56 protein-coding genes (2 of these 56 only partly in view) are annotated in these 56,027 nt (G+C 74.3%); 38 read left to right on the top strand and 18 right to left on the bottom strand.

The window, feature by feature from the left end:
- Positions 1-470: the 5' portion of an inorganic diphosphatase gene (locus K330_RS0105975; protein WP_022920936.1), read on the bottom strand. Its footprint begins 55 nt before the window's first position; only the first 470 of its 525 coding nucleotides appear in the window; its start codon is at positions 468-470; its stop codon lies off the left edge, out of view.
- 92 nt (positions 471-562) lie between these two features.
- Between K330_RS0105975 and K330_RS19465 the strand changes: the two genes are divergently transcribed.
- From K330_RS19465 to K330_RS0105925, 10 genes are all read left to right on the top strand, one after another.
- Positions 563-2,164, top strand: coding sequence for a D-alanyl-D-alanine carboxypeptidase/D-alanyl-D-alanine-endopeptidase (locus K330_RS19465; RefSeq protein WP_022920935.1), 1,602 nt, complete (start codon positions 563-565; stop codon positions 2,162-2,164).
- A 74-nt stretch (positions 2,165-2,238) separates the two neighbouring features.
- Positions 2,239-3,390, top strand: a complete 1,152-nt coding sequence (locus K330_RS0105965) for a zinc-dependent metalloprotease (protein ID WP_022920934.1) — start codon at positions 2,239-2,241, stop codon at positions 3,388-3,390.
- A gap of 3 nt (positions 3,391-3,393) precedes the next feature.
- A complete protein-coding gene (gene tilS, locus K330_RS0105960) occupies positions 3,394-4,446 on the top strand; it encodes a tRNA lysidine(34) synthetase TilS (RefSeq protein ID WP_022920933.1) in 1,053 nt (350 codons plus the stop codon).
- Between the two features lie 47 nt (positions 4,447-4,493).
- Entirely contained in the window at positions 4,494-5,045 is a 552-nt protein-coding gene (gene hpt, locus K330_RS0105955) for a hypoxanthine phosphoribosyltransferase (protein ID WP_029202372.1), read from the top strand.
- 150 nt (positions 5,046-5,195) lie between these two features.
- Positions 5,196-7,238 (top strand): ATP-dependent zinc metalloprotease FtsH, encoded by a 2,043-nt coding sequence (ftsH, locus tag K330_RS0105950; RefSeq protein WP_022920931.1) that lies wholly within the window; start codon positions 5,196-5,198, stop codon positions 7,236-7,238.
- Positions 7,216-7,857 carry a GTP cyclohydrolase I FolE gene (gene folE, locus K330_RS0105945; protein ID WP_022920930.1) on the top strand — a complete coding sequence of 214 codons (642 nt, stop codon included), beginning with the start codon at positions 7,216-7,218 and terminating at the stop codon, positions 7,855-7,857. Before ftsH ends, folE begins: the two co-directional genes overlap by 23 nt.
- Positions 7,858-7,904: 47 nt before the next feature.
- Positions 7,905-8,729: a dihydropteroate synthase gene (gene folP / locus K330_RS0105940; RefSeq protein WP_040657814.1), complete on the top strand. Its 825-nt coding sequence runs from the start codon at positions 7,905-7,907 to the stop codon at positions 8,727-8,729.
- Positions 8,726-9,628, top strand: coding sequence for a dihydroneopterin aldolase (folB, locus tag K330_RS0105935; protein ID WP_022920928.1), 903 nt, complete (start codon positions 8,726-8,728; stop codon positions 9,626-9,628). The genes folP and folB overlap by 4 nt, the downstream gene beginning before the upstream one ends.
- The gene (locus tag K330_RS19460) at positions 9,625-10,134 is read left to right on the top strand and encodes a DUF3180 domain-containing protein (RefSeq protein WP_022920927.1); all 510 of its coding nucleotides are present in this window, start codon (positions 9,625-9,627) and stop codon (positions 10,132-10,134) included. The genes folB and K330_RS19460 overlap by 4 nt, the downstream gene beginning before the upstream one ends.
- Positions 10,135-10,167: 33 nt before the next feature.
- Positions 10,168-10,839 carry a class I SAM-dependent methyltransferase gene (locus K330_RS0105925; RefSeq protein ID WP_022920926.1) on the top strand — a complete coding sequence of 224 codons (672 nt, stop codon included), beginning with the start codon at positions 10,168-10,170 and terminating at the stop codon, positions 10,837-10,839.
- A 132-nt stretch (positions 10,840-10,971) separates the two neighbouring features.
- Here the strand turns inward: K330_RS0105925 and K330_RS0105920 are convergent, their stop codons facing one another.
- A complete protein-coding gene (locus tag K330_RS0105920) occupies positions 10,972-12,144 on the bottom strand; it encodes an NADH-quinone oxidoreductase subunit D (RefSeq protein WP_022920925.1) in 1,173 nt (390 codons plus the stop codon).
- Positions 12,145-12,154: 10 nt separating this feature from the next.
- Positions 12,155-13,171, bottom strand: coding sequence for an SAM-dependent methyltransferase (locus K330_RS19455; RefSeq protein WP_022920924.1), 1,017 nt, complete (start codon positions 13,169-13,171; stop codon positions 12,155-12,157).
- Between the two features lie 78 nt (positions 13,172-13,249).
- Between K330_RS19455 and K330_RS19450 the strand changes: the two genes are divergently transcribed.
- The 5 genes from K330_RS19450 to K330_RS0105890 all read left to right on the top strand — a co-directional run bounded on the left by K330_RS19450 (position 13,250) and on the right by K330_RS0105890 (position 17,805).
- Complete coding sequence (locus tag K330_RS19450; RefSeq protein ID WP_022920923.1) at positions 13,250-14,863, top strand: AlkA N-terminal domain-containing protein; 1,614 nt, start codon at positions 13,250-13,252, stop codon at positions 14,861-14,863.
- Positions 14,860-15,408: a methylated-DNA--[protein]-cysteine S-methyltransferase gene (locus K330_RS19445; RefSeq protein ID WP_022920922.1), complete on the top strand. Its 549-nt coding sequence runs from the start codon at positions 14,860-14,862 to the stop codon at positions 15,406-15,408. Before K330_RS19450 ends, K330_RS19445 begins: the two co-directional genes overlap by 4 nt.
- A gap of 95 nt (positions 15,409-15,503) precedes the next feature.
- On the top strand, positions 15,504-17,030 hold the full coding sequence (gene lysS, locus K330_RS0105900) for a lysine--tRNA ligase (RefSeq protein ID WP_022920921.1): 1,527 nt from the start codon (positions 15,504-15,506) through the stop codon (positions 17,028-17,030).
- Complete coding sequence (locus K330_RS19440) at positions 17,027-17,293, top strand: hypothetical protein (protein WP_022920920.1); 267 nt, start codon at positions 17,027-17,029, stop codon at positions 17,291-17,293. The genes lysS and K330_RS19440 overlap by 4 nt, the downstream gene beginning before the upstream one ends.
- Positions 17,294-17,454: 161 nt before the next feature.
- Entirely contained in the window at positions 17,455-17,805 is a 351-nt protein-coding gene (locus tag K330_RS0105890; RefSeq protein ID WP_029202366.1) for a histone-like nucleoid-structuring protein Lsr2, read from the top strand.
- 99 nt (positions 17,806-17,904) lie between these two features.
- Here the strand turns inward: K330_RS0105890 and K330_RS19435 are convergent, their stop codons facing one another.
- Genes K330_RS19435 through K330_RS22490 form a run of 7 tightly spaced genes read right to left on the bottom strand, consistent with a single transcriptional unit; the run spans position 17,905 to position 22,569 of the window.
- Positions 17,905-18,462 carry a hypothetical protein gene (locus tag K330_RS19435; RefSeq protein ID WP_040657787.1) on the bottom strand — a complete coding sequence of 186 codons (558 nt, stop codon included), beginning with the start codon at positions 18,460-18,462 and terminating at the stop codon, positions 17,905-17,907.
- A gap of 24 nt (positions 18,463-18,486) precedes the next feature.
- Positions 18,487-18,672 carry a hypothetical protein gene (locus tag K330_RS0105880; RefSeq protein WP_029202365.1) on the bottom strand — a complete coding sequence of 62 codons (186 nt, stop codon included), beginning with the start codon at positions 18,670-18,672 and terminating at the stop codon, positions 18,487-18,489.
- Positions 18,673-18,677: 5 nt separating this feature from the next.
- The gene (locus K330_RS0105875) at positions 18,678-19,205 is read right to left on the bottom strand and encodes a hypothetical protein (protein WP_022920919.1); all 528 of its coding nucleotides are present in this window, start codon (positions 19,203-19,205) and stop codon (positions 18,678-18,680) included.
- A complete protein-coding gene (locus K330_RS0105870; RefSeq protein ID WP_022920918.1) occupies positions 19,202-19,771 on the bottom strand; it encodes a thioredoxin domain-containing protein in 570 nt (189 codons plus the stop codon). Before K330_RS0105870 ends, K330_RS0105875 begins: the two co-directional genes overlap by 4 nt.
- On the bottom strand, positions 19,768-20,364 hold the full coding sequence (locus K330_RS0105865; RefSeq protein ID WP_022920917.1) for a MauE/DoxX family redox-associated membrane protein: 597 nt from the start codon (positions 20,362-20,364) through the stop codon (positions 19,768-19,770). The genes K330_RS0105870 and K330_RS0105865 overlap by 4 nt, the downstream gene beginning before the upstream one ends.
- A complete protein-coding gene (locus K330_RS0105860) occupies positions 20,361-21,041 on the bottom strand; it encodes a hypothetical protein (protein ID WP_022920916.1) in 681 nt (226 codons plus the stop codon). The genes K330_RS0105865 and K330_RS0105860 overlap by 4 nt, the downstream gene beginning before the upstream one ends.
- Positions 21,042-21,051: 10 nt before the next feature.
- Entirely contained in the window at positions 21,052-22,569 is a 1,518-nt protein-coding gene (locus K330_RS22490; RefSeq protein ID WP_051145491.1) for a cell wall-binding repeat-containing protein, read from the bottom strand.
- A gap of 334 nt (positions 22,570-22,903) precedes the next feature.
- Between K330_RS22490 and K330_RS0105845 the strand changes: the two genes are divergently transcribed.
- The 8 genes from K330_RS0105845 to K330_RS0105810 all read left to right on the top strand — a co-directional run bounded on the left by K330_RS0105845 (position 22,904) and on the right by K330_RS0105810 (position 31,671).
- Positions 22,904-24,613 (top strand): nitrite/sulfite reductase, encoded by a 1,710-nt coding sequence (locus tag K330_RS0105845; RefSeq protein ID WP_022920913.1) that lies wholly within the window; start codon positions 22,904-22,906, stop codon positions 24,611-24,613.
- Positions 24,610-25,386 carry a phosphoadenylyl-sulfate reductase gene (locus K330_RS19425; protein ID WP_022920912.1) on the top strand — a complete coding sequence of 259 codons (777 nt, stop codon included), beginning with the start codon at positions 24,610-24,612 and terminating at the stop codon, positions 25,384-25,386. Before K330_RS0105845 ends, K330_RS19425 begins: the two co-directional genes overlap by 4 nt.
- Before the next feature lie 29 nt (positions 25,387-25,415).
- A complete protein-coding gene (gene cysD / locus K330_RS0105835; RefSeq protein WP_029202364.1) occupies positions 25,416-26,327 on the top strand; it encodes a sulfate adenylyltransferase subunit CysD in 912 nt (303 codons plus the stop codon).
- Positions 26,327-27,694 carry a sulfate adenylyltransferase subunit 1 gene (locus tag K330_RS0105830; protein WP_022920910.1) on the top strand — a complete coding sequence of 456 codons (1,368 nt, stop codon included), beginning with the start codon at positions 26,327-26,329 and terminating at the stop codon, positions 27,692-27,694. Before cysD ends, K330_RS0105830 begins: the two co-directional genes overlap by 1 nt.
- Position 27,695: 1 nt before the next feature.
- Positions 27,696-28,922, top strand: a complete 1,227-nt coding sequence (gene cobA / locus K330_RS19420; protein WP_022920909.1) for a uroporphyrinogen-III C-methyltransferase — start codon at positions 27,696-27,698, stop codon at positions 28,920-28,922.
- Complete coding sequence (locus K330_RS19415) at positions 28,919-29,836, top strand: sulfite exporter TauE/SafE family protein (protein WP_022920908.1); 918 nt, start codon at positions 28,919-28,921, stop codon at positions 29,834-29,836. The genes cobA and K330_RS19415 overlap by 4 nt, the downstream gene beginning before the upstream one ends.
- Positions 29,833-30,537, top strand: a complete 705-nt coding sequence (locus K330_RS19410) for a sirohydrochlorin chelatase (RefSeq protein WP_040657786.1) — start codon at positions 29,833-29,835, stop codon at positions 30,535-30,537. Before K330_RS19415 ends, K330_RS19410 begins: the two co-directional genes overlap by 4 nt.
- Before the next feature lie 153 nt (positions 30,538-30,690).
- The gene (locus K330_RS0105810) at positions 30,691-31,671 is read left to right on the top strand and encodes a lysylphosphatidylglycerol synthase domain-containing protein (protein ID WP_022920906.1); all 981 of its coding nucleotides are present in this window, start codon (positions 30,691-30,693) and stop codon (positions 31,669-31,671) included.
- A gap of 43 nt (positions 31,672-31,714) precedes the next feature.
- Here K330_RS0105810 and ligD (K330_RS0105805) read toward each other — a convergent pair whose 3' ends face one another.
- Together ligD (K330_RS0105805) and ligD (K330_RS0105800) are read right to left on the bottom strand one after the other, a co-directional pair.
- On the bottom strand, positions 31,715-32,563 hold the full coding sequence (gene ligD, locus K330_RS0105805) for a non-homologous end-joining DNA ligase (protein WP_022920905.1): 849 nt from the start codon (positions 32,561-32,563) through the stop codon (positions 31,715-31,717).
- Positions 32,560-33,540, bottom strand: coding sequence for a non-homologous end-joining DNA ligase (gene ligD / locus K330_RS0105800; protein ID WP_022920904.1), 981 nt, complete (start codon positions 33,538-33,540; stop codon positions 32,560-32,562). Before ligD (K330_RS0105800) ends, ligD (K330_RS0105805) begins: the two co-directional genes overlap by 4 nt.
- 17 nt (positions 33,541-33,557) lie before the next feature.
- Here ligD (K330_RS0105800) and ku point away from each other — a divergent pair, with 17 nt between their 5' ends.
- Positions 33,558-34,508, top strand: a complete 951-nt coding sequence (gene ku / locus K330_RS0105795) for a non-homologous end joining protein Ku (protein WP_022920903.1) — start codon at positions 33,558-33,560, stop codon at positions 34,506-34,508.
- 18 nt (positions 34,509-34,526) lie between these two features.
- Here ku and K330_RS0105790 read toward each other — a convergent pair whose 3' ends face one another.
- Positions 34,527-35,177, bottom strand: a complete 651-nt coding sequence (locus K330_RS0105790; protein WP_022920902.1) for a hypothetical protein — start codon at positions 35,175-35,177, stop codon at positions 34,527-34,529.
- 214 nt (positions 35,178-35,391) lie between these two features.
- On the opposite strand from K330_RS0105790, the gene K330_RS19405 reads away from it, so the two are divergent.
- From K330_RS19405 to hrpB, 3 genes are all read left to right on the top strand, one after another.
- A complete protein-coding gene (locus K330_RS19405) occupies positions 35,392-37,959 on the top strand; it encodes an ATP-dependent Clp protease ATP-binding subunit (protein WP_022920901.1) in 2,568 nt (855 codons plus the stop codon).
- Positions 37,960-38,068: 109 nt separating this feature from the next.
- Positions 38,069-39,121: a lipid II:glycine glycyltransferase FemX gene (locus tag K330_RS0105780; RefSeq protein ID WP_022920900.1), complete on the top strand. Its 1,053-nt coding sequence runs from the start codon at positions 38,069-38,071 to the stop codon at positions 39,119-39,121.
- Between the two features lie 16 nt (positions 39,122-39,137).
- On the top strand, positions 39,138-41,693 hold the full coding sequence (gene hrpB, locus K330_RS0105775; RefSeq protein ID WP_022920899.1) for an ATP-dependent helicase HrpB: 2,556 nt from the start codon (positions 39,138-39,140) through the stop codon (positions 41,691-41,693).
- A 13-nt stretch (positions 41,694-41,706) separates the two neighbouring features.
- On the opposite strand, the gene K330_RS0105770 is transcribed toward hrpB, so the two are convergent.
- Positions 41,707-42,750 (bottom strand): lipid II:glycine glycyltransferase FemX, encoded by a 1,044-nt coding sequence (locus K330_RS0105770; protein WP_022920898.1) that lies wholly within the window; start codon positions 42,748-42,750, stop codon positions 41,707-41,709.
- A 58-nt stretch (positions 42,751-42,808) separates the two neighbouring features.
- Between K330_RS0105770 and K330_RS23590 the strand changes: the two genes are divergently transcribed.
- Both K330_RS23590 and K330_RS19395 read left to right on the top strand, forming a co-directional pair.
- Positions 42,809-43,996, top strand: coding sequence for a DegT/DnrJ/EryC1/StrS family aminotransferase (locus K330_RS23590; protein WP_022920897.1), 1,188 nt, complete (start codon positions 42,809-42,811; stop codon positions 43,994-43,996).
- A gap of 19 nt (positions 43,997-44,015) precedes the next feature.
- Entirely contained in the window at positions 44,016-45,116 is a 1,101-nt protein-coding gene (locus K330_RS19395; RefSeq protein ID WP_022920896.1) for a lipid II:glycine glycyltransferase FemX, read from the top strand.
- Between the two features lie 107 nt (positions 45,117-45,223).
- On the opposite strand, the gene K330_RS0105755 is transcribed toward K330_RS19395, so the two are convergent.
- The 4 genes from K330_RS0105755 to K330_RS0105740 all read right to left on the bottom strand — a co-directional run bounded on the left by K330_RS0105755 (position 45,224) and on the right by K330_RS0105740 (position 49,598).
- A complete protein-coding gene (locus K330_RS0105755) occupies positions 45,224-46,123 on the bottom strand; it encodes an HhH-GPD family protein (RefSeq protein ID WP_022920895.1) in 900 nt (299 codons plus the stop codon).
- Positions 46,123-47,205 carry a DNA integrity scanning diadenylate cyclase DisA gene (disA, locus tag K330_RS0105750; RefSeq protein ID WP_022920894.1) on the bottom strand — a complete coding sequence of 361 codons (1,083 nt, stop codon included), beginning with the start codon at positions 47,203-47,205 and terminating at the stop codon, positions 46,123-46,125. The genes K330_RS0105755 and disA overlap by 1 nt, the downstream gene beginning before the upstream one ends.
- A gap of 103 nt (positions 47,206-47,308) precedes the next feature.
- Positions 47,309-48,733 (bottom strand): DNA repair protein RadA, encoded by a 1,425-nt coding sequence (radA, locus tag K330_RS19390; protein ID WP_051145490.1) that lies wholly within the window; start codon positions 48,731-48,733, stop codon positions 47,309-47,311.
- Positions 48,734-48,773: 40 nt separating this feature from the next.
- Positions 48,774-49,598: a DUF3109 family protein gene (locus tag K330_RS0105740; protein ID WP_022920892.1), complete on the bottom strand. Its 825-nt coding sequence runs from the start codon at positions 49,596-49,598 to the stop codon at positions 48,774-48,776.
- Between the two features lie 30 nt (positions 49,599-49,628).
- Here K330_RS0105740 and K330_RS0105735 point away from each other — a divergent pair, with 30 nt between their 5' ends.
- The 9 genes from K330_RS0105735 to K330_RS0105695 form a co-directional block, all read left to right on the top strand.
- The gene (locus K330_RS0105735; protein WP_029202361.1) at positions 49,629-50,558 is read left to right on the top strand and encodes a Ppx/GppA family phosphatase; all 930 of its coding nucleotides are present in this window, start codon (positions 49,629-49,631) and stop codon (positions 50,556-50,558) included.
- A complete protein-coding gene (locus tag K330_RS0105730; RefSeq protein ID WP_022920890.1) occupies positions 50,551-51,369 on the top strand; it encodes a sugar phosphate isomerase/epimerase family protein in 819 nt (272 codons plus the stop codon). Before K330_RS0105735 ends, K330_RS0105730 begins: the two co-directional genes overlap by 8 nt.
- A 50-nt stretch (positions 51,370-51,419) precedes the next feature.
- The gene (locus tag K330_RS0105725; RefSeq protein WP_022920889.1) at positions 51,420-52,385 is read left to right on the top strand and encodes a proline dehydrogenase family protein; all 966 of its coding nucleotides are present in this window, start codon (positions 51,420-51,422) and stop codon (positions 52,383-52,385) included.
- 5 nt (positions 52,386-52,390) lie between these two features.
- Entirely contained in the window at positions 52,391-53,194 is an 804-nt protein-coding gene (gene proC / locus K330_RS0105720) for a pyrroline-5-carboxylate reductase (protein WP_022920888.1), read from the top strand.
- Positions 53,195-53,287: 93 nt separating this feature from the next.
- Positions 53,288-53,827: a GNAT family N-acetyltransferase gene (locus K330_RS0105715; protein ID WP_029202360.1), complete on the top strand. Its 540-nt coding sequence runs from the start codon at positions 53,288-53,290 to the stop codon at positions 53,825-53,827.
- Positions 53,828-53,926: 99 nt separating this feature from the next.
- Positions 53,927-55,114: an acetoin utilization protein AcuC gene (locus K330_RS0105710; RefSeq protein ID WP_029202359.1), complete on the top strand. Its 1,188-nt coding sequence runs from the start codon at positions 53,927-53,929 to the stop codon at positions 55,112-55,114.
- Positions 55,115-55,307: 193 nt separating this feature from the next.
- Positions 55,308-55,508 carry a helix-turn-helix domain-containing protein gene (locus tag K330_RS0105705; RefSeq protein WP_022920885.1) on the top strand — a complete coding sequence of 67 codons (201 nt, stop codon included), beginning with the start codon at positions 55,308-55,310 and terminating at the stop codon, positions 55,506-55,508.
- 240 nt (positions 55,509-55,748) lie between these two features.
- Positions 55,749-55,847, top strand: coding sequence for a 30S ribosomal protein bS22 (locus tag K330_RS23190; protein WP_003792170.1), 99 nt, complete (start codon positions 55,749-55,751; stop codon positions 55,845-55,847).
- A 96-nt stretch (positions 55,848-55,943) separates the two neighbouring features.
- Positions 55,944-56,027 carry the beginning of a glutaredoxin family protein gene (locus K330_RS0105695; RefSeq protein WP_022920883.1) on the top strand. It continues 228 nt past the right edge of the window, so 84 of the gene's 312 nt are visible here — the first part of the coding sequence; it begins with the start codon at positions 55,944-55,946; its stop codon lies beyond the right edge, outside the window.

The raw sequence follows: 56,027 nt of genomic DNA, 5'->3' as shown, positions 1-56,027 counted from the left end.
GCGCGCTGCACGGCCTCGTGGTAGACCCGCTCGGCCTCCTCGCGGCCGGCCCAGTGGGCACCCTCGACCGACTTGCCGGGCTCCAGGTCCTTGTAGACCTCGAAGAAGTGCTGGATCTCCAGGCGCGTGTGCTCGCCGATGTGCTCCAGCTCGGTGATGCCGGCCTTGCGCGGGTCGTCGGCCGGGACGCAGATGATCTTGTCGTCGCCGCCGGCCTCGTCACGCATGTGGAACATGCCGATCGGGCGTGCCGCGACCAGGCAGCCGGGCCACGTCGGCTCGTCGAGCAGCACGAGCGCGTCGAGCGGGTCGCCGTCCTCGCCCAGCGTCTCCTCGATGTAGCCGTAGTCGGCCGGGTAGCGGGTGGCGGTGAAGAGCATGCGGTCCAGGCGGATGCGCCCGGTCGCGTGGTCGACCTCGTACTTGTTGCGGCTGCCCTGCGGGATCTCGATCGTCACGTCGAACTGCATGTGCGGTGCTCTCTCTCGCGTCGCTGACGGTTAGGCTCTGGGGTCCAGTGTTCCCTATCCGCGCCCAGGATCCCGACGGAGGGCAGTCACAGGTGGTCAGCGACAGCGTGCACTGCACGCACCGGCGCCTCCGGTATGCCGTCGCCCCCGCACTGCTCGCCGCCCTGCTCGCGGCGGGCTCGCCGGCCGTCGCGGCGGTCGACGACGAGGCCGTGACGACCGGCCCGGCCGGTCCTGCCGCGACCGCCCGCCCGCAGACCCAGGCCGAGGCGCGACCCAGGCTGATGCCCCTCGACCGCCCCCTCGGCGCGGTCGCCGACGGGCCGGTGCCCGACCCCGACACGGTGAGCAGGGCGCTGTCCGACGAGCTCGAGACCGACTGGCTGGGCCCCGAGGACCGCCGGGCCATCACCGTGCGCGACGCCCTCACGGGGCAGGTCCTCACCGAGAGCAACGCCGGCCGACCCGTGACCCCGGCCTCGACCACCAAGATCCTGTCCGCCGCCGCGATCGTGACCGGCCTGCCGGTCCAGCAGACGTTCACCACCCGCGTCGTCACCGGAGCGGCCGCGGACGAGGTCGTGCTTGTCGCCGGGGGAGACATGCTGCTGGCCCGCGGCGCGGGTGACCCGGGGGCCGTCGCCGGGCACGCCGGGGTCGCCGACCTCGCCGCGCAGACCGCGGACGCGCTGGAGGCCGGCGGCGTCCCGGGACCGGTGTCGGTCGGCCTCGACCTGCAGCACGTGGCCGGTCCCCACCAGCTCGACACCTGGTCAGACTTCTGGGTCTCCGAGGGCTACGCCGGACGCATCGTCCAGCTCGGCCTCGCCGAAGACCTCGCCCTGCCCTTCTACCCCTCGCCCACCGACCCGGAGCAGGAGGTCGCCAGGGCGTTCGCCGCCGCGCTCGAGGACGCCGGGGTGGAGGTCGTCGGCTGGGAGGGCGAGGACGAGGCGCAGGACTGGACCGCCGAGCTCGTGGAGACACCCGCGGGCACCGTGGGGCTGACCCGGCCGGCCGCGGACCCGGCCGCCCAGGAGCGGGGCACGGTGACCCAGGCACCCGACGGCGCTCCCGCCACCGAGGAGCCCGGCGGGGAGATCGCCGGTGCCGAGGTCCTCGCCCAGGTGGAGTCGGCCGCGCTCCGCGACGTCCTGGCCCTGGCGCTCGCCGCGAGCGACAACGCCATGGTGGAGCAGCTGGCCAGGCAGGCGGCGGTGACCGACGGCGGGAGCGCCGACCGGGAGGCGGTGACGGCATGGATCCGGCGCTCGGTCGAGGAGGACTACGGCGTCGACCTGACCGGGCTCGAGCTGGCCGACGCCAGCGGGCTGTCCGACGGCACCCTGCTGACGGTCGACGTCGTCGCCGACCTGCTGGTGGCGGCGGCCGACGGGTCCCGCCCCGACCTGCAGACGGTGCTGGCGGCCGGCGGGCTGCCCATCGCCGGCTACACCGGCACGTTGTCCTCCCGGTTCCACCTGCCGGTGCACGAGGCGGGGGTCGGCAACGCCCGGGCCAAGACCGGTTCGCTGCCGGGGGTGACCTCGCTCGCCGGCACGGTCGTCTCCGCCGACGGGCGCCTGCTCGTCTACTCGCTGACCGCCGACGACATCGGCGAGGACGCCGCCGTGCTGGAGGCCCGCTCCAGCCTGGACGAGGTCGTCGCCCAGCTCGCACGCTGCGGCTGCTGACCGCGGTCCCGACCGCGCCGACCGCCCGGCTGCCGGGGTCGCGCCCGCCCGGCGCCACCGCATACGGTCGGGGCATGACCTCCACCCCGTCCTCCTCCCTGCCCACGGACCCGACCCCGTCGGGGACCGACCGCGACGTCCAGGGCAGCGACCTGGTCGACTGGGACTTCGCGGCGGCGGCCGCCAGCCGGCTCGTGCGGCCCGGGCCCCGCGCCGGCCGGGGCGAGATCGAGGACCTGGTGGCCGAGCTCCGGGTCGCGGGCGAGCGGGCGGTCGACCCGGTGGCGACCACGGCGCGGATGCAGACCCCCGCGGGCACGCCGCCGGCGCTGGTGGTCGACCGGCCCGGCTGGATCCGCGCGAACGCCCGCTCGATGGGGGCCATGCTCGCGCCGGTCCTGGACGAGGTGGTCGCCCGCAAGCGGGAGAGCGACCGCCACAAGGCGCGGTCCGCAGGGCGCAGCCTGCCCCAGGTGGGGGACACGGCGCAGAAGGTGGGGGCGACGGTCACCGGCACCGAGGTCGCCGGCATCCTCTCCTGGATCTCGACGAAGGTCCTCGGGCAGTACGACCTGGCGCCCCAGGGCACCCCCCGGCTGATGTTCGTGGCGCCCAACATCCTCGGGGCCGAGCGCGAGCTCGGGGTCGAGCCTACGGACTTCCGGCTGTGGGTGGCCATGCACGAGGAGACCCACCGGGTGCAGTTCACCGCGGTGCCCTGGCTGCGCGACCACGTGGTCGGCCGCGCCCGGTCGATCGGTGCGGAGATGATGCCCGAGCCCGACCAGATGTCGCAGCGGCTGGGCGAGGTCCTGACCCAGCTGCCCGGGGTGCTGCGCGGGGAGACCGACGTCACGCAGGTCCTGGCCACCCCGGCCCAGCGCGAGCGCCTCGCCGAGATCACCGCCGTGATGTCGCTGCTGGAGGGGCACGCCGACGTCGTCATGGACGAGGTCGGGCCGCAGGTCATCCCCACCGTCGCGGACATCCGCCGCAGGTTCGACCAGCGGCGCAAGGGCGCCGGCAACGTCGACAAGGTCCTGCGCCGGCTGCTGGGCATGGAGGCCAAGATGCGGCAGTACCGCGACGGTGCCGCCTTCGTCCGCGGGGTCGTCGACGAGGTGGGCGTCGACGGCTTCAACCAGGTGTGGACCAGCCCCGACACGCTGCCGCTGCCGACCGAGATCGCCGACCCCCGCGCCTGGATCGCGCGCGTCCACGGCTGAGCCGTGCCCGGCCCGCCTCCCGCCGTCGCCGCCGTCCGCGTCGCCGTCCGGCAGGCGCTGACGGGCGGACCCCTCCGGGCCGAGCGCGTGCCCCCGCGGCCCGGGCCGCAGCCCGGTGCCCCGCTGCTCCTCGTGGCCTGCTCCGGCGGGGCGGACTCGCTGGCGCTTGCGGCGGGCACCGCCTTCGTCGCCCCCCGCCTGGGCTGGGCCGCCGGAGCGGTCGTCGTCGACCACGGGCTGCAGGCGGGCTCGGCCGAGGTCGCCGAGGCCGCCGCCGCCCGGTGCCGCGACCTCGGCCTGGACCCGGTCGAGGTGGTGCGGGTCGTGGTGGGCGCGAGCGGGGCGGGACCGGAGGGCGACGCGCGTCGGGCCAGGTATGCGGCGCTCGCCTCCTGCGCGGACCGCGTCGGCGCCCGGGCGGTGCTGCTCGGGCACACCCTGGACGACCAGGCCGAGCAGGTGCTGCTGGGGCTGGTGCGCGGCTCGGGGGCGAGGTCCCTCGCCGGGATGCGCACCCACCGCGTCGTCCGCGGGGGTGCGGGGGACGGGGCACCGCACATGCTGCTCGTCCGACCGTTGCTGGGGGTCTCGCGCGCCCAGACCGCGCAGGCGTGCGCCGAGCTCGGGCTCGAGCCGTGGCAGGACCCGCACAACGAGGACCACCGCTTCACCCGGGTGCGGGCGCGCCGCGGGCTCGCCGACCTCGAGCGGGACCTCGGCCCGGGGGTCGTCGCCGGCCTGGCCCGCACCGCCTCGCTGCTGCAGGACGACGCCGACGCGCTCGACACGACGGCGGGCACGGCATACCTGGCTCTGGGCCCGCCGCCGTGGGCCGTGACGGACCTGCGTCAGCACCCACGTGCGGTGCGCACCCGGCTCTGGCGGCGCCTGGCCCTGGACGCGGGCAGCCCCGGCACCGACCTGACCTCGGACCACCTGCTCGCGGTGGACGGGCTCGTCACCGCCTGGCGGGGGCAGGGACCGCTGCACCTGCCCGGCGGGGTGCGCGCCTCCCGGACGGGGGAGCGGGTCGCGGTCCGCGGCCCACGTAGTTGAATGGGCCGGTGCAGCACAGCACGTCGACCGACGAGAAGGAGCAGCGCGTGGACGCCGAGCACATGGGAGCGGACCTGGAGAACGTCCTCTTCACCGAGGAGCAGATCCGCGAGCGGCTCGCCGAGCTGGCCGCCCAGGTCTGGGAGGACTACCACGACAAGGACGTCCTGCTGGTCGGGGTGCTGCGGGGCGCGGTCATGGTGATGGCCGACTTCTCGCGGGCGCTGCCGGGCTCGGCCGAGATGGACTGGATGGCGGTGAGCAGCTACGGCTCGGGCACCAAGTCCAGCGGCGTCGTGCGCATCCTCAAGGACCTCGACACCGACATCTCGGGCCGTCACGTCCTCATCGTCGAGGACATCATCGACTCCGGCCTCACGCTCAGCTGGATCCGCACCAACCTGGAGTCGCGGGGCCCGGCGTCGGTGGAGATCTGCACCTTGCTGCGCAAGCCCGAGGCCGCCAAGGTCCAGATCGACGTCAAGTACGTCGGCTTTGAGATCCCCAACGCCTTCGTCGTCGGCTACGGCCTGGACTACGCCGAGAAGTACCGCAACCTGCGGGTCATCGGCACCCTCGCCGAGCACGTCTACTCCTGACCGGGAGGTTCCCCGAGGGCGCAGCGCCCGGGGACGTGGAACACTGACCCCCTGCCGCGCGTTGTCGGCAGGAAGACCCCGTGCCGACATCACGATCAGGAGGACCGGGCCGGCCGCCGTGGACGCGGGAGCCGCCCGAACGCGCCAGACATGAGCAACGCCACCCAGCGGCGGCCCCGCCCCAAGCCCAGTCCGTGGATGTGGATCTTCCTCTTCCTCGGCCTGGGGATCCTGTGGTTCTCGGTGCTGTCCCCCAGCGCCTACACCCGCATCGACACCGCCGACGCCCTCGAGCTGATCCGGGACGGCAAGGTTGCCGAGGCCACGATCACCCCCGAGCGTCTGGACCTGACGCTGGAGGAGGGTGAGACCTTCTCGAACGAGGACGTCAACGAGACGAGCCAGGTGCAGGCCTTCTACGTGGAGGCCCGGGGTGAGCAGGTCATCGCCGCGCTGGAGGAGACCCCGCCGAGCGGCTCCTGGACCGACGACCCGGCGCGGCCCAACGTGTTCGTCTCGATGCTGGCCAACTTCCTGCCGCTGCTGCTCATCCTCGGCCTGTTCCTGTGGCTGATGACGAGGATGCAGGGCGGCGGCCGCGGGGTCATGCAGTTCGGCAAGTCGAAGGCCAAGCTGGCCACCAAGGACATGCCCAAGGTGACCTTCGCCGACGTCGCGGGCGCCGACGAGGCGGTCGAGGAGCTGCACGAGATCAAGGAGTTCCTCTCCGAGCCGCGCAAGTTCCTCGAGGTCGGCGCGAAGATCCCCAAGGGCGTGCTGCTCTACGGCCCGCCCGGCACCGGCAAGACCCTCCTCGCCCGCGCCGTCGCCGGTGAGGCGGGGGTGCCGTTCTACTCGATCTCCGGCTCGGACTTCGTCGAGATGTTCGTCGGTGTCGGCGCCTCGCGGGTCCGCGACCTCTTCGAGCAGGCCAAGGAGAACGCCCCGGCGATCATCTTCGTCGACGAGATCGACGCCGTCGGCCGCCACCGCGGAGCCGGCATGGGCGGCGGGCACGACGAGCGGGAGCAGACGCTCAACCAGCTGCTGGTGGAGATGGACGGCTTCGACGTCAAGACCAACGTCATCCTCATCGCCGCCACCAACCGTCCCGACATCCTCGACCCGGCGCTGCTGCGCCCCGGACGCTTCGACCGGCAGATCGCCGTCGAGGCCCCGGACATGCTCGGCCGCCTGCACATCCTGCAGGTGCACGGCAAGGGCAAGCCGCTGGCCGAGGGCGTGGACCTGATGGCGATCGCGCGCCGCACCCCGGGCTTCTCCGGCGCCGACCTGGCCAACGTGCTCAACGAGGCCGCCCTGCTGGCCGCCCGCCAGGACGAGAAGGTCGTCACCGACAAGGACCTGGACGAGGCGATCGACCGCGTCATGGCCGGCCCGCAGAAGCGGACCCGCGTGATGAGCGCCAAGGAGAAGAAGATCACCGCCTACCACGAGGGCGGCCACGCCCTGGTGGCCGCGGCGATGAACCACACCGACCCGGTGAGCAAGGTGACGATCCTGCCGCGTGGCCGGGCGCTGGGCTACACCATGGTCCTGCCCGCCGACGACAAGTACTCCACGACGCGCAACGAGCTGCTCGACCAGCTGGCCTACGCCCTCGGTGGGCGCGTGGCCGAGGAGCTGGTCTTCCACGACCCGACCACCGGTGCGGCCAACGACATCGAGAAGGCCACCGGGCTGGCCCGCAAGATGGTCACCCAGTTCGGGATGAGCGAGCGCGTCGGGGCGGTCAAGCTCGGCTCCGCCGGCGGCGAGGTCTTCCTCGGCAGGGACATGGGCCACGAGCGCGACTACTCCGAGAACCTCGCCGGCGTCGTCGACCAGGAGGTGCGTCGCCTCATCGAGGCCGCGCACGACGAGGCCTGGCACGCCCTGAACGACAACCGGGACATCCTCGACGCGCTGGTGCTCGAGCTGCTCGAGAAGGAGACGCTCAACGCGGCCGCCATCGCCGAGATCTTCCAGGACGTGCGCAGGCGGCCGGTCCGGCCGGTGTGGCTGTCCTCGGACGCCCGCACCATCCACACCGAGGGCCCGGTCCTCACCGAGGCCGAGAAGCGGGCGATGGCCAACGGGCACCGCCCGCCGGGAGACGCCGGGGAGGAGCACCCGCCGGAGAAGGTGATCGAGGTGCCGGAGGGTGGGTATGTCGACCCGGGGCAGCACTGACCTGACGAGCGTGGACGAGGGTGACGCCCCCGGCGCACCCGTCACCGCACAGGTCGACCACGGCCGGATCGAGGCGGCGGTCCGCGAGATCCTCGCCGCGATCGGGGAGGACCCGGCCCGCGACGGGCTGCGCGACACCCCGGCGCGGGTGGCACGTGCCTACGCCGAGGTCTTCTCGGGCCTGGCCCAGGACCCGGCCGAGGTCCTGGGCACCACCTTCGACGTCGAGCACGACGAGATGATCCTCGTGCGCGACATCGAGCTGCACAGCGTCTGCGAGCACCACCTGGTGCCCTTCCACGGCACGGCGCACGTCGGCTACATCCCCGGGGCCGACGGCCGCGTGGTGGGGCTGTCCAAGCTCGCCCGCCTCGTCGACGTCTACGCCCGGCGGCCGCAGGTCCAGGAGCGGCTCACCACGCAGGTGGCCGAGGCCCTGGTCGAGCACCTCGACCCTGCCGGCGTGCTCGTCGTCGTCGAGGCCGAGCACCTGTGCATGTCCATGCGCGGCATCCGCCGCCCCGGCGCGCGCACGATCACCTCGGCGGTGCGGGGGCAGCTGCGCGATCCCGCCACCCGGGCCGAGGCCATGAGCCTGGTGATGGGCAGGAACCGCTGACCGTGCGTCCCCTCGCCGACCTCGTGGTCCCGGGCGTGACCCGGGTCATGGGCATCGTCAACGTGACGCCGGACTCCTTCAGCGACGGCGGACGGTGGCTCGACCCGCACGCTGCCGTGCGGCACGGGCTGTCGATGGCCGCCGAGGGGGCCGACCTGCTCGACGTCGGCGGCGAGTCGACCCGTCCGGGCAGCGCCCGCCCCTCCGAGGAGGAGGAGCTGGCGCGCGTGCTGCCGGTCGTGCGCGCCCTCGCCGCGGAGGGTCACCTGGTGTCCGTCGACACCATGCGGGCCGGTGTCGCGGAGGCCGCCGTGGACGCCGGCGCAGCCCTGGTCAACGACGTCTCCGGCGGGCTCGCCGACCCCCACATGCCGTCCTTCGTGGCCGCCTCCGGCGTCCCCTTCGTCGTCATGCACTGGCGCGGCCTGCTCACCGACCCCGCCGCGCGCCCGCGCTACGAGGACGTCACGGCCGAGGTATGCCGTGAGCTCACCGGTCGGGTGGACGCGCTCGTCGACGCCGGTGTCGACCCGGGGCAGCTCGTGCTCGACCCCGGCTTCGGCTTCTCCAAGGACGCTCAGCACAACTGGCAGCTGCTCGCCGGCCTGCCGCAGGTGATGGCGCTGGGGCTGCCGGTGCTGGTCGGCACCTCGCGCAAGCGGTTCCTGGGGCGGCTGCCGCAGCGCCCGGGGGCGGCGGTCGAGCCTGGCACCGAGCCCACCGGCCCCACCCTGCGCGACGCCGCCACGGCCGCGACCTGCCTGCTCGCGGCCCAGGCCGGCGCCTTCGCGGTGCGCGTCCACGAGGTCGCGCCGACCCGCGACGCGCTCGGGGTGTGGCAGCTGACCCGACAGGCAGGAGAGGCGCCGTGACCGGACCGCTGCGGGGGGACCTCATCCGGCTGAGCGGGGTGCGCGCCTTCGGCCACCACGGCGTGCTCGAGCACGAGAGACGCGACGGTCAGGACTTCGTCGTCGACGTGACCCTGGCCGTCGACCTGGCTGCCGCCGGTGCGAGCGACGACCTGCGGCGGACGGTCAACTACGCCGAGGTGGCGACCGACGTCGTGGCGGTCGTGACCGGGCCCCCGCGCGACCTGATCGAGACGGTGGCCGAGGAGATCGCCGCCCGCGCCCTCGCCCGGCCGCTCGTCGAGGCGGTCGAGGTCACCGTGCACAAGCCCTCCGCGCCGGTCGGGGTGCCCTTCGACGACGTGGAGGTGGTCGTCCGCCGGGAGCGCGACGTCCCCGTCGTCATCGCCCTGGGTGCCAACCTCGAGGGGGCCGAGGGCTCCGGCCCGGCGGGGACGGTCGCCGCCGCGGCCCGACGGCTGCACCGGGTGCGCGGGCTGGGCCGCGTGCGCCTCTCGGGGCTCTACGCCACGGCCCCGGTCGGCGGGCCGGCCCAACCGGACTACGTCAACGCGGTCGCCGTGGCGCGCACCCGCCTGGCCCCCGGCCGGCTGCTCGCGGCCCTGCACCGCGTCGAGGAGGACTTCGGCCGCACGCGGGAGGTGCGGTGGGGGGCGCGCACCCTCGACCTCGACCTCGTCCAGTACGGCGACCCGTCCGCGGGCACCGACGTCGTCAACGACGACGAGTCGCTCCTGCTGCCGCACCCGCGCGCCCACGAGCGGGCGTTCGTCCTGGTGCCCTGGCTGGACGTCGACCCCGACGCCGTCCTGCGCATCGGCGAGGAGGTCCGGGCGGTGCGCGACCTCATACCGCGGGTCGCCGACCAGGACGTGCACCCGCTGGAGGGGCTCGCATGACGCCGCCTCCGGCCCAGGGCATCAGGATCTCCGCCGGCGTCATCACGGCCCTGCTGACGGGTATGGCGAGCTGGCTGCTGCTGGAGCTCGTCCGCTCGTGGGGCGGCACCTACCCGGTCATCTCCTGGATCGGCCTCGTGCCGCTGGTGGCGGTGACGCTGCTCGTGCTGGTGATGGGCTGGCAGATCCGCCGGTACACGCGAGGTCGGGGCACCGTGCGGCCGACGCCGCAGCGCGCCCGGGGGACCCTGGTGGGTGCGCAGGCCGCGGCGCTCGGAGGTGCGGCGCTGCTGGGGTGGTACGCCGCCAACGCCCTGACGCACCTGCCCAACGCCGACGTGGCCAGCGAGCGCGTGCAGCTCGTGTGGGGGCTGGTGCACGCGGCCACCGCGCTGGCCCTGTCGGTGAGCGGCTACGTCGGTCAGGCGTGGTGCCGGATCCCCCCGACCGAGCACGACGATGACGACGACGGCACGGTGGCCGACGGGGACCTCGCCTACGGCTGAGGCGGCCGCGCCGCGCTGGCCTATCGTGGCGGGATGACCCACCACGACCACGACCGCGGGGGCTCGCGGCGGGCGCCGGTCGAGCCCGCCCCCTCCTCGGTGCCGACGAGCCTGTGGCCCGGCCTGGACGACCCGGAGCACTCGCGCTGGTATGCCGAGCGCTTCCGGGCGATGGCCCGCACCGGTCGCGACCTGCTGGGTGAGTCCCGGCTCGTCGACGCGCTGGCACCGCGCGGGGCGCGCCTGCTGGACGCCGGGTGCGGCCCCGGCCGGCACGGCGGGCACCTGTCCCGCCTGGGCCACACGGTGGTCGGTGTCGACATCGACCCCGAGCTGGTCGCCGCCGCTGCCGAGGACCACCCCGGGGCGACCTGGCTGGTCGGCGACCTCGTCAGCCTCGACCTGCCTGCGCAGGGTGAGCCGGAGCCCTTCGACGGCGCCCTGCTCGCCGGCAACGTGATGGACTTCATCCCCGCCGAGCACCAGGCCGAGGCCGTCCGCCGGGTGGCCGCCCACCTGGTGCCCGACGGCTTCGTGGTCATCGGCTGCCGCGTGGGCCGGGGGTTCACGCCCCGGGACCTGGACGAGGCGAGCCCCGCGGCGGGGCTGCGCCTGGAGCAGCGGTTCGCGACCTGGGACCTGCGGCCCTGGACGGCGGACTCAGACTTCTGCGTCAGCGTCCTGCGCCGCCGAAGCGCGACGTAGGAGCCCGCCGAAGCGCGACGGAGGAGCCTGCTTCGGCGGAACAAGAGGAGGCGCGAGCGCAGCGAGCTCGCCGCCGTCCGGGGGGGGCTCACGGGGGCGGAGCCCCCGTGCGAAGGCGAAGCCCCCGTGGGTCTACTTGTCGACGTCACCGACCACGAAGAACATCGAGCCCAGGATCGCGACCATGTCCGCGACCACCGTGCCCGGCAGCATCTCGCGCAGCACCTGGACGTTGTTGAACGACGCCGAGCGCAGCTTGAGCCGGTGGGGCGCCTTGTCGCCGCGGCTGACGAGGTAGTAGCCGTTGTGCCCCAGGGGGTTCTCGGTCTGCAGGTAGTGCGCGCCCTCGGGCACCTTGAGCACCTTGGGCAGCTTGGTGTCGTAGGGCCCCGCGCCCAGCTCGCGCAGGCGCGCGGTGCAGGCGCGGGCGAGGTCGAGCGAGACGTGGACCTGCTCCGCCAGCACCTCCAGCCGGGCGTGGCAGTCGCCCGCGTCCCGGGTGACGACCCGGCCGGGGCCACCCTCGGCGAACAGCTCGCCGTAGGCGAGGTAGGGGTCGTCCCGGCGCAGGTCCAGGTCGAGCCCGGAGGCGCGCGCGATGGGACCGCTGACGCCGTAGGCGATGACCCGGTCGAGGTCGAGCACCCCGATCCCCCTCGTGCGGGCGTCGACGATCTCGTTGCCCAGGAGCAGCGACTCCAGCTCCGGCATCCGGCCACGGACCTTCTCGACCGCCGCGTCGACGCGGTCGAGCCATCCCTCGGGCAGGTCGTGCAGGAGCCCGCCCACCCGTGTGCACATGTAGTGCATCCGCCCGCCGGAGAACTCCTCCATCACCGCCTGCAGCTCCTCGCGCTCGCGGAAGGAGTAGAACATCGGGGTGATCGCCCCCAGCTCCAGCGGGTAGGAGCCGAGGAACATCAGGTGGTTGAGGGCCCGGCCCAGCTCGGAGAGCAGCGTCCTGGTCCACGTCGCCCGCTCGGGCACCTCCATGCCCAGCAGGTGCTCGACCGTCAGCGCGACCCCGACCTCGTTGTTGAAGGCCGACAGCCAGTCGTGCCGGTTGGCCAGCACGAGGATCTGTCGGTAGTCGCGCACCTCGAACAGCTTCTCCGCCCCCCGGTGCATGTAGCCGATGACCGGTTCGGCGGCCACGATCCGTTCTCCGTCGACGGTGATGCGCAGGCGCAGCACGCCGTGGGTCGCGGGGTGCTGCGGGCCGATGTTGAGCACCATCTCGGTCGTGCTCAGGCCGCTCACGCCGGTGCCGGCGCCGAGGGAGACGTCGAGGTCGCGGGTGCTCACCCGGCCTACCCTACTGACGGCCTCCGGGCTCGCGGGGCACCTGGACGGTGACCCACGCGAAGTCGCCGAGCCCACCGGGTGCGGTGAGCGTCTGCAGCGCGGCCCGGCTCGCCAGTGCGCGCAGGTATGCCGTGGGCGCGGACCGGGCGAGCCCGTGGGGCACCGGCGCGTCGGCGCCGGGCAGCAGGTCGGCCAGGGCGGCCCGCTGGGTGAGGACCCGGGGCCGCGCCCGGGGGCGGGTGAGTGCGAGGTGGTCGGTGAGGCTGTCCACCGCCACGTGGGCGGTGAGGTCGCAGGTGCCGTCAGGCACGGGGGCGACCTCCCGCCCGCTCCGGAAGCCGGTCAGGGTGCCGTGCCGGGGGCGGTCGCCGCGGACGTGGCCGTAGTCGACGAGGAGCAGGACCCCGCTGCTGATCCGGCCGAGCAGGTCGGCGGCGGCGCGGTCGCGCGGCAGGCCGACCTCGGCGCGCTCGACGTCCTGGCCGACCCAGCGCTCCAGCCAGGCCAGGTGCTCGCCCCCGACCGGTGGCCCCTCGGTCTCCGTGCCGTCCGGGAGGACCGCGACCTCCCGCCAGACCCGGTCGCGGCCCCGCGCCACGACCGGGCACGGCACCACGTCGAGCCACTCATGACCCACCACCAGGGCGTCCTCCAGGCCGACGAGCCCCTGCGGCAGCACCGCACCCCCGGGGGCGAGGAGCCAGCAGTCGACGGAGCGGGCGCCTCGTCGGTCGACGACGTCCACCCCGGTCAGCGTGAGGTCGGGGGCGAGCGCGGCGACCGCGGCCAGCAGCTCGCCGCCCCCGGCGCCGACATCCACGACCTGCGTGCAGCCGTGCCGCCCCGCCAGGGCCACCAGGGCCCTCGCCAGGAGCTCCCCGCCCCCCGGGATGCCCTGGGCCGACGTGGCGAAGTGGCCGCCGGGGGAGGAGGACCGGTAGAAGCCGGCCGGCCCGTAGAGCGCCTCCTGCCACGCGCGTTCCCAGGTCCTCGGGCGAGGCGCGACGGTGCTCGGCGGTGGTTCCACGGTGCCGATTCTGCTGCATGGCACCGAGATGTCGGATTCCTGCTAGACGGCCGTCGGTCGATGACCCAGCATGGTGGTGTGCACCTCGACCACGACCGCTGCGCCACCGCGGTCCGCAGCAAGGACCCCCGCTTCGACGGGTGGTTCGTCACCGGTGTGCTCAGCACCGGCATCTACTGCCGGCCCAGCTGCCCGGCCATCACCCCCCGGGTCGTCAACATGCGCTTCTTCCCCTCCGCCGCGGCGGCGCAGGGCGCCGGGTTCCGCGCGTGCAAACGCTGCCGCCCGGACGCGACACCGGGGTCGCCGGAATGGCGCACGCGCAGCGACGTGGCGGCCCGGGCGGTGCGGCTGGTCGCCGACGGCGTCGTCGACCGCGAGGGCGTCTCGGGGCTGGCGTCCCGGCTCGGCTACTCCGTGCGTCAGGTCGAGCGGCTGGTCACCTCCGAGCTCGGGGCCGGCCCCCTGGCCCTGGCGCGGGCGCAGCGCGCGCAGACGGCCAGGCTGCTCATCGAGGGGACCGACCTGTCGATGGCGGAGGTCGCGTTCGCGGCGGGCTTCTCCAGCATCCGCTCGTTCAACGACACCGTGCGGGCCGTCTACGCCACGGCGCCCCGCGAGCTGCGGTCCGTCGCCCGCAGCCGCAGCGGTGCAGCCGTGGGGCAGGACAGCCCGCGCGCCGGCGGAGACGGTGGCGCGACCCGGGCGGCACGTCTCCACCTGCGCCTGCCGTTCCGGACGCCGCTGCACACACCCAGCCTGTTCGGCCACCTCGCCGCCACGCTGGCGCCCGGGGTGGAGGTGTGGCGCGACGGTGCGCTCGAGCGCGCCCTCGCCCTGCCGCACGGAGCTGCCGTCGTCACGGTCCGGCCGCCCGGGCCCAGCGACCGCCATGTCCACGTGGTCCTGCGGCTGCTCGACGTCCGTGACCTCGCGGCTGCCATCGACCGGTGCCGACGGCTGCTCGACCTCGACGCGGACCCGCACGCCGTCGACGACCACCTCGCCGGCGACCGCGCCCTCGCGCCGCTGGCCGCCCGCACGCCCGGGGTCAGGCTGCCGGGCAGCGTCGACGCGGCAGAGCTCGCGCTGCGGGCGGTGCTCGGTCAGCAGATCTCGACCACCCGGGCCGCAGGGTTGGCGGCGCGGCTGGTCGAGGTCCTCGGCCGTCCCCTGCCCACGGCGCTGACGGACCAGGGTGGCCCGACGCATCTCTTCCCCAGCCCCTCCGCCCTGGCCGACGCCCCGGACGACGCCTACCCGGGGATGCCCGGGGCGCGGCGTGGTGCGCTGCGCGGGCTGGCGACCGCCCTCGCGACGGGGGACCTGGACCTCTCGCCCGGGGCCTCGTGGAAGATGGCCCGTCTGGCCCTGCTGGCCCTTCCCGGCATCGGCCCGTGGACCACGGAGATCATCGCCCTGCGCGGTCTCGGCGACCCGGACGCGTTCCCGTCCACGGACCTCGGACTGCGGACGGCCGCCCGCGCGGCCGGCCTCGACGACAGCACGCGCGCCCTGCAGCAGCGGGCCGACGCCTGGCGGCCGTGGCGCTCCTACGCCGTCCAGCTGCTCTGGGCCTCGAGCGACCACGCGGCAGCCCGGCTGCCCGACCCAGACACCCCCGGGCGTGGGACACGCCCGCACACCGACCACGACCGGGCCGGACCGGCCTGGCCCCAGGAGGCCTCATGACCGACGACATCCCGACCACCACCCACGGCGCCGCGCCCACCGATCAGCGGACGCACGTCGTTGTCGACTCACCTGCCGGGCCCCTGACCCTCGTCAGCGACGGCACGCACCTGGCGGGTGTCTACTTCACCGGGCACCGGCACGCGCCCGCCGACCTGGGGACGGAGGTGGCGGTCGAGGAGGCCCCTGCCGTCCTGCGTGCGGCCGCGGAGCAGCTGGGCGAGTACTTCGCGGGCACCCGCACCGAGTTCGACCTTCCCGTCGCCCCCGCCGGCACCGACTTCCAACGACGGGTGTGGGCGCTGCTGCGCCAGATCCCCTACGGTCAGACCTGGTCCTACGGTCAGCTGGCCGCGCGGCTCGGCCAGCCCGGGGCCTCCCGGGCGGTCGGGCTGGCTAACGGGCGCAACCCCGTGTCGATCGTGGTGCCCTGCCACCGGGTCGTGGGCTCCACGGGGGCGATCACCGGGTACGGCGGCGGGGTGGAGCGCAAGCAGCTGCTGCTCGACCTGGAGCGGCGGGCGACCTCCGACGCGCTGTTCTGACCGGCGCACCGGACGAGGGCAGGGGTGCTCCAGGGAGGCCGTCGTCCCGCACCGCCGATGCGGGCGCCCCGCGGGGTGACGGATACCCTGTCGGGGTGAGCCAGACCCCCCAGAACGCCGTTCCCGACCCCGCGGAGCCCGACATCCACGAGGCCGACCTGCCCGAGCAGGTCCGCGTGCGGCAGGGCAAGCGCGAGGCGATGCTTGCCGCCGGGGTCGACCCCTACCCGGTCACCGTGCCCGTCACGCACACGTTGGGCGAGGTGCGCGAGGGCTGGGGGTCCCTGGCCACCGGGGAGGAGACCCAGGACGTCGTCGGGGTGGCCGGCCGGGTGGTCTTCGTCCGCAACACCGGCAAGCTGTGCTTCGCGACCCTCCAGGGCGGCGACGGCAGCCGGCTGCAGGCGATGCTGTCGCTGGCCGAGGTCGGTGAGGAGGCGCTGGCACGGTGGAAGGCCTGGGTGGACCTCGGCGACCACGTCTTCGTGCGTGGCCGGGTCATCTCCTCCCGCCGGGGTGAGCTGTCCGTCATGGCCGACTCCTGGCAGATGGCCTCCAAGGCGCTGCGGCCGCTGCCCGTGCTGCACAAGGAGATGTCGGAGGAGCAGCGGGTCCGCCAGCGCTACGTCGACCTCATCGTGCGCGAGGACGCCCGGCGCATGGTCGTCGACCGGGCGGAGGTGACCAGGGCGGTCCGGAGGGTGCTCGAGGACGACGGTTACGTCGAGATCGAGACCCCGGTGCTGCAGGCGGTCCACGGTGGCGCGGCCGCCCGCCCCTTCATCACCCACCTCAATGCCTTCGACCTGCCGATGACGCTGCGGATCGCGCTCGAGCTGCATCTCAAGCGCGCGGTCGTGGGCGGTATCGAGCGGGTCTACGAGATCGGTCGGATCTTCCGCAACGAGGGTATCGACTCCTCGCACAGCCCAGAATTCACCATGCTCGAGTGCTATCAGGCCTATGGCGACCAGCACACCATGGCCGAGCTGATCCGACGGATGATCCTGGCGGCCGCGGACGCGGTCGGAAACCGGCAGGTCCAGACGCCGATGGGCGTGGTGGACCTCGACGGTGAATGGACGTGGCTTCCTTTCTACGAGGGCCTTTCGCGTGGTGTCGGGCAGAAGATTGACGTGACCACCGACCGCCAGGTGCTGGTCGAGCTGGCCGCTGCCCACGACGTGCCCGTCAGGGCGGAATGGAATGCCGGGAAGATCGCGATGGAGATCTTCGGCGACGTGGTCGAGCCGACGCTGCTGCAGCCCACCTTCGTGTGCGACTACCCCGAGATCGCCCAGCCGCTGGCCCGGACGCACCGCACGCACGAAGGCCTGGTCGAGGCGTGGGACCTCATCATCGCCGGGGTCGAGCGGGGCACGGCCTTCAGCGAGCTCATCGACCCCGAGATCCAGCGCGCGCGCCTCGTCGAGCAGTCCCTGCTCGCCGCGGGGGGTGACCCGGAGGCGATGGTCCTGGACGAGGACTTCCTCCGGGCGCTGGAGTACGCGGCCCCGCCGATGGGTGGGCTCGGGCTGGGCCTGGACCGTCTGCTGATGCTGCTGACGGGCACCGGGATCCGCGAGACCATCCTCTTTCCGTTCCTGAAGCCGGAGGCATGATGGACCTCCTGCGCGAGGGCTGGTTGATCCTGGCCGCACTGATTCCCTCGATCGGGCTGCTGTTCCTCTTCTGGGTGATCCTCAAGCACCTTCTCGAAGGAGACCGCCGCGAGCGTGCGGCTATCCGTCGGTGGGAGGAGGAGCAGGACGCCGCGCGGGCCGAGGCGGCCTCCGCGGCGGACGGCCCTGGTAATGCCGCAGAAATGTCCGAGATGCAGAGGAAGGACAGTTCCGGGCGCACCGACCCTTCCGGATCTTCCTGAGGAAAGCCTGAAAACACCGGTCCGCAGCCAGTTGATTCTTCATCCACGACCATTGTTGTCCACAGCCATCTATGCGTTCGACCCATTCCTGTGGTTTGCTGTTCCGCAGCACGACCATTTCGTGTGTGGTCGTGTACGGGACATAAGAATGTGGAGGCAACATGGTTCAGCGTGTACAGGTGATCCTCGAGGATGACATGACCGGTGGTGAGGCCAGCGAGACCGTCGAGTTCGCCCTCGACGGCGTGAGCTACGAGATCGACCTCAACGACGAGAACGCCGCGCAGCTGCGCGAGGCGTTCGCGCCGTGGATCGCCGAGGCCCGGCGCTCCGGCGGCCGTCGCCAGACCCGCCGGCGTGGTGCCGCGGGAGCCGGTGCCTCGGGCAACGGCCCGGCCAAGTCCGACGAGCTGGCGAAGATGCGTGAGTGGGGCCGGGCCAACGGCTTCAAGGTCAGCTCGCGCGGCCGGGTGTCGCAGGAGCTGCAGGACGCCTACGCCGCGGCCCACTGACGGTCGACGTCACAGTCTCACGGGCCGGTCTCCCCGCGGGGGAGGCCGGCCCGTCTGCGTCCCCGGACGGCCCTGCCGGCCGCTGCCGCGCCCGACCGCTCAGGAGACGAGCAGGACCGTCGCCCAGGTGACGAGCGCGGCGGTGACCACGGTGCCGCTGCGTTCGAGCGCCCGCGTGTGGCCGGAGAGGAAGTGCTGCCAGCCGGGCCGGCCGAGAAGGATGTACTGCAGCACCGCCAGCGTGCGGGCGGCCCCGAACACCGCCCCGAGGAGGACCGCCCACCCGAGGGGGACGACGGCCACCAGGACGAAGAGCGCGGAGACGTAGGAGGCGGCGGAGGGCACCAGGGTCCGCACGCCGCAGCCGTACTCGACGCCGAAGCGGAACCCGCCGCGCGCCAGGCCCCGGGCGAAGACCGAGCGGGGGATGAGCTCGGTGCGCTGCGGCAGGCGCAGCACCGGTTGGGCCAGGTCGAGCAGCACGAGCCCCGGCACGAGCACGCACAGCAGCCCGGCCCGCCACAGGTCGGGCACGGGGGACAGCAGCCCGGAGAGCACCCCGAGGACGGCTCCCGTGGCGGCACCACCCACCGTGCAGCCCGCCAGGAAGGCGGACCACAGGCCCAGCTGCGTCGACCGGCCCCGGACCGAGGCCACCAGCGCCCAGGCGCTGTTCAGGCCTCAGGTGGATCCCGACAGCGCCAGCCCGGACGCCACGACGCCCAGCAGGGCGGGCACCTGCCAGGTCGCGGCGGCCGCACCGGAGCGCGGCACCAGTGTGAGCGTGACCGCGGTCGCCGCCAGCAGCGCGAGCAGGAGCAGAGGGTCGGCGGTCCATCGGCGGGTGGCAGGGACCGCGGCGGTCACGGACCTCACACCACCCACGGGCAGATCGACTTGAAGCACGACCCCGAGGGGCTGCAGGTCCAGCCGTCGGAGCAGCGGTAGGTGCGGCCGTCGCTGAAGCGCCAGTGCCAGGAGTCGTAGGTGCCGTTCCAGCACTCGTCGGGCCGGTGGACGTAGTAGCCGGCCGAGCCGGGGGCGTTCTTGTGCCACCCCACGACGTTGCCGGCCCCGTTGCGGTACTTCCAGCAGCACGAGAGGGTCAGGCACATCTGGGAGACCCCGCACTGGATGCCGTTCTCTGTGTGGTCCCGCGCGTAGGACGCGCACGGCCCGGTCGTCGTGCTGGTCCAGTCCAGCCAGTACGCGGCCCGGGCGGTCTCGGCCGCCCGGTTGAGGAGGAAGAGGGAACCCAGGCCCACGGCCGTGCCCGCCCCCAGCACCGAGCCGAGGAAGGTGCGCCGGGTCGGCCGGGGCCGCAGCCGACGGCGCAGGTGACCGGCGTCGGCCACCGGCAGGTCGGCGAAGCGGACGGGCGTGGCGGCCGGACCGTTCATGCCTGCTCCTCGGCCAGCGGGACGGGGCCACGGGCCCGGCGGACCCAGCCGGTCAGGTCGGTGTCCGGGTCGGGGAGCGTGGCCGCGACGATGGTCCCGGCGCCGTCCACCGCCATCAGGTAGGGGGTGGCGGGCACCTGCAGCCGGTCCAGGAGGTCGCGTCCCTGGCCCACGCAGCGGCCCGTGCCGCCCAGCTCCTCCAGGGCCGGGTCGCAGGAGCCGGAGGAGACGGCCACCAGGGCGACCGAGCCGGCGTCGACGTCAGGGACCCCGGCCAGCCCACGCAGGGTCAGGGCGCACGACGGGCAGCCCGGCGAGATGAAGGCGACGACCGTCCGGTGGGCGCCCGGCTCGACCAGGTCGGCGAGGTCACCCGTGAGCGGCAGTCGGAAGCCGACCAGGTCGCGGGGGCTGCGGGGGGCGTCACCGGGCGTCGCGCCGGACCCGCGCGGGCCCGTCTGACCCCGGGTGAGCAGGGTCACCTGCCGGAGCAGCCCGGCCAGCCCGAGGGCCAGGAGCACCAGGGCCACCCAGGCGAGCAGGACGGCGGACTCGATGAAGCTCATGAGGTTCTCCTCGTCGAGACGGGCGTCGGGGCCGGGGGACGGGTACGGACGGCCGGCTCGGGCACGGCTCGGGCGGCGGGCAGCAGCGAGGTCCCGACGGCGAGGACGAGCGCCGCGGCCAGGACGACGAGGACCTCCGGCAGCGGGGCGGCGGGGGCCGACCACCCGTTCGCGGTGAGGCCCCCGACGGTCGCCATCAGCGTGAGGATCGCGGCACGAGCCACCGTGGACGGGCCCACCGGCGCCTCGCCCAGTCCGCACGCGCAGGGCACGGGTCGCCCGGCTGACCGCGACACCGCCAGCACACGCCGCAGGTAGGCGGTCAGCGCCAGGAGCAGGGCCGCGGCCGCCCCGCCCGTCGCGAGCGCCGTGCCCGGGACGGGTCCGGCGGCCGCCACGACCAGGACGGCGAGGCCCAGAGCCAGCTCGGCCGGGCCCAGGAGCAGCGCGACCGCGCGGTGGGTCGCCCCGGGCAGCACCCCGTGGGCGTGCAGGCCCGAGCGCAGCTCCGCCGGCGCCCGCACGTGGCCCACCCCGGCTACCGCCAGCACCAGTCCGACGGCGGCGAGCAGGGCGGGGGACAGGACGCTCATCCCAGCTCCGCGGTGACGCCGCTGAGCGTGGTGGCCACGGCGTCCACGTCCGCCTCGACGCCGGGTATGCCGTAGACGACGAACGCGGTCGTCTCCAGCACGGCGTAGTGGACGCGTTCGTCCTCGGCGGACCGGCTGAGCCGCCCGCCACGCACGTCCAGCCCCGGACCCGAGGGGCGGGTGACGCCGTTGCGCGTGCGGCGGACGTCCAGCAGCAGCCGGGTGTCCCCGAGGTGCGCCACCTGGGCGACGTCGTGGGTGCGGTGGTCCGACCAGCCCACGGGGCCGCCCGGCCGAAGCACCGGCCCCAGGGTGCCGGCCTCGACCTCGACGTGGGACAGCAGGCTGCTGAGCCCCTCCAGGTCCAGGGTGGGCAGGGTGAAGCCGTAGATCTCGTGCTCCCCGGCCCGGACGGCGAAGGCGAGTCCGCGCGCCGGGTCGTCGCCGTAGCGCCCGTGACGCAGCGTGCGGCCCGTGCGCAGCCGGACCTCGCCGGTGAGCCTGCTCCCGCTGGCGGACAGGTAGTGCTCCAGGTAGGCCGACCCGCCGCTGGTCACCTCGATCTCGGTGCCGTCGACGGCGAGCACGCTCACCGCGGCGGCCTCCGGCAGTGCGTCGGCGTCCGGCACGTCGAGGACCAGCGTCTCGCCGTTGAGCAGGTTCCGGGTGGTCCGCATGGCGCTCCTGTCAGCCGACCCGCTGGCCGAGCTGGTCGAGGACGGTGGACTGGACCGCGTTGTAGCCGCCCAGCACCACGCCGGCCCCGGCGCCGAGGCGGTCGAGGGCGGTCCGGGCGGTGGCCGGCAGGGCCTGCGGCTTGGTCAGCAGCACCGGGGTCGCCTCCGCCCCGGCCAGGGCCGAGGCGGACAGGGCGTCGGGGAAGGCGGTGCCCGTCGCGACGAAGGTGCGCCGCGGGCCCGCCGGGAAGGTCGCCGCGACCCGGGCGGCGGTCTCGTAGCGGTCGACGCCGGCGATGCGGCTCACCGTGCCGGAGGTGTGGTCGCGCAGCTGGGTCATCACCGCCGAGGACACCGCCCCGGGGCCACCGACGATGACGACAGCGCCGGGCGCCAGCCGGTCCAGCGCCGCCTGCGTCTCCAGCGGCAGCACGTCCGGGCGGGTGAGCAGGAGCGGGCTGCCGAGGCGGCCGGCGGCCGCCCCTCCGGAGAGCCCGTCCGGGTAGTCCAGGCCACTGGCGACATAGACCGTGCCGACCCCGGAGGGATAGGTGGACGCGATCGCCGCGGCCGTCCCCCACCGGCTCGTCCCGGCGAGCCGGGTCACCTCCCCGGTGGTCGTCCGGGCGGCAGCGGCGGCGACGACCGCGTCGCTGACCACCTCGGGCCCGCCGAGGACCACGACACGTGAGGGGTCGAGCCGGTCGAGCTGGGCGGCCACCCGGCTGGGGATCGTGTCCTTGCGGACGAGCAGCACCGGTGCTCCGTCCCTGCCGGCGAGGGCGGCCCCGGCGAGGGCGTCGGCGAAGTCCAGGCCCTGGGCGAGGTAGACGACGTCCTGGCCGGCGGGGTACTGGGAGGCCACGGCCGCGGAGGTGTCGTAGCGGTCGGTGCCGCGCAGCCGGCTGACGGGCGCCGGGCGGCAGGTGTAGATCTGGACGTTGTCGACCTCCCACCACTGGCTCGCCCCCGCGGCCGACCGGTGCTGGAACCACGGTCCGAGGCGGCCCTGCTCGTCGTCGGTCGCGGCCGTGACGTCGTAGACCCGGCCCTGCCAGGTCGCGCCGGTGGTGACCGTCGCCGAGACGGAGTTGACGTCGGCCCGGGACCACGCCGGGTCGGGCACCGAGCCGCGGGTGGCGAAGCCCAGCATGGTGCGGGCTCCCACGGGGGCCGAGGCCCAGGAGGTGAAGAACCAGTCCTCGGCGTCGGTGGACCCCACCGTCGACCGGGCGGCGCGCCCGTCGACGGCGCCGGTCACCACGCCCCAGCCGTCGTTGAAGCTCGCCTGCGGGATGGCTGCGGTGAAGTCCTCCTCGAGCAGGGTCGCGCTGCGGGTGCTTCCCTCGGGGCACGGGGCCGGCCCGGCCAGGGCCTCGGTCCACCGGACGGCCTGGGCGGTCGCCTGCGGGGCCAGCCCGGTCGCGGGCGTGGAGGTGCTCGCCGGTCCCGCGCCCCATGCCGCGGCAGCAGCGACCGCGGCGAGAGCTGCGGCCCCCGGCCGTGCGGTACGTCCGATCCTGCCCATCATCGATCCCCATCGACCAGTGCGGCCCTGCACCGCACTGGCGCAGACGCTACCGGAACCCGGCCTGCTCGCGCTGGCTCCGTCGCGCGGGCGTCGCGCGCCTCCGCCGCTCCAGCACGACCTGACTCGACTTGTTATCGAACGGATAAGCGTGCATGATGCCCGCATGGCTTTTCCGGATGGGCTCCTCCTGACGAGGTGTCACGAGCTCGACCTCCAGCGCGTCAGCAGCATGCTGATGCGCCCGTGTCGCTGACCTCCGCCCCGTCCCGCGCCCCGGCGCCGGCACCCGTCCGGCAGCGGCGCCCCCGCCCCCACCCGACCGGAGAGACCCATGACCACCCATGCCCCGGCGCGCTCGCGCGTCCGCCCGTCCCGATCCACCGGCCCGCAGGGCCAGTGGGCGGTCGACGGCACCACCCCCCTGAACGACAACGAGCGCGTCAAGGCCGAGGACAACGGCCTGAACGTGCGCGAGCGGATCGAGAAGGTCTACGCCCTCGAGGGCTTCGACTCGATCCCGACGGAGGACCTGCACGGACGCTTCCGCTGGTGGGGCCTCTACACCCAGCGCCGGCCCGGCATCGACGGCGGCCGCACCGCCCAGCTCGAGCCGCACGAGCTCGAGGACCGCTACTTCATGCTGCGCGTGCGCTCGGACGGGGCCGAGCTGACTCCGACGATGCTGCGCGTGCTCGGCGACATCTCCACCGACCTCGCCCGGGGGACGGCCGACATCAGCGACCGGCAGAACATCCAGTACCACTGGGTACGGATCGAGGACGTCCCGGAGATCTGGCGCCGGCTGGAGGCGGTCGGGCTGGAGACGACCACCGCCTGCGGCGACACCCCCCGCGGGTTCCTCGGCAGCCCGGTCGCCGGCGTCGCGGCCGACGAGATCATCGACCCCACGCCCGTCATCGCCGAGATCAAGCGGCGCTTCGTCGGTGACCCCGATCTGGCCAACCTGCCGCGCAAGTTCAAGTCCGCGATCACCGGGCACCCCAGCCTGGACGTCGTCCACGAGATCAACGACGTGTCGCTGGTGGGGGTGGTCCATCCCGAGCTGGGGCCTGGCTACGACCTGTGGGTGGGCGGCGCGCTGTCCACCGCGCCGAGGCTGGCCGAGCGGCTGGGGGTCTTCGTGTCCGAGGAGCGGGCGGCGGAGGTGTGGCACGGCGTCATCCGCATCTTCCGCGACTACGGCTACCGGCGGCTGCGCACGAAGGCACGCCTGAAGTTCCTGCTGGCCGAGTGGGGCACCGAGCGCTTCCGCGAGGTCCTGGAGACCGAGTACCTCGGCTACCGGCTCCCGGACGGCCCCGCGCCCGCGGCGCCGACGGCGCCGGGTGACCACGTCGGGGTGCACCGCCAGAAGGACGGGCGCTTCTACGTCGGCGCCGCACCGACGGTCGGCCGCGTGGGCGGGAGCACGCTGCGCGGGCTGGCTGACCTGGTCGAGCGGGTCGGTGCCCGGTCCGTGCGGCTCACCGCCTTCCAGAAGCTGGTCGTCCTCGGCGTGCCCGCCGAGCGGGTCGAGGAGCTGGTCGAGGCGCTCGAGCCGCTCGGCCTCACCGCCCGCCCGAGCCTGTTCCGCCGCAGCACCATGGCCTGCACCGGCATCGAGTTCTGCAAGCTGGCGATCGTCGACACCAAGGACACCGCCGCCCACGCGGTCTCCGAGCTCGAACGGCGCCTCGCGGACGTCGAGCCGCTGCTCGAGCACCCGATCACCCTCAACGTCAACGGCTGCCCCAACTCCTGCGCCCGCATCCAGACCGCCGACATCGGGCTCAAGGGCCAGATCGTCACCGTCGACGGGCAGCAGGTCCCGGGCTTCCAGGTGCACCTGGGGGGCGGCCTGGCCTCGGTCGACCGGGACGGCGAGCCCGGCCTGGGCCGGACCGTGCGCGGCCTGAAGGTCCCGGCCCAGGACCTGCCGGGGTATGTCGAGCGCGTGGTCCGCCGCTACGCCGCCACCCGCCGGCCGGGGGAGGCGTTCGCGTCCTGGGCGCACCGTGCCGAGGAGGAGGACCTGACATGACCGCCACCACCCACCCGGCACAGCCGCGACGGGTCGACGCGCGGACGGAGCGGCTGCGCGCCCTCGCCCAGGAGGCGCAGGAGCGGTTCGCCGACGGAGGTGCCGAGGACACGGACGGCGTCCTCGCCTGGGCCGCCGCGCACTTCCGCGGCCGGGTCGCCGTGGCGTGCAGCATGCAGGACACGGTCCTGCCGCACGTCGTGGCCGAGCACCTGCCCGGGGTGGACGTCCTCTTCCTCGACACCGGCTACCACTTCCCGGAGACGGTGGCCACACGAGACCGGGTCGCCGACCTGCTCGACGTCACGGTCGTCGACGTGCGGCCGGAGCTGACGGTGGCCGCGCAGGACGCCAGGCTGGGCAAGGACCTCTTCGCCCGCGACCCCGGCGCCTGCTGCCGCCTGCGCAAGGTGGAGCCGCTGCGACGTGCCCTCGCCGGCTACGACGCCTGGGTCACCGGCGTCCGCCGCGAGGAGGGCCCGACGCGGGCCGACACCCCGCTGGTGACGTGGGACGAGGCCTTCGGCCTGGTGAAGGTCAACCCGCTGGCGGCGTGGACCTCCGAGCAGGTGCGGGCCCACGCCGAGCGCCACCTGCTCCCGGCGAACCCGCTCCTGGCACAGGGCTACCCCTCCATCGGCTGCGCCCCCTGCACCCGCCCGGTGGTGGACGGCGATGACCCGCGGGCGGGCCGCTGGGCCGGGTTCGCCAAGACCGAGTGCGGACTGCACCCGGGCACGGCCGCTGCCACCACGACCGAGGAGACCTCGTGACGACATACCGCGTCGAGCTCGCGCGCGAGCTGGACCCGCACGCCGGCTCCGCGCCGGACCTGCTCGACGCCCTCGAGAGCGAGGCGATCCACATCATCCGTGAGGTGGTCGCCGAGCTGGAGCGGCCCGCGCTGCTGTTCTCCGGCGGCAAGGACTCCGTGGTGATGCTGCACCTCGCCGCCAAGGCGCTGTGGCCGACCCGGCTGCCCTTCCCCGTCGTGCACGTCGACACCGGGCACAACTTCCCCGAGGTGCTGGCCTTCCGCGACGCCACCGTCGAGCGGTTCGGCGTCGACCTCGTGGTCGCCCGCGTCCAGGACTACCTCGACGACGGGCGGCTGCGCGAGCGCGCCGACGGCACCCGCAACCCGCTGCAGACGCTGCCCCTGCTCGACGCCATCGAGGAGCGCCGCTTCGACGGGGTCTTCGGCGGCGGCCGCCGCGACGAGGACAAGGCCCGGGCCAAGGAACGGGTGGTGAGCCTGCGCGACTCCTTCGGGCAGTGGGACCCCAAGAACCAGCGGCCCGAGCTGTGGCGCCTCTACAACACCCGCCACCGACCCGGCGAGCACGTGCGCGTCTTCCCGCTGTCCAACTGGACCGAGCTGGACGTGTGGCGCTACGTCGCCCGGGAGGGCATCGAGCTGCCGCCGCTCTACTACGCCCACGAGCGCGAGGTCTTCGAGCGTGACGGCATGCTGCTCACCCCGTCGCCGTGGACGGCTCCGCGGGCGGGCGAGCCCGTCGGCACCCGCACCGTGCGCTACCGCACGGTCGGCGACATGTCGTGCACGGGGGCCGTCCCCTCGCAGGCCCGCGACGTGCAGGCCGTGATCACCGAGGTCGCCACGACGACCGTCACCGAGCGCGGCGCCACCCGCGCCGACGACCGCCTCTCCGAGGCCGCCATGGAGGACCGCAAGAAGGAGGGGTACTTCTGATGAGCACCCTGGTCAACGACAACGACAACGACACCGACAACGACAACGACACCGACAACGACAACGACACCGACACCGTGCCCACCACGGCGCCCACCCTGCTGCGGCTGGCGACCGCCGGGTCGGTGGACGACGGCAAGTCCACGCTCGTCGGCCGTCTCCTGCACGACACCAGGTCGGTGCTCGCCGACCAGATGGCGGCCGTCGAGCAGGCGTCGCGGCGGCGCGGCTGGGTGGGTGAGCTCGCCGACCTGGCCCTGCTCACCGACGGCCTGCGCGCCGAGCGCGAGCAGGGCATCACGATCGACGTGGCCTACCGCTACTTCGCCACCGCGACCCGCTCGTTCATCCTCGCCGACTGCCCCGGCCACGTGCAGTACACGCGCAACACCGTCACCGGCGCCAGCACCGCCGACGTCGTCGTCGTCCTCGTCGACGCCCGGCACGGTGTCGTCGAGCAGACCCGCCGGCACCTGGCCGTCGTCGGGCTGCTCCGCGCCCCGCACGTCGTCGTCGCGCTCAACAAGATCGACCTCGTGCCCGACGCGCAGGCCGTCCACGCCGCCGTCTCCGCCGACGTGGCCTCCCTGGCCGAGGCCCTCGGCCTGGTGGACGTCTCGGTGGTGCCGGTCTCGGCGCTGCACGGCGACAACGTCGTGGAACCCTCCACCCGGACGCCGTGGTATCCCGGGCCCACGCTGCTGCAGCTCCTCGAGGCCCTGCCCACGGGGGAGGAGACGGGCCAGCCGTTCCGGATGCCGGTCCAGCTGGTGCTGCGCCCCCAGCACGGCGCGGTCGACCCGGCGTTCGTGGACTACCGCGGGTATGCCGGGCACGTCGCGTCGGGGGTGGTCCGCGTCGGCGACGACGTCGTGGTGTCGCCCTCGGGCCGGCGCACGACCGTGGTGGGCATCGACCGCGGCGGTGTCAGCGTCGAGCGGGCCGTGGCCCCGCTGTCGGTGACCCTCCGGCTGGCCGACCAGCTGGACATCTCGCGCGGCGACCTGGTCGTCGGTGCGGAGGCGGTGCCGGTGCCCGTGCGGCAGGCCGACGCGGTGCTGTGCTGGCTCACCGAGCAGCCCCTGTTCCCCGGTGCCCGCGTGCTGGTCAAGCACGGCACGCGCACGGTGCGCGCGCGGGTGACGACCCTGCACGAGCGGCTCGACGTCGCGGCCATGCACGTGGAGGACGTCGGGGGCGAGGGCGCCGGGCTCAACGACCTCGTGCGCGTCGGCCTGGCGCTCGCCGAGCCGTTGCCGCTGGAGGACTACGCCGTGTCGCGCGAGCTGGGCAGCCTGCTGGTCGTCGACCCGCACGACGGCACCACGCTGGCTGCCGGCCTCGTCGGCGCCGGGCTGAGGACCTGACGTGGCCACCACCCTGCTCGGGCTCTCGCTCGAGGGCCGCCGGGTCGTGGCCGTCGGCGGAGGGCCGGTGTCGGCGCGCCGGGTGCAGGACCTGCTTGCCGACGGCGCGGAGGTGACCGTGGTCTCGCCCTCGCTGTGCAGCCTGCTCGCCGACCTGGCCGGCCGTGGCGCCCTGCTGTGGGTCCCCCGCCGCTATGCGGGCCCGGCCGACCTCCGGGGGGCCTGGCTGGTGCACACCGCCACCGGCGACCCGGCCGTGGACGCCCGTGTCGCGACCGACGCCGAGGAACGGCGCGTCTTCTGCGTGACGGCGGGCGAGGCTTCCCTGGGGACGGCGCAGGTCCCGGCCCGGGGCGAGGTGGCCCTGCCCGACGGCACGGTGCGGGTCGCGGTGCACGCCGGCGGCGACCCCCGCCGGGCCGTGGCGGTCCGGGACGCGGTCACCGACCACCTCCGCTCCGGTGCCGTGGACCTGCGGGCACGTCGTCCGCGGCGGGGGTGGGTCGCGCTCGTCGGCGCCGGCCCGGGTGACGACGGCCTGCTGACCCGGCGCGCCGCCCAGCTGCTGGCCTCGGCCGACGTCGTCGTGACCGACCGGCTGGTCCCTCAAGGGGTCCTGGAGGCGCTGCCCGGGACCGTGACCGTCGTGGACGTGGGCAAGACGCCGGGACACCATCTGGTCCCCCAGGACGAGATCAACCGGATCCTGGTCGAGCACGGCTCGGCCGGGCGCGGGGTCGTGCGGCTCAAGGGCGGAGACCCCTATGTGCTGGGCCGCGGCGGGGAGGAGCGGCTGGCCTGCGAGCGGGCAGGCGTGCCCGTCGAGGTCGTCCCCGGGGTGACCAGCGCGGTGTCGGTGCCGGCCGCCGCAGGGATCCCCGTCACGCACCGGGGCGTCGCCCGCGGCTTCACGGTGGTGACCGGTCACGAGCAGATCGCGGCGGTGCCGCCAGGTGCGGACCACACGCTCGTGCTGCTGATGGGCGTCGCCACCCTGCGCGAGACCGCCGCCCGCCTGGTGGCCCGCGGCCGGCCGGCCGGGTGCCCGGTGGGGATCGTCGAGCGCGGCTGGACCCCGGAGCAGCGCGTGACGCTCGGGACCCTCGCCGACATCGCCGACCTGGCCGAGCGGGTGGGCGTGGCGTCCCCCGCCGTGGTCGTCGTCGGGGACGTCGTGCGCCTGGCGCACGCCTGGCCCGCGGCCGTCCGTGCCGAGGCGGTCGCGTGACCACTCTGCTCCTCATCGCCCTCGCCGGCTTCGGCGCGCAGCTCGTCGACGGGTCCCTCGGGATGGGGTACGGCGTCACCTCCGCCTCCCTGCTGCTGGCCACGGGGCTCACTCCGGCTCTGGTGAGCGCCTCGGTCAACCTGGCGCAGCTGGGCACCACGCTGGCCTCGGGCGCCAGCCACTGGCGGGCCGGCAACGTCGACTGGACGATCGTGCGGCGCCTGGCGCTGCCGGGCGGCCTCGGTGGTCTGCTCGGGGCGACCCTGCTCACCTCCCTGCCCGCGACCGTCGCCCGCCCGGTCATGGCGGTCCTGCTGCTGCTGCTCGGGGTCGCGGTCGTCGTGCGCTTCCTCACCCGGCCCCCGGCGGCGGTGGCGGGCGCCACGGCCTGGGCCCGGCGGCGGCGGTTCCTCGGACCCCTGGGACTGGTCGGCGGCATCGTCAACGCCACCGGGGGCGGGGGATGGGGGCCGGTGGTCACGTCCACGCTGCTGACCACCGGTCCGGCCAGCCCGCGCCGGGTCATCGGCTCGGTGTCCGCCTCCGAGCTCGTGGTGACGGTGTGCGCCAGCGTCGGGTTCCTCGTCGGTCTGGGACTGTCCGGTCTGCACGCGGGGACCATCCTGGCGCTCATGGCCGGGGGCGTGCTGGCGGCCCCGGCCGCCGCGCTGCTGGCCGGCCGGATGCCCCCGGAGGTGCTCGGCGTGGCCGTCGGGGTGATGATCGTCAACCTCAACCTGGGCCCCGTGCTGGCGGTCGCGGGCGCGGGGGAGCTGGCCGGCGTCGCCCTGCGCCTCGCGGTGCTGGCGGTCTCGCTCCTGCTCGTCGCAGGCGTGGTCTCGCGCCGGCTGCTGCGGGCGCGGCGGGCGGCCCCCTCGGCGGCTCCCGAGCCGGCGGACACGGTCCTGCGGTGAGCCGTCCCGCGCGCACCCGTGCCCTTGTCGTCGCGGCCCACGGGACCGCCAGCGCCGAGGGACGCCGCGCCGTCGAGGAGTGCGCCGCCGCGGCGGCCGCCGACCTGCGCACCGAGCACGCGGTCGGCTACGTCGACGTCTGCGGTCCGACGCTGGAGGAGGTGCTGGCCCGCAGCACCGCGCCGGTCGTCGTGCCGCTCTTCCTGGCCTCCGGCTACCACGTGCGGCACGACGTGCCCGGCGCGGTGGCGGTGGCGCCCGACGCGACCGTGACTCCGGCGCTCGGGGACGCGGCCGAGGTGGTGACCGCTCTGGCGGACCGGGTGCTCGAGGCCTGCGGCGACCCCGGGGCGCCGCCCGACGCGGTGGTGCTCACCGCGGCCGGCTCCAGCGTCGACAGCGCCCGGGCCGAGGTGGTGCAGGTGTCGGGGCTGCTCGCGCGCCGCCTGGGCACGGCGGCCGGCACGGCATACCTCAGCGGTCCCGGTCCCCGGCCCCAGGAGGAGGTGCGCCGGCTGCGGGCGGCAGGGCACCGGCGGGTGGTGGTGGCGACCCACCTGCTCGCTCCCGGGCACTTCGTCGAGCGGGCCCGCCTCGCCGCCGGCGAGCTCGGGACGGTGGCCTCCGGCCCGTTGCTGGGTCACCCGGCGCTGACGGCGCTCGTCGTGCGCCGCTACGGCGAGGCGGGCACGGGAGCCTGACCCCGGCTGCCGGGGGGACAACCCCCGGCGGCCCGGGGGAGCCCCACCCGCCACCCGGAGGGGCAGCACCCTTCATCTGCGGCCGCGCCCGCGGTGTCCTGGATGCAGGACCCCCGGAGCCCGGGGGCGACGACCCCAGCAGCAGGAGCATCCATGTCCGCCGTGACCTGTCCGCAGAACCCGAGGACCGTGACGGCGGCCCACGACGATCCCGCCGGCGGGCGCTCCTGGGTGCGGGCGGTCGTGGCGGTGGTCGCCGTCGCGGTGGCCGTCGCCGTGCTGCTGCGGCAGGGCGTGCCACTCGACCAGGTCACGGTCTCGGGACGGGGCTGGGGCTGGGTGCTCGTCGCGGCGCTGCTGACCGCCGTCTCCTTCCTGGGTGCCGGGTGGAACCTGTCCGGGTTCGTGCCGGGCCGGCTCCTGCTGCGCCGCGTGGTCGCCGCCCAGGTGGTGGCCGCCGGGGCCCGGATCGTCACGCCGGCGGGGCTCGGCGCGCACGCCGTCAACCTGCGGCTCCTGCGCCGCAGCGGCGAGGACACGCCGGTCGCGGTCGGTGCGGTCGCCGGCGCCCAGGCGGCCCAGCTGGTGGTGACGGTCGTCCTGCTCGTGGCCGCGGCGCTGGCCCCCGGCCGCAGGTTGCCCGAGCTCGGTGCGCCCACGGCGACCGCGACGGTGGTCGTCGCGGTCGGCGCCGCAGCGCTGGCGGCCGGCCTGGCCTGGGCCGTGCGGGCACGACGACAGCAGGTTGTCGAGCAGCTGACCCACGTCCGTGCGGCCCTGCGCGTCGTCCTGCGCTCGCCGCGCCGGTGGCTGCAGGCGCTCGGGGGGGCGGTGCTGCTGTCGACCGCCCTGGCCGGGGCGCTGTGGGCCAGCGCGATGGCCGTGGGGACCGCGGTCCACCCGCTCGACGCGCTGGTGGTGGTCCTGGTCGGTGCCGGGGTGGGGTCGGCGGTCCCGACCCCCGGTGGGACGGGCGGGGTCGAGGCCGCCATGACGGCTGGGCTGGTCGCGGTCGGCACGCCCCTGGCGGCCGCCCTCCCGGCGGTCCTGCTCTACCGCCTGCTCTCCCTCTGGCTGCCCGTCCCGGTCGGCCTGGCCGCGGCGGTCCGGTTGCGTTCGGCGGGGGTGCTGTGAGGGGCGCGCCGTCCGGGCCGGCGGCTCCGGGGCCGGCCCGGCCTCATACCTCGTCGAGGGTGCGCTGGGTGAGCGGCTCGTCGCCGGCCGCGGCCGACTCGACCTCGTCCCAGGCGCGGGGCAGGGCGACCTGAGGACGCTCGCGCCCGCGCAGGGACCACGGGCAGATCGTCGTCTTGGCGCCGTTGTTCTGGCTCCAGTCCAGGAAGACCTTGCCGGGACGCAACGCCTTGGTCATCCGTGAGGTGATGAGACCGGGGTGCTCCTCCTCCAGGTGCTCGGCGAGGGCCTTGGCGACGGCGCTGACCTCGTCGGAGGACCGGGTGCCCTCGAGGTCGGCGTAGAGCTGCATGCCCTTGCTGCCGCTGGTGACCGGGTGCGCCGCGAGACCCACGCCCTCGAGGCGGTCACGCACGAGCAGCGCGACGCGCGCGCACTCCGCCAGCCCCGCGCCCGGACCGGGGTCGAGGTCGACCACCATGCGGTCCGGCGGCTGGGGCCGGCCGTCGTCGTCCACCCGCCACTGGGGCACGTGCAGCTCCAGGCTGCCGAGGTTGACCAGGTAGACGAGCCCGGCCAGGTCGGTGACCAGGGGGAAGGTCATGGTGTCGCGACCGCGCGACGAGCCGGGGGTGGGAACGGTGACCCGCGGCAACCAGTCGGGGGCCCCCGGCGGCAGGTTCTTCTCGAAGAAGTGGTCCTGGGCCACCCCCTCGGGCCAGCGGATCCGGGTCACCGGGCGCCCCTGGAGCTCGGGCAGGATCTGGTCGGCGTGGGTGACGTAGTAGGTCAGCACCTCGCCCTTGGTGGTGCCGGTCGAGGGGTAGAGCACCTTGTCCAGGTTGCTCACCCTCAGCGTGCGTCCGGCGACGCTGACGGACTGGCTGCTCACGGCTCCTCCAGGAGGTCCTCGGGGGTCAGGTCGGGGCGCACGCCCTGGAACGAGGGCTGTCTCAGGCGGCCGTCGGCGGTCACGCCCAGCGCGGCCACGTCGATGACGACCTGCGGCTCCAGCCAGGTCGAGCCGGCCGCCTCGGGGCGCGGGATGTCGGCGGTGAAGGGGTATGCCGCGCGCGGCACCTCCTCCAGGCGGGCGAGGAGCGTCGACCCGGCCCGCCCGGCGAGGCCGCTGCCCACCCGGCCGCGGTAGTCCAGCAGCAACCGGCCCCACGGATCCACCGCGGGCGCACCCGTGCCGTCGTCGACCGGCACGCCGACGTGCACCGCACCCAACCGGGCCGCGGTGCCGGTCTGGGGGCGCCAACCGCCGACGACGACGCTGCGGACGTCGCGGTGCGGGAACTTCAGCCAGTCGGTGCTGCGGACCCCCGGCTGGTAGGTCGCGTCCCGCCGCTTGCTCACCACCCCCTCCAGGCCCTGGTCGGCCGTGGCCGCGAGCAGCTCGCGGCCGTCGACGTAGACGGGCGGCACCTGCACGCCGGGGACGCCGTCGAGCAGGTCCTCCAGCGCGGCGCGGCGGGCCGACCACGGCAGGGCGGTGAGGTCCATCCCGTCCAGCCGCAGCAGGTCGAAGGCCAGGTAGGTCACCGGGCGGGTCCGGGCCAGCCGGCCGGCCGCGGCGGCGGAGGCCGTGTGGACCCGGTCGACGACGTGGCTGAACGACGGACGACCGCCGATCATCGTCACCGCCTCGCCGTCGAGCAGGACGTCGTCGCACAGGTCGGCCAGGGCCCGCAGCTCGGGAAGGGCGACCGCGATGTCGCGGCCGCTGCGGGTGAGCAGCCGCAGCCGCCCGCCGGTGACGTCGGCGAGCAGCCGGATGCCGTCCCACTTGACCTCGTGCACCCAGGCCGGTCCCGCTGGCGGACCGGTCCGCGGGTCACCGTGGGTGGCGAGCATGGGGCGCATGGGTCCATCCTTGTCCAATGCGAGCGATCTGGAAGGGAGCGGTCTCGTTCGGGCTGGTCAACGTCCCCGTGCGGCTCTACTCCGCGACCGAGAACCACGACATCAGCCTGCACCAGGTGCGCGCCAGCGACGGCAGCCGGATCCGCTACAAGCGGGTCGCGCAGGCAGACGGCGAGGAGGTCCCCTACAAGGAGATCGCCAAGGCCTACGAGACGGAGGACGGGCGGACCGTCGTCCTCACCGACGAGGACCTCGCCGCCCTGCCCAACCGCTCCAGCAAGGAGATCGAGGTCGAGCGGTTCGTGCCGATCGACCAGATCGACCCGATCCTGTTCGACAAGCCCTACTTCATCGAGCCCGACGCCATGGGGGCCAAGGCCTACGGCCTCCTGCGAGAGGCGCTGCGCGAGTCCGACCGGGTCGCCGTGGTGACCGTCTCGCTGCGCACGCGGATGACCATGGCGGTGCTGCGGGTCGTCGACGACGTCATCGTCCTGCAGACCCTGCTGTGGCCCGACGAGGTCCGTGACTCCGCCCGTCTCGACAACCTCGACCAGGTCAGCGAGCCCAAGGAGGCCGAGGTCGCCATGGCGCGGATGCTCGTCGACTCGATGGCCGGCGACTTCGAGCCGGAGGGGCACGTCGACGACTTCAAGGAGGCGTTGGAGGCGCTCGTGCAGAGCAAGATCGAGGGTGGCGACGTCACCGAGGCGCCGGAGTCGGAGGAGGAGGCCGAGTCCGGAGAGGTCGTGGACCTGCTGGCCGCGCTGCAGCGCTCGGTCGACCGCGCCAAGAAGGGGCGCGGCGAGAAGACGGACGACGCCGACGCCAAGAAGGCCGCCGGCTCGACCACGGGCTCGGGCTCGAAGGGGTCGACGGCCACGAAGGCCGCGGCGAAGAAGTCCACCGCCAAGCCCGCCGCGAAGAAGTCGACGGCCCGCAAGAGCACGGCCAAGAAGGCGGGCTGAACGGGACCGGCGCCGGGGTCAGGGGGCGGTGGTCTGCGCCGCGTCCTGCTCCTCCTCGACCGCGCGCCGCGGGCTGCAGCCCAGGGTGCGGTCCAGGTTCTTGGCGGTCTCGGTCAGCGCGCGCTCCAGGTGCTCGGTCGCCTCGGCGTCGGTCTCGCCGAGCGACTCGGCCACCAGGGAGTAGGGGATCTTCTCGGTGGCGCTGGTCGCGTCCGGGGCGGTGCACAGCGTCAGCCCGGTGACCAGCCCGGGGGAGACGAAGGAGACCCCCAGGTGGTCGGGGCCCGGCTCGACACCCTCCGCGCCCTCGGCCCGGGCGCGCGCGGCGGTGCGCGCCTCCTCGCCGAGCTCGATGCTCAGCCGGATCACCGGCTCCTGCTCGCCGGCGCCGCCGACGAGCACGTCGCACACCCAGGAGTCCTCGTCGTCCACCGAGATGAGCTCGCGCGGGGTCTGCGCCTCGCCGCCGGCGGCCAGCTCGACGGCCGTGGGGCTGACGTACTGGCACATCCATCCCTGGTTGCCGGCCTGCCCCTCGAGCCCGTCGTCGGTGGCGTTCGCGGTGTCCTCGGCCGTGGGCCGGGGGTCGGCGTCCTCGGAGGTGCAGGCGCCCGCCAGGAGGGCGAGCCCGGCGAGGACCGCCGGGAGGGTCAGGGTGCGGGTGCGCATGGCGGGACATGCTAGGTCCACGACCTGTGGGCGGCCAACAGGGTGCGGTGGCGTTATGCCGGGGGCGAACACGGCACCGTCCTGGAACACCGTGGGCGCTCGCGGACGTTGAGGCTCTCAGACGCAACGTAGAGTGGAAGCACGCCCGCGCGCACGTGGGCACGTCAGTGCTAGCCCACCGACCGCGTGCCACGACGGAAGTCAAGGAGTGACGATGTTCGAACGGTTCACCGACCGCGCCAGGCGGGTGGTGGTGCTCGCGCAGGAAGAGGCGCGGCTGCTCAACCACAACTACATCGGGACCGAGCACCTGCTGCTCGGGCTCATCCACGAGGGCGAGGGCGTCGCCGCCAAGGCGCTGGAGTCCCTGGGGATCTCGCTGGACGCCGTCCGCGAGCAGGTCCAGGAGATCATCGGCCAGGGCCAGCAGTCGCCGACCGGCCACATCCCCTTCACCCCCCGGGCCAAGAAGGTCCTGGAGCTCTCGCTGCGCGAGGGCCTCCAGCTGGGCCACAACTACATCGGCACCGAGCACCTGCTGCTCGGCCTCATCCGCGAGGGCGAGGGCGTCGCGGCCCAGGTGCTGGTCAAGCTCGGAGCCGACCTCAACCGGGTCCGCCAGCAGGTCATCCAGCTGCTCTCGGGGTACCAGGGCAAGGAGACCGCCAGCGCGGGCGTGGGCCCCTCCGGCGGCCCCGAGGGCCAGCAGGCCGGCTCGCTGGTGCTCGACCAGTTCGGTCGCAACCTGACCCAGGCCGCCCGCGAGGGCAAGCTGGACCCGGTCATCGGGCGGGAGAAGGAGATCGAGCGGGTCATGCAGGTGCTGTCCCGCCGCACCAAGAACAACCCGGTGCTGATCGGCGAGCCCGGCGTCGGCAAGACCGCCGTCGTCGAGGGCCTGGCCCAGGACATCGTCCGCGGCGAGGTGCCCGAGACGCTCAAGGACAAGCAGCTCTACACCCTCGACCTCGGCGCGCTGGTCGCCGGCAGCCGCTACCGCGGTGACTTCGAGGAGCGCCTCAAGAAGGTGCTCAAGGAGATCCGCACCCGCGGCGACATCATCCTGTTCATCGACGAGATCCACACCCTCGTCGGGGCCGGAGCCGCCGAGGGCGCGATCGACGCCGCGAGCATCCTCAAGCCGATGCTGGCGCGCGGCGAGCTGCAGACGATCGGTGCGACCACCCTCGACGAGTACCGCAAGCACATCGAGAAGGACGCCGCGCTGGAGCGCCGTTTCCAGCCGATCCAGGTCAACGAGCCGACGCTGTCGCACGCGATCGAGATCCTCAAGGGCCTGCGCGACCGCTACGAGGCCCACCACCGCGTCTCCATCACCGACGGCGCCCTGGTGGCCGCCGCGACGATGGCCGACCGCTACATCAACGACCGCTTCCTGCCGGACAAGGCGATCGACCTCATCGACGAGGCGGGAGCGCGACTGCGCATCCGCCGGATGACCGCGCCGCCGGACCTGCGCGACTTCGACGACAAGATCGCGCACGCCAAGCGCGAGAAGGAGTCGGCGATCGACGCCCAGGACTTCGAGAAGGCGGCCCGGCTGCGCGACGAGGAGCACAAGCTCACCCAGGCGCGCGCCGAGCGGGAGAAGGAGTGGAAGAACGGTGACATGGACGTCGTCGCCGAGGTCGACGACGAGCTGATCGCCGAGGTCCTCGCCGCCGCGACGGGCATCCCGGTCTTCAAGCTCACCGAGGAGGAGTCCAGCCGGCTGCTCCACATGGAGGACGAGCTGCACAAGCGGATCATCGGCATGGACGACGCGATCGGCGCGCTGTCCCAGGCCATCCGCCGCACCCGCGCCGGCCTGAAGGACCCCCGCCGTCCGGGCGGCTCGTTCATCTTCGCCGGGCCCACGGGCGTCGGCAAGACCGAGCTGGCCAAGACGCTGGCGGAGTTCCTCTTCGGCGACGAGGACGCGCTCATCACCCTCGACATGTCGGAGTTCTCCGAGAAGCACACCGTCTCGCGGATGTTCGGCTCGCCCCCCGGCTACGTCGGCTACGAGGAGGGCGGCCAGCTGACCGAGAAGGTGCGGCGCAAGCCGTTCTCGGTCGTGCTCTTCGACGAGATCGAGAAGGCGCACCCGGACATCTTCAACAGCCTGCTGCAGATCCTGGAGGACGGTCGCCTGACCGACTCCCAGGGCCGGATGGTCGACTTCAAGAACACCGTCATCATCATGACCACCAACCTGGGCACCCGGGACATCTCCAAGGGCGTCTCGCTCGGCTTCTCGGCCGGGCCCGACACCCAGAGCAGCTACGAGCGCATGAAGAACAAGGTGCAGGACGAGCTCAAGCAGCACTTCCGCCCCGAGTTCCTCAACCGCGTGGACGACACCATCGTCTTCCCGCAGCTGTCGCAGTCCGAGATCGTCCAGATCGTGGACCTGATGATCGCCCGCCTCGACGAGCGCCTCAAGGACAAGGACATGGCCATCGAGCTCACGTCCGCGGCCAAGGACCTGCTCGCCAAGAAGGGCTACGACCCGGTGCTGGGCGCCCGGCCGCTGCGCCGCGCCATCCAGCGCGAGATCGAGGACCAGCTCTCCGAGAAGATCCTCTTCGGCGAGATCGGCCCCGGCCAGATCGTGCTCGTCGACGTCGAGGACACCGGCGGCCAGGACAAGACCCGCGACAAGGTCTTCACCTTCAAGGGCCAGCCCAAGCCCTCGGCGGTCCCGGACACCCTGCCGGTGGCCGAGGCCGGCGTCGGCGGCACCGCCACCACCCCGGAGGGTGGCGAGCAGGCAGGCTGACGTCCGACCCGGGTGGGCGTGCCGTCCGCGCACGGCATACCCACCACCGCACCTGCAAGGGGGCGTCCGCCGGTCAGGCGGGCGCCCCCTCGCCGTTAGGGTTGCGGGTATGACGTTGCGCGAGGCCACCCCCGACGAACGCTCCTCCTGGGACGACCTGGTGTGGGGCAACCCGGGCGGACCCGAGCTCTACCAGCTCGACTCCTACGCGCAGATCAAGGCGCCGGTATGGCGTGCCCGTCACCTCGTGCACGAGCACGACGGCCGGCCCGCGGTGCACGCGCTCTACCTCTACCGGGCGGTGCCGCCGTTCGGCGAGCTCTGGTACTGCCCGATGGGTCCGCGGGTGGCCGACGCCGACCACGCCCGGGCGTGCTTCGAGGACCTGCGGGCGACGGGCATCGGCACGCCGTTCGCGGTGGTGCTCGAGCCGTCGGTGCCGGCCGAGGGGCCGCAGGACCGCGAGCAGCTCATCGCCTCGGTCCCCGGGATGCGCGAGCACCCCGACCTGCAGCAGGGCCAGCACACGGTGCTGGTCGACCTGCGACCCGACGAGGAGGAGATCCTCGCCTCCTTCCGTCAGCGGGCCCGCCGGCACATCCGCAAGACCGACGAGGCCGTCGTGGAGCACCGCACCGACGAGGAGGCCTTCGCCACGATGTGGACGCTCTACGCCGAGACGATGGAGCGGGCCGGTGTCGAGCGCCGGTCCCAGGACTACCACCAGGGGATCTGGCGCCGCTACGTCGACGCCGGGCAGGGCCACTTCGTGCTGGCCCGCCCGCGCGAGGGTGGCGACGTGGAGGCCGGGGCCTTCGTCATCCACCGCGGCGAGCTGGGCTACTACAAGGACGGCGGGTCGCTGCGGACGCGCGACAGCAACGGTCTGCAGTACCGCGTCCAGTGGGAGGCCATGCGCTGGTGCAAGCAGCACGGCGCGAGCACCTACGACATGTACGGCGCTCCGCCCTCGTGGGCCGCCGAGGACGAGTCGCACAAGCTGCACCCGCTGGTGCAGTTCAAGACCGCCTTCGGCCCGATCACCGACCAGGTCGGCACCATGCAGCTGGTCCTGAAGCCGCGGGTCTTCCGGGTGTGGGACCGCGTCGGGATGCCGGTCTACCGGCGCCTGACCGCGAGGGCCAACCCGCTCTTCTACTGATCGCCCCCGACCGCCGGTGAGCACCTTCGACCTGGCGCGCATCGGGACGGGCCTGCCCTTCGTCGCCGCGCTGCCCCAGCTGCGCGAGGCCCTGGACGGCCGCGGCGTCGCCGTCGTCCGCGCGGAGCCGGGGGCGGGCAAGACCACGCTGGTCCCGCCCGCGGTGGCGGACCTGCTGGAGGTGAGGGGCGCAGACGCGCGGCGCGTCGTCGTCACCGGGCCGCGGCGGGTCGTCGTGCAGGCCGCGGCCCGCCGGCTGGCCGCGCTGACCGGGACGCGGGTCGGGGGGCCCGTGGGCAGCACCGTGCGCGGGGAGCGCCAGGTCGGGCGGGACACGGTGGTCGAGCACGTCACCGCCGGCGTCCTGGTGCGGCGGCTGCTGTCCGACCCCGAGCTCGTCGGCACCGGTGCGGTCGTCCTCGACGAGGTGCACGAGCGGGGCCTGGACACCGACCTGCTGGTCGGGATGCTCGCCGAGGTCCGCGCACTGCGCCCGGACCTGGTGCTGGTCGCGATGTCGGCGACCCTGGACGTCCCGGCCCTCGCGGAGGTCCTCGGGAGCGACGACGGGCCGGCACCGGTCGTCGACCACCCCTCCGCGCAGCACCCGCTCGAGGTGGTGTGGACGCCCCCGCCCGTCCCACGGCTCGACGCACGGGGCGTCACGGACGCCTTCCTCGACCACGTCTCCCGGACGACGACCGAGATGCACGCCCGGGCCCTGGCCGCCGACTCCGGTGCCGACGCCCTGGTCTTCGTCCCGGGGGTCCGGGAGGTCGACCGGGTGGTGGAGCAGGTGTCCCGGCTCGCGCGCGGCACGGAGGTGCTGGCCCTGCACGGCCGGCTCGACCTGCGTGCGCAGGACCGCGCGGTCGCCGGCCGAGGTCCCGGGGACCCGCCGCGGGTCGTCGTCGCGACCGCGCTGGCGGAGTCGTCCCTGACCGTGCCGGGCGTGCGCCTGGTCGTGGACGCCGGCCTGGCCCGGGTGCCGCGCCGGGACCTGCGGCGGGACATGTCGGGGCTGGTCACGGTCCAGGCGTCCCGCGCGGCGATGACGCAGCGGGCCGGGCGGGCGGCGCGGCTGGGACCTGGGACCGTGGTGCGCTGTCTGGATGAGACCACCTTCGCGCACGCGCCGGAACACGCCGCACCCGAGATCTCCTCCTCAGACCTCACCGGCGCCCTGCTCACGCTGGCGGCCTGGGGCTCGCCGCGCGGCGAGGGTATGCCGTTGCTCACGGCGCCTCCGCCCGCGGCGGTCCGGGCCGCGGAGCAGGTGCTGCACGACCTCGGCCTCGTCGACGCCGACGGCCGGACCACCGAGCTCGGGGTGCGGGCCGGGAGGGTGCCGGCCGACCCCCGGCTGGCCAGGGCTCTGCTGGCCGGGGCGCCGCTCGTCGGCGCCCGCGCCGCGGCCGAGGTCGTGGCCACGCTCGCCGACGACCACCGGGCCCCGGACGGTGACCTCGCCGGTCTCGTGTCCGCGCTGCGGTCGGGCCGGGCGCCCGGGGCCGCGCGATGGCGTGGCGAGGTCGTGCGGCTCCGGCGATGGGCCGAGGACGCGGTGCCCCGCCACGACGTGCCTGGCCACGACGTGCCCGGCCTCGTCACCGCGCTGGCCCACCCCTCCCGCGTGGCCCGGCGGGACGGGTCCACCTGGCTGCTGGCCTCCGGCACCCGGGCGGCACTGCCTCCGGGCAGCCCCCTGCAGTCCTTCGACTGGGTCGCCGTCGCCGACGTCACGCGGACCGAGGGACGTGCCGCCGCCGGGACGGGCGCGGTGATCCGGCTCGCGGCCGGCCTGGGCGCGGACGGCATCGACCTCGCCACAGGCGCGCTGCGCACCCGGGAGGTCCGGGCCGCGTTCGTCGACGGCAGGGTCGTCGCCCGCGAGGTGGACGCGATCGGGGCGATCGAGCTGGCCGCCACCCCGGTACGCCCGTCGCAGGAGGCCGGCGCCCGCGCCGTCGCCGACGCCCTGGCCCGCGACGGGCTCGGCATCCTGACGTGGTCGGGGACGGCCGACGCGCTCCGTCGGCGGATGGCCCTGCTCCACCGCGTGCTGGGCGACCCCTGGCCCGACGTCTCGGAGGCGGCCCTGGCGGCCCGCGCCGAGGAGTGGCTCGGTCCGGAGCTGCGACGGCTCGCGGCCGGGACGCCCGTCGACCGCGTCGACCTGGCCGACCCCCTGCGCCGGCTGCTGCCCTGGCCCCGGGCAGCACGCCTGGACGAGCTGGCCCCGGAGCGGCTCCCCGTGCCCAGCGGGTCACGCGTCGCGGTGACCTACCCCCCGCACGACGACCCTGACGCCCGACCGGTCGTCGCCGTCAAGCTGCAGGAGTGCTTCGGGCTGGCCGACACGCCGCGGCTCGTCGACGGGCGGGTCGCGACCCTCTTCCACCTGCTCAGCCCGGCCGGACGGCCGCTGGCGGTGACCGACGACCTGCGGTCCTTCTGGGCCGGCCCCTACGCCCAGGTCCGCGCGGAGATGCGCGGCCGCTACCCCCGGCACCCGTGGCCGGAGGACCCCTGGTCGGCCCCCGCGACCGCACGCACCAACCGGCGGCGCTGACGCAGCGGGGGACTCACCAGAAGGCGTCGCCGGGCTCGCGGCGCTGCACCCGCGCGACGACGCGCTCCCCGACCCGCTGCCACACGGCATACCGGCGTGGCCGCAGGACCAGGTCCCAGGCCCCGACCCAGTCGGTGACCTCCTTGGTGAACCCGCGCTTGAACTTGCCGATGCCGTGCCGCGAGTTGGTCGGGTCGTCCAGCTGGCTGGAGTGCGGGACACCGACGAGGTCGTAGGTGCGGGCGCCCTGCTCGATCGCCCAGCGCATCCCCTCGTACTGCACCAGCTGGCTGGCGCCCGGGACGGGACGGTCGCGCAGGCTGGCGCCCTCCTTGTACTCCGCGTGGTCGCCGATGCAGGTGATGAGCGCCGATGCCACCGGCTGGCCGCCGGCGCGTGCGACGAGCACCTGCGCGTTGCCGCCGCGCACCATGATCTGCCAGGAGCGCACGTGGTAGTCCTTGCCGCGGACGCCGAGCTCCTGGTCGCGCACGACGTCCTGCCACAGCTCCCACATCGTCTCGTAGGTCTGCGGGGTGTCCGGGGCACGGACCACCTCGACCCCGTCGCGCATCGCGCGACGCACCATGTTGCGGGTCTTGGAGGGGTATGCCGCCAGCAGCTCGTCCTCGGTCGGCGGCAGGGGGAAGACGACCGTGGACGAGTGCGGCTGGACCGGGTCGGTGCGCACCAGACCCAGCGAGGCGAGCCCGGCGAGGCTGTCCTGCGTCTCGGGGATCTCCGGCTCCATCCGGACGAAGAGGACGCCCTCGGCCCGTGCGCTCTCGCGCAGGTGGGGCAGCACGTCGCGCAGCCGGGCCACGTCGGCGACGCAGGGGCCCTTGGGGACGTACCAGACCTTCCCGAAGCCGGGGGCCGGCTTCTCGTGGATCGTCATCGCCACGCCGTCGGCCACGGCATACCTGGGCTCCCAGCGGGCCATCCGCTTGACCTCGCCGAGCTCGTGGCTCTGGAAGATGTTGCCGCCGGCGGGGGTGGCGGCGATCCGGTCGTCCCACTCCTGCGCGGTGGGGGAGGTCACGAAGGTCAGGGCCATGGCGCTCACCTTACGGTCAGCCGGTGCCCCGGCCGTGCGACGCCTAGACTCCGGAGGCGTGACCACTTCGACGACCGGCGCCGACGCCGCCCAGACGGCCGCGGTACGGCGTGCCCTCGCCGAGGCCTCCGGCACGGACGCCGCTGACTGGCACCTCGTCAGCAAGGCGCGGCACGGCCTGCTCGTGGTCTTCCGGGCCGTCGCCCGGCACGCCGGCGGCCACGGGGAGGTCGTCACCCAGCCGTTCACGTGCGCCACCGCCGTGGCGCCGATCGTCACCGCCGGCCTGCGCCCCCGCTACGCCGACCTCGACCCCGACACGATGGCGATCGACCCGGCGACGGTGCACCGGGTCGTGTCTGGGCAGACCCGGGCCGTCGTGGCCCAGCACACCTTCGGCCGGGCCGCCCCGGTCGCCCGCCTGCGCGACCTGGCCCCGGAGGGTGCGCTGCTCGTCGAGGACGCGGCCCACTGCCTGGGCGACCTGGGCCGGGACCGCGCGGGTGCGCCCGCCGCCGACGTGTCGGTGCACAGCTTCGGGGTCGAGAAGATGCTGCCCACCCGCGCCGGGGGTGCCGTGTGGGTCAACCCCGCCCTGCGCGGGACGCCCTGGCACCCGCTGCTCACGGCGGCGCTCACCGCTCTGCCGACCGGCGGCCGTCGGGAGACCGTCGCCCACGTCGTCGGCACCCCCGCGCGCCGGGTGGCGGGCCGCCTGGGCGGACCGGGTGCCCGGGCGCTCGCGCTCGCCGCGTCCGCCGGGCTGGTCGACCTGGCGATCATGCCCTCCGAGCGGCAGGGCCGGGTCGCGGGAAAGCCGGCCGCGCTCTCCGGGCCGGCGCTGCGCGACGTGGCGCGGGCCGTGCCCTCCCTGGGGCGCTCCGCCGAGCACCGGCGCCGCATCGCCACGCTCTACCGGGTCGGGCTCGCCGGCGTGCCGGGCGTGGTGGTCCCACGACTGCTCGACGACCCCGGGGTGACGCTCGTGCGCTACCCGCTGCTGCTGTCGTCGCCGGGCAGGGCCGAGGCGGCGTTCGCCGCGCTGCAGGCCGAGGGGCTGGTCCCGGGCCGGTGGTACCGGCCCACCCTGTTCCCCGGCGTCGACCCCGCCGACTTCGCCTACGACCCCGCGGCCAGCCCCGTGGCCGAGGACGTCGCCTCCCGGGTGCTCAACCTGCAGACCGCCGAGTTCGTCACGCCGGAGGCGGCCAGGAGGACGGTCGAGGTGGTCCGGGCCCACCTGTGAGCCGGGTACGGTAACGACCGTGCCCGTCCTCGACCTCGCCGACCCCGCCGCCGTCGACCGCTACGGCTCCTTCGTCCGCGCCCACCCCCACCGGGCGCTCACCCAGGACCTGCGCTGGGGCGTCGTGAAGGACGACTGGGGGCAGGAGGCGGTCTACGTCGAGGAGGACGGCGCCATCGTCGCAGCGATGACGCTGCTGGTGCGCCGGCTGCCCGGCGGCTTCTCGGTGCTCTACGCACCGCGCGGGCCGCTGATGGACTGGTCGGACCCCTCGATGCTGCACCGGCTGCTCGCCGAGGCCGCCCCCCTCGTGCGACGCCACCGGGCGATCATGACCAAGCTGGACCCGGAGGTGCGGTTCACCTCCGAGCTGGACGCCTGGCTGCGCGACCAGGACGGCTGGGTGGTCAAGAACGTCGGGGCCGGCAAGGACGACATGGTCCAGCCCCGCTACTGCATGATCGTCCGCCTCCAGGACGAGGACGGCCGGCAGCTGGACGAGGACGGGCTGATGGCCAAGTACGACGGGAAGGCGCGCAACCGCGTCCGCACCGGGCGCAAGAAGGGGGTCGTCACCGCCGCGGCCGACACCGAGGAGGGGCTGCGCACCTTCCACGACATCTACTCCTACATGGCCCGTCGCAACGAGATCACCACCCGCGAGCTGCCCTACTTCCACCGCCTCCGGGCGGCCTTCGGCGACCGCATGCGGGTGACGCTGGCCTCCCACGAGGAGGATGTGCTGGCGGCGTCGGTGACCGTCGACTACTTCGGCAAGCTCTACTACCTCTACGCCGGGTCCAACGACCTCAAGCGCAACCTGGCCCCCAACCAGGTGATGAACCACGAGCTCATGGTCTGGGGCCTGGAGCGGGGCGCGGAGAGCTACGACATGGGTGGTGTCTTCGAGCTGGACAACTCCGACGGGCTCTACCTGTTCAAGCGGGCCTTCTGCAAGGGCGACGGCGGCGCGACGGAGTTCGTGGGCGAGGTCGACGTCGTGCACCGCCCGGCCCTGTATGCCGTGCTCGCCCGGCTCGTCCCACGCGTGCAGCGCGGACGTCGCGCGCTCGCCGCGCGGGTCTCCCGCGCCGTCAAGCGGCGGGCGCGTCAGGCCTGACGACACGCACCCCGGGTCGACCTGCAGCGCGCACGTGAACCCTGTGGGTCGGTGCGGCCGGGGGTGTCCCGACCCGCCGACGTGCCGGCACACCACCGGCGACGATGTCAGGACGCGAGGCCGGGCAGCCGGAAGAGGCCGCCGTCGAGCGGCTCGACCAGTCCTTCGGCGACGAGTGCGTCGAGGCAGCGGTCGCGCTGGGCCTCCTCGGGCCACACCGCCCGGAGGGCGTCACCAGGCACCGGTTCGGTGCTGTCCCGCAGCAGCTGCACCATGCGGCCACGGCACTGCCGGTCGGTCCCCTGCCAGGCCTGCCCGCGTCGGGGCGGCCCGTCGTGGGCGGGCGACCCGGCCAGCCGCCACGCGCACACGGTCGCGAGCGGGCAGTCGCCGCAGCGCGGTGCCCTGGCCGTGCAGACCAGGGCGCCCAGCTCCATCACCGCGACGTTCCAGACGGCCGCACGCGCGTCGTCCTCCGGCAGCAGCGCGGTCGCCAGCTCCACCTCGGCCCTGCTCAGCGACGGGGCGGGCAGCGCGGTCCCGGTGACGGCGCGGGCGTGGACGCGGCGGACGTTGGTGTCGACCACCGTCGCACGCCGTCCGAAGGCGAACGCCGCGACGGCCGCCGCGGTGTAGTCACCGACCCCCGGCAGCGTCCGCAGCACCGCCTCCTCGGCCGGGACCACCCCACCGTGGTCGTCCCGGACCGCCACCGCCGCGGCGTGCAGGCGCAGCGCCCGCCGCGGGTAGCCCAGCCGGCCCCACTCGCGGACGGCCTCGCCCGCAGCGGCGTCGGCCAGGGCGGACGGGGTGGGCCACAACGACATCCACCGCTGCCAGACGGGCAGCACCCGGGACACCGGGGTCTGCTGGAGCATCACCTCCGAGACCAGCACGCCCCAGGGGGAGCGGTCGGGCCGGCGCCAGGGCAGGTCGCGCTGGTGCGCGGCATACCAGGGCAGCACCAGGTCGTGGAGGACGCCGGCCGCAGGGCGGGCGGGACGCACTAGGAGTAGCGCTCCAGGATCGAGGACTCGGCCAGCCGCGAGAGCCCCTCGCGCACCGCCTTGGCCCGCGCCTCGCCGACGCCGTCGACCTCCATGAGGTCCTCGAGCCCGGCGGACAGCAGCGCCTGGAAGTTGCCGAAGTGCTCCACGAGGCGGTCGACGATCGCTCCGGGCAGGCGAGGTATGCGGTGCAGCAGCCGGTAGCCGGACGGGGTCAGGCTGTGGTGGTCCATGCCGTCGCCGATGACGGTGATGCCCAGGCAGCGGGCCACGGAGGTCAGGTCGAGCAGCTCGGCACCGTCGAGCGAGGCCAGCGACTCCAGCACGTCGGCAGGGTCGCGGGTCGCGTCGGCGGCCGCGGCGTAGTCGCGGATCACCAGCTCACGGTCGCGTCCGATGCCACCGGTCAGCTCCTCCAGCTGCAGGCCCACGAGGCGCCCGTCGACGCCGAGCTCGACGACGTACTGCTCGATCTCGCCGCTGATGCGCCGCACCATCTCCAGGCGCTGGAGCACGGCGGCCACCTCGCGGATGGTGACGAGGTCCTCGATCTCCAGCGCCGACAGCGAGGAGGTCACCTCGTCCAGGCGCGCGCGGTAGCGCTCCAGCGTCTGGAGCGCCTGGTTGGCCTGGGCCAGGATCTGGGTGCGGGCCTCCAGCACGTGCCTCATCGAGCCGACGTAGAGCGCGACGATCGCCATCGACTGGCTCACCGAGATCACCGGCATGTGCGTCTGCTTCGCGACCCGCTCGGCGGTCCGGTGCCGGGTGCCGCTCTCGACCGTCTCGATCGAGGGGTCGGGCACCAGCTGCGTCGCCGCGCGCAGGATGCGGGTGCCCTCGCGGTTGAGCACGATGGCCCCGTCCATCTTGGCCAGCTCGCGCAGCCGGGTGGCGGAGAAGTCCACGTCGAGCTCGAACCCGCCGGTGCAGATGGACTCCACGGTGCGGTCGGTGCCGAGCACGACCAGCGCGCCCGTGCGCCCGCGCAGGATGCGCTCGAGGCCGTCCCGCAGGTCGGTGCCGGGCGCGACCGCCGCCAGCGTCGCGCGCAGCAGGTCCTCGTCGGTGCGTTCGACCACAGTTCCCTCAGCCCTTCCCGGGCGGACGTCGACGGGCCGCCTCGATCCCCTGGGCCCGATAGTAGGCGACCGCTGGGGCAGGTCCAGGCGCGCTCTCGTTTCTTTACCCGTTCGTGACCGGCACGGCGTCCGAGGCGCGCAGCCGGCTGGCCTCGGCGGCGGTGAGGACGAGCGAGACCGCGTCGGCCAGGCTCGCGACCTCGTGCACGCGCATCCCCTCGGGCGGAGGACCCTCGGTCAGCGAGCCGCTGGGCACCACGGCCTCGGTGAAGCCGATGCGCGCCGCCTCGGCGAGCCGGCGCGGCAGCCCGGTGACGGGCCGCAGGTCACCGGCCAGCCCCACCTCGCCGACCGCGATCGTGCCCGTCGGGAGAGCCAGGCCCGCCTTGGCGCTGGTGAGCGCCAGCGCCACCGCCAGGTCGGCGGCGGGCTCGGAGAGGCGGACGCCACCCACCGTGGCGGCGTAGCAGTCCTGGTCGGCCACCGGCACGCCCGCGCGCTGGGCGAGGACCGCGAGCACCATCGCCAGCCGGGAGGAGTCCAGCCCGCTGGTCGTGCGCCGGGCGGAGCCGGCGGAGGAGGGGCTGACCAGCGCCTGGACCTCGGCCACGAGAGGACGCCGCCCCTCCAGCGTCACCGTCACGCAGGTGCCGGGCACCGGGCGGTCGCGGCTGGTCAGGAAGAGCCCGCTGGGGTCTGGCAGGCCGGTGATCCCGGAGTCGCCCAGGTCGAAGCAGCCCACCTCGTCGGTAGGGCCGTAGCGGTTCTTCACCGCCCGGACCAGCCGCAGCCGGGAGTGCCGGTCGCCCTCGAACTGGACGACCACGTCGACGAGGTGCTCGAGCATCCGCGGCCCGGCGATCGAGCCGTCCTTGGTGACGTGCCCGATGAGGATCGCCGCCATGGCGCCACCTCGCGACTTCGCGGCCTGGATCAGGGCGCCGGCGACCTCGCGGACCTGCCCGACGTTGCCGGGCGCGCCGTCGACGTCGGCGGACGCCACGGTCTGCACCGAGTCGACGACCAGCAGGTCGGGGTCGGTCTGCTCGACCTGCCCCAGGACGCTGCCCAGGTCGGTCTCGGAGGCGAGGTAGAGCGTGTCGGCCACCGCGCCGATCCGCTCGGCCCGCAGCTTGACCTGGGCCGCGGACTCCTCCCCGGAGACGTAGAGCACGGACCGGCCGGTGCGCGCGGCGCGGGCGGCCACGTCGAGCGCCAGGGTCGACTTGCCGATGCCGGGCTCGCCGGCCATCAGCACGACCGCACCCGGCACGAGGCCCCCGCCCAGCACGCGGTCGAACTCCCCGACGCCGGTCGACCGCGCCCGGGCGACCTGGGCGTCGACCTGGCCGATCGGCACGGCGGGCCGGGAGGGGGAGACGGCGCTGGTGCGCACGGCCGTCGGGGCCCCGGACTCCTGGACCGTGCCCCAGGTCTGGCACTCGCCGCACCGGCCGACCCACTTCACCGTCGTCCAGCCGCACTCGGTGCACCGGTAGGCCGGCCTGTTCCCGTTCTTCGACGCCACGAGCCCGAGGGTAGGCGGTGGCCCCGACAGGGCCGTGCCCTCACTCCGTGCGCAGGGTCCCCGCGGCGCGGGTGGCGGGATGGACCAGCAGCGGGAGCAGCGGCCGTCCGTCCGGTCCGGCGGCGCGGGTCTGCGCCGCCGTCGCCGCGAGGTGCTCCTCGCAGAGCCGGGCGAGCACCGCATACGCCTCGGGCCCGACGAGCTCGACCAGCTCGGGGCGCAGCGAGACGAAGACCGGCTCGGCGCCGGTGTGCGCCTCGGGGGAGCCGGTGCAGTACCAGTCGAGGTCGTGGCCGCCGGGGCCCCAGGCGCGGCGGTCGTACTCGGTGATCGTGATCTCCAGGTAGGCCGTGCCGTCGGGCAGCTCGACGTCCCGGTACGTCCGCCGCAGCGGCAGCTGCCAGCACACGTCCGGCTTGGTCGTCAGCGGCTCCACGCCCTCGGCGACCGCGTGCTGGTGCAGGGCGCAGCCCGCACCGGCAGGGAAGCCCGGGCGGTTGAGGAAGATGCACCCGCCGTCCACGACGCGGGTCGCCCGGGACGGCGGGCCGTCGGCGTCGTCGTCCTCCGTGTCGACCAGCCACCCCTCGGCCAGCGCCTCGTCGCGCAGCTGCCACTCGTCCGGACCCAGGCGCTGCGCGACGGCCGCCACCCGCGCCACGTCGTCGTCGTCGGTGAGATGGGCGCCGAGCGTGCAGCAGCCCGCATCGGGCTGGGCGGCGTCGATCCCGTGGCACCCCGCGCCGAAGATGCACCGCCAGCGCGACGTCAGCCAGGTCAGGTCCACGCGCAGGCGCTGCGCCGGCTCGGCCGGGTCGGTGAGCTCGGCCCAGGCACGGGGTGCGTCGAGCGGGGTCTCGGTCACCGCGTCACCCTAAGGGGGATAATGGGCCGCATGCGCCTCGGTGTGATCGACGTCGGATCCAACACCGTGCATCTCCTCGTGGTCGACGCCCACCCGGGGGCCCATCCGCTGCCGGACTACTCGCACAGCGTGACCCTGCGGCTGGCCGAGCACCTCACCCCCGAGGGTGCGATCTCGCCGGAGGGGGCGGCGACCCTGGCGCGGTTCGTCACCGACTGCACGGAGGTCGCCGAGAGCCGGGGCGTGGCCGAGCTCATGGGTTTTGCGACCAGCGCGATCCGCGAGGCCGGCAACACCGAGGACGTCCTCGCGCAGGTCGCGTCGTCCTCCGGGGTCGACCTGCACGTGCTGCCCGGCGACGACGAGGCACGGGTCACCTTCCTGGCCGCCCGGCGGTGGTTCGGGTGGTCCGCCGGCCGGATCCTGCTGATCGACATCGGCGGGGGGTCCCTGGAGATGGCGGTCGGCCTGGACGAGGAGCCCGACGTCGCGGTCTCCCTGCCGCTCGGCGCCGGACGGCTCACCCGAGACCTGCGCGGTGACCCGCCCGACACCGCCCGGCTCAGGGAGCTGCGGCGCAGGATCCGCTCCGAGATCGCCGGCGTGCAGCCCTCCCTGGCCCGGGTCGGGGCGCCGCAGCTGGCGGTCGGCACCAGCAAGACCATCCGGTCCCTGGCCCGGGTGTGCGGGGCGGCCCCACGTGCCGAGGGGCCCTACGTGCCGCGTACGCTCGACCGGTCCGACCTCGCGGAGCTCGTGCCCCGCCTGGCCGGGATGACCGCCGCCGAGCGGGCGTCCCTGCCGGGGGTCTCCGTGGCGCGCGCCCCTCAGCTGCTGGCCGGGGCGCTCGTCGTCGAGGCGGCGCTCGACCTGCTCGGCATCGAGTCGCTGAGCATCTGCCCGTGGGCCCTGCGCGAGGGCCTCATCCTCCGCTTCCTGGACGGACTGCCCGATGACTGACACCTCGCCCATCCCGGTCCACCTCTCGTCCTCCTCGGTCTACCCCGAGAACGCCGCCTACTGCTTCGACCTCGCCCAGCGCCTCGGCTACGACGGCGTCGAGGTCATGGTCTGGACCGACCCGGTGACCCAGGAGGCCGGGGCCCTCAAGGCCCTCGCCGAGCTGCACGAGCTGCAGATCGGCGCGATCCACGCCCCCACCCTGCTGCTCGCGCAGCGGCTGTGGGGCTGGGACCCGTGGGGCAAGATCGAGCGTGCGCTCGACCTGGCCGCCGAGGTCCAGGCCCAGTGCGTGGTGGTGCACCCGCCCTTCCGCTGGCAGCGCGGGTATGCCGAGGGCTTCGTCGAGGGCGTGGCGCAGCGCCAGGCGCAGTGGGGCATCAAGATCGGCGTCGAGAACATGTTCCCGTGGCGCTCCGGCGCCCGCGCGATGCAGGCCTACCTGCCCGGCCCCGACCCCCGCGACTTCCCCTACGAGTCCGTGACGCTCGACATCTCCCACGCGGCCACCGCCGGTGTCGACGCCCTGGACCTGGCCCGCGACCTCGGCGACCGCACCTGCCACGTCCACCTCGGTGACTCCTTCGGGTCGTTCATGGACGAGCACCTCGTGCCCGGGCGCGGCAGCCAGCGCTGCGCCGAGGTCCTCGACCACCTGGTGACCACCCGCTTCGGCGGGGTCGTCACCCTCGAGGTCGGCACCCGCAAGATGAAGACGGCGGAACGCGAGGAGGCGCTGGCGGAGTCGCTGGCGTTCGCCCGCCAGCACCTCGGCCAGCACGACCGGCCGGGCGCCCGCGTCGGCGGCTGACGGTCACGACCGGTCGCGGGTGCCGCCCCTGGTCGGCGTAGCCTTGCCCCATGGACCTCGCCGACCTCAACCCGGCCGCCCTCATGCGGCAGACCCTGCTCGGGATGAGCCGCAACGACCAGCTGCGCCAGGTCATCGAGAAGGCCCCCGTGAGCCGGGACGTCGTGCACCGGTTCGTCGGCGGCGCCAGCACCGACGAGGTGCTCCGGGTGGCCGGTGAGCTGGTCGACACGCACCGGCTGGTCACCGTGGATTACCTCGGCGAGGACACCCTCGACCCGGTGATGGCCGAGCACACCCGCGACGCCTACGTCGACGTCCTCGGCGCCATGTCCGGGGCCGGCCTGACCCAGGACGGCACGGTCGAGGTCAGCCTGAAGCTGAGCGCGCTCGGCCAGGCCCTGGGCCGCGACGGCAACCGGATCGCGCTGGACAACGCGCGCACGATCTGCCAGGCGGCCGCCAACGCGGGCACCACCGTGACCCTCGACATGGAGGACCACACCACCACCGACCAGACGCTGTCGGTGCTGCACGACCTGCGCCAGGACTGGCCGTGGGTGGGCGCGGTGCTGCAGAGCTACCTCTACCGCACCGAGCAGGACTGCCGTGACCTCTCTGGCGAGGGCTCGCGCGTGCGGCTGTGCAAGGGCACCTACAAGGAGCCGGAGTCGGTGGCCTTCCAGGACAAGGCCGACGTCGACCGCTCCTACGTGCGCTGCCTCAAGGTCCTCATGGAGGGGCAGGGCTACCCGATGATCGCCACGCACGACCCGCGGCTGGTCGAGATCGCGACGGTGCTGGCCGACAAGGCCGAGCGCTCCGAGGACTCCTTCGAGTTCCAGATGCTGCTGGGCATCCGTCCCGAGGAGCAGCTGCGGCTCGCCGCCTCGGGAGCCCGCATGCGGGTCTACGTCCCCTACGGCGACGAGTGGTACGGCTACCTCATGCGCCGCATGGCCGAACGCCCCGCCAACCTGGGCTTCTTCCTGCGCGGCCTGGCCACCCGGGGGTGAGGGGTATGACGATCGCGCTGCTGGGTGCGGGGGTGATGGGCAGCACGCTGCTCGCCGCCCTCGTCCGTTCCGGGCACGACCCCGCCGACCTTCTCGTGGCCGACAAGTCCCCGGAGCGGGCCGAGCAGGTGGCCGCCCAGCACGGTGCCCGGGCGGCCCGGGCGGACGAGGCCGCTGCCGAGGCCGACGTGGTCGTGCTCGCGGTGAAGCCGCAGGACATGTCCGGGCTCATCGAGCAGATCCACGACGACGTGCGCCCCGGCACCCTGGTCGTCTCCATCGCCGCGGCCATCACCACGGACTTCCTCGAGCGTCGTCTGCCCGCCGGCACCTCGGTGGTGCGGGTGATGCCCAACACCCCGGCGCTGGTCGACCAGGGGATGTCGGGGATGAGCCCGGGCAGCCACTGCACGCCCGAGCAGCTGGAGCAGGCGCGGGAGCTGATGGGCAGCGTCGGACGCGTCATCGTGCTGGACGAGTCCCACCAGGACGCGGTGACGGCGATCAGCGGCAGCGGCCCGGCCTACATCTTCTACGTCGTCGAGGCGATGATCGAGGCCGGCGTCCTGCTGGGCCTGCCCCGCGACACCGCCACGGAGCTGGTCGTGCAGACCCTCTACGGCGCGGCCACGATGATCCGCGAGACCGGTGCCCACCCCACCGTGCTGCGCGAGCAGGTCTCCAGCCCCGGTGGCACCAGCGTCTCGGCGCTGCGCGCCCTGGAGGACCACAAGGTGCGCGCGGCCTTCCTCACCGCCATGGAGGCCGCGGCCACCCGGTCGCGCCAGCTCACCCCGCCGCCGGACTGAGGTCGGGGGCCGGACCGGGCAGCGGCGTGGCCCTCCCAGGAAGCGGTCAGGAGCGCCGCGCAACGCCTCGGCGGCGTGTGACAGAGTATGGGCATGAACGAGATTCACGTGCGCGTCCTCGACAAGGACGAGTGGGCCACCTATCGGGACGTCCGTCTGAGGGCCCTGCGTGAGTCGCCGGAGGCCTTCGTCGCCTCCGCCGAGGAGGAAGAGGCGTTCGAGGACTCGGTGTGGCAGGAGCGCATGGAGCGCTCGCGCCGCATCCTGGCCGTCGACGGCGAGGACGTCATCGGCGTCGTGAGCGTCGGCACCGGCCACCGCACCGGGATCCCCGGGGCCGGCGAGCTGTTCGGCCTGTGGGTCGAGCCGCCGCGCCGTGGCAGCGGCGTCGCCCGCCGGTTGATGGAGAAGGCTGCCCGGGTCGGCCGCGAGGTGGGCCTCAAGCAGCTCGTCTACTGGGTGGGCACCGACAACGGACGGGCCGTGGCGTTCGCCTCCAGCTTCGGCTTCCGGCCGACGGACGACCGTCGCCCGATGCGGATCCGCGGCGTCGACGAGGAGGACGCCGACTCCGAGGAGATGATGATGGTCTACCCGCTGACCGACACCGGCGGCGTCCCGACCTCGCTCTGAGACCCCGCGGCCCGGCGTCCCGCGCCGGGACGGCTGCGCCGGCCCCGCCGCCGCGGCGGGCGTGACCACGACGCCGTGTCGTGGACTACCGTGGCTCCTATGACGGCATCCTGGGTGATGTGGGACGAGCGCTACACGGCCTACGACTTCGGGCCGGGCCACCCCATGCACCCGTCGCGGCTCGACCTGACGCACCGGCTCGCGGACGCCCTCGGCCTGCTCGACCACGACGACGTGGTCGTCCGGCCGGTGGAGCCCGCGACCGACGAGCAGCTGCTGACCGTGCACAGCCCCGAGCTGCTCGAGGCCGTGAAGGCGGCCTCGGCCGACCCTGCCTCGGCCACCGGCCGGCACGGCGTGGGCACCGAGGACACCCCGGCGTTCGCCGGCATGCACGAGGCCTCCGCCCTTGCCGTCGGCGGCACCCTGGCCGCGGCCGAGGCGGTCTGGTCGGGCGAGGCCAGGCACGCCGTCAACATCGGTGGCGGCCTGCACCACGCGATGCCCACGACCGCCAGCGGCTTCTGCGTCTACAACGACGCGGCGGTGGCGATCACCCGGCTGCTGGACCTGGGCGCTCGGCGGGTGGTCTACCTCGACCTGGACGTCCACCACGGGGACGGTGTGGAGCGGGTGTTCTGGGACGACGACCGGGTGATGACCGTCTCCCTGCACGAGACCGGCCGTGCGCTCTTCCCCGGCACCGGCTTCCCCGGCGACACGGGTGGGCCGCGCGCCGCGGACACCGCCGTCAACATCGCCCTGCCGCCCGGCACCGGCGACGAGGGGTGGCTGCGCGCCTACCAGGCCGTGGTCCCCACGATCGTGCGCACCTTCGGGCCCGACGTGCTGGTGAGCCAGCACGGCTGCGACTGTCACTACTCCGACCCGCTGGCCCACCTGAGCGTGTCGATGGAGGCGATGGCGACGGCATACTCCTGGGTGCGTGACCTGGCCGACGACGTGGCCGGCGGGCGGTGGGTGTCCCTGGGCGGTGGCGGGTACGAGCTCGTCGACGTGGTGCCCCGCGCCTGGACCCACCTCATCGGCGTGGTGACCGGACGGCCCGTGGACCCCACGACGCCGGTGCCGCAGAGCTGGCGGAGCCATGTGGAGCACACCTACGGCCGCGAGGCACCGGCGACGATGGGTGACCGTGGCGGCCGCCCGATCCGGTACGGGGCCTGGGAGGACGGCTACCACCCCGAGGACCCGGTGGACTCGGCGATCATGGCCACCCGCCGGGCGATCTTCCCCGGATGGGGCCTGGACCCCTATTTCGACTGATCAGGCCACGTCCGGCACACCAGTCACACCGGTCCAGGTGGCACCAGTCCGCGTGTCGGGCTGGACAATCTGCCGCCACCGCTTTCGCAAACACCACATCTGCCCCTAGTGTGGGCACGACAGATCAGTGGAGCCGGGCCGGAGGGGAAGCCGCGACCGGGTCCACGCTCATACGAGAGACGGGATGCGTCCTATGGCAGAAGAGCGCCAGCTCGCCGAGATGACGTTCATGACCGTGGCCGAGGTGGCTGCCGTGATGCGCGTGTCCAAGATGACGGTGTACCGCCTGGTGCACTCCGGCGAGCTCCCGGCCGTCCGTGTCGGCCGTTCCTTCCGGGTCCCCGAGAAGGCAGTCCACGACTACCTCGACGAGTCCTACCACGGCACTGCGTGACCGAGGTCTCCGGGGCGGCCCCGCCCGTGAGGGTCGGCCGGGAACCATCCGGTGGGTTTGGGCGCCGACCGGCAGCCGCGCTAGGCTTGCCGGGTTCGTCGTGCGGGTGAGGCGTGGCAGCGATGCCGCGATCAGCGCCGCTCCCGGCCGCCTGCGCGGGTGCACCGATGCGATGCGGTGACCCGTGCGCCCCGCACGACGCCGAGGCACGACCCTGACCATCGAGACGAAGGACAGCCCATGGGCTCTGTGATCAAGAAGCGCCGCAAGCGGATGGCGAAGAAGAAGCACCGCAAGCTGCTGCGCAAGACGCGTCACCAGCGTCGCAACAAGAAGTGACCGGCTGAGCCGGAGCGCTGCAGAAGGCGTCGACCCCGACGGGGCGGCGCCTTCGGCGTCCCCGGCGCCCGTGATGGCACGGCACGAGGAGCGGGTATGAGGTGGCTCGAGCAGCTGCGTGGCCGGCGGTCGCGCGGCGGGGAGGTCGACGTGGTCGTCGTCACCCGCGCCGGCTGCCAC

This window comes from Ornithinimicrobium pekingense DSM 21552 (assembly GCF_000421185.1).
GTDB classification, from domain to species: domain Bacteria; phylum Actinomycetota; class Actinomycetes; order Actinomycetales; family Dermatophilaceae; genus Ornithinicoccus; species Ornithinicoccus pekingensis.
This window is presented reverse-complemented; position numbering and strand designations above follow the sequence as displayed.

What these genes read in the sequence shown, in the direction of transcription:
- K330_RS0105790 (WP_022920902.1), bottom strand. Translation starts at nt 35,177, where the DNA reads ATGCGCACCCGCACCCTGACCCTCCCGGCGGTCCTCGCCGGGCTCGCC.
- K330_RS0105875 (WP_022920919.1), bottom strand. Translation starts at nt 19,205, where the DNA reads ATGAACGGTCCGGCCGCCACGCCCGTCCGCTTCGCCGACCTGCCGGTG.
- K330_RS22490 (WP_051145491.1), bottom strand. Translation starts at nt 22,569, where the DNA reads ATGGGCAGGATCGGACGTACCGCACGGCCGGGGGCCGCAGCTCTCGCC.
- K330_RS0105810 (WP_022920906.1), top strand. Translation starts at nt 30,691, where the DNA reads ATGTCCGCCGTGACCTGTCCGCAGAACCCGAGGACCGTGACGGCGGCC.
- ftsH (WP_022920931.1), top strand. Translation starts at nt 5,196, where the DNA reads ATGAGCAACGCCACCCAGCGGCGGCCCCGCCCCAAGCCCAGTCCGTGG.
- K330_RS0105965 (WP_022920934.1), top strand. Translation starts at nt 2,239, where the DNA reads ATGACCTCCACCCCGTCCTCCTCCCTGCCCACGGACCCGACCCCGTCG.
- folE (WP_022920930.1), top strand. Translation starts at nt 7,216, where the DNA reads ATGTCGACCCGGGGCAGCACTGACCTGACGAGCGTGGACGAGGGTGAC.
- K330_RS0105735 (WP_029202361.1), top strand. Translation starts at nt 49,629, where the DNA reads ATGCGCCTCGGTGTGATCGACGTCGGATCCAACACCGTGCATCTCCTC.
- K330_RS23190 (WP_003792170.1), top strand. Translation starts at nt 55,749, where the DNA reads ATGGGCTCTGTGATCAAGAAGCGCCGCAAGCGGATGGCGAAGAAGAAG.
- K330_RS0105865 (WP_022920917.1), bottom strand. Translation starts at nt 20,364, where the DNA reads ATGAGCGTCCTGTCCCCCGCCCTGCTCGCCGCCGTCGGACTGGTGCTG.
- K330_RS0105770 (WP_022920898.1), bottom strand. Translation starts at nt 42,750, where the DNA reads ATGGCCCTGACCTTCGTGACCTCCCCCACCGCGCAGGAGTGGGACGAC.
- K330_RS19425 (WP_022920912.1), top strand. Translation starts at nt 24,610, where the DNA reads ATGACCGCCACCACCCACCCGGCACAGCCGCGACGGGTCGACGCGCGG.
- K330_RS0105830 (WP_022920910.1), top strand. Translation starts at nt 26,327, where the DNA reads ATGAGCACCCTGGTCAACGACAACGACAACGACACCGACAACGACAAC.
- K330_RS0105725 (WP_022920889.1), top strand. Translation starts at nt 51,420, where the DNA reads ATGGACCTCGCCGACCTCAACCCGGCCGCCCTCATGCGGCAGACCCTG.
- K330_RS0105730 (WP_022920890.1), top strand. Translation starts at nt 50,551, where the DNA reads ATGACTGACACCTCGCCCATCCCGGTCCACCTCTCGTCCTCCTCGGTC.
- K330_RS0105890 (WP_029202366.1), top strand. Translation starts at nt 17,455, where the DNA reads ATGGTTCAGCGTGTACAGGTGATCCTCGAGGATGACATGACCGGTGGT.
- K330_RS0105705 (WP_022920885.1), top strand. Translation starts at nt 55,308, where the DNA reads ATGGCAGAAGAGCGCCAGCTCGCCGAGATGACGTTCATGACCGTGGCC.
- K330_RS0105925 (WP_022920926.1), top strand. Translation starts at nt 10,168, where the DNA reads ATGACCCACCACGACCACGACCGCGGGGGCTCGCGGCGGGCGCCGGTC.
- K330_RS19405 (WP_022920901.1), top strand. Translation starts at nt 35,392, where the DNA reads ATGTTCGAACGGTTCACCGACCGCGCCAGGCGGGTGGTGGTGCTCGCG.
- ligD (WP_022920904.1), bottom strand. Translation starts at nt 33,540, where the DNA reads ATGCGCCCCATGCTCGCCACCCACGGTGACCCGCGGACCGGTCCGCCA.
- ku (WP_022920903.1), top strand. Translation starts at nt 33,558, where the DNA reads ATGCGAGCGATCTGGAAGGGAGCGGTCTCGTTCGGGCTGGTCAACGTC.
- K330_RS0105780 (WP_022920900.1), top strand. Translation starts at nt 38,069, where the DNA reads ATGACGTTGCGCGAGGCCACCCCCGACGAACGCTCCTCCTGGGACGAC.
- proC (WP_022920888.1), top strand. Translation starts at nt 52,391, where the DNA reads ATGACGATCGCGCTGCTGGGTGCGGGGGTGATGGGCAGCACGCTGCTC.
- folP (WP_040657814.1), top strand. Translation starts at nt 7,905, where the DNA reads ATGGGCATCGTCAACGTGACGCCGGACTCCTTCAGCGACGGCGGACGG.
- K330_RS0105715 (WP_029202360.1), top strand. Translation starts at nt 53,288, where the DNA reads ATGAACGAGATTCACGTGCGCGTCCTCGACAAGGACGAGTGGGCCACC.
- K330_RS0105710 (WP_029202359.1), top strand. Translation starts at nt 53,927, where the DNA reads ATGACGGCATCCTGGGTGATGTGGGACGAGCGCTACACGGCCTACGAC.
- K330_RS19460 (WP_022920927.1), top strand. Translation starts at nt 9,625, where the DNA reads ATGACGCCGCCTCCGGCCCAGGGCATCAGGATCTCCGCCGGCGTCATC.
- K330_RS0105870 (WP_022920918.1), bottom strand. Translation starts at nt 19,771, where the DNA reads ATGAGCTTCATCGAGTCCGCCGTCCTGCTCGCCTGGGTGGCCCTGGTG.
- K330_RS19445 (WP_022920922.1), top strand. Translation starts at nt 14,860, where the DNA reads ATGACCGACGACATCCCGACCACCACCCACGGCGCCGCGCCCACCGAT.
- K330_RS0105860 (WP_022920916.1), bottom strand. Translation starts at nt 21,041, where the DNA reads ATGCGGACCACCCGGAACCTGCTCAACGGCGAGACGCTGGTCCTCGAC.
- K330_RS19440 (WP_022920920.1), top strand. Translation starts at nt 17,027, where the DNA reads ATGATGGACCTCCTGCGCGAGGGCTGGTTGATCCTGGCCGCACTGATT.
- K330_RS0105845 (WP_022920913.1), top strand. Translation starts at nt 22,904, where the DNA reads ATGACCACCCATGCCCCGGCGCGCTCGCGCGTCCGCCCGTCCCGATCC.